The 56,825-nt window shown below is 66.2% G+C and carries 54 protein-coding genes and 1 tRNA gene (2 of these 55 running past the window's edge); 21 read left to right on the forward strand and 34 right to left on the reverse strand.

Translation table 11 applies throughout. The annotated features are described in order from the left end of the window. From ACPVPU_RS11890 to ACPVPU_RS11910, 5 genes are all read right to left on the reverse strand, one after another. A protein-coding gene (locus ACPVPU_RS11890) for a hypothetical protein (RefSeq protein WP_448658156.1) crosses the window boundary here: on the reverse strand, nt 1-805 show its 5' portion. It extends 281 nt beyond the left edge of the window; 805 of the gene's 1,086 nt are visible here — the first part of the coding sequence; the start codon lies at nt 803-805; the stop codon falls past the left edge of the window. 35 nt (nt 806-840) lie between these two features. Then, nucleotides 841-2,016: a hypothetical protein gene (locus tag ACPVPU_RS11895; RefSeq protein ID WP_448658157.1), complete on the reverse strand. Its 1,176-nt coding sequence runs from the start codon at nt 2,014-2,016 to the stop codon at nt 841-843. 31 nt (nt 2,017-2,047) lie between these two features. Beyond that, entirely contained in the window at nt 2,048-3,244 is a 1,197-nt protein-coding gene (locus ACPVPU_RS11900; protein ID WP_448658158.1) for an exo-beta-N-acetylmuramidase NamZ family protein, read from the reverse strand. Then, nucleotides 3,241-3,771, reverse strand: a complete 531-nt coding sequence (locus tag ACPVPU_RS11905) for a DOMON-like domain-containing protein (protein ID WP_448658159.1) — start codon at nt 3,769-3,771, stop codon at nt 3,241-3,243. Before ACPVPU_RS11905 ends, ACPVPU_RS11900 begins: the two co-directional genes overlap by 4 nt. A gap of 68 nt (nt 3,772-3,839) precedes the next feature. Next, nucleotides 3,840-4,151 (reverse strand): GIY-YIG nuclease family protein, encoded by a 312-nt coding sequence (locus ACPVPU_RS11910; RefSeq protein WP_448658160.1) that lies wholly within the window; start codon nt 4,149-4,151, stop codon nt 3,840-3,842. Between the two features lie 131 nt (nt 4,152-4,282). Here ACPVPU_RS11910 and ACPVPU_RS11915 point away from each other — a divergent pair, with 131 nt between their 5' ends. Continuing rightward, nucleotides 4,283-5,902: an NAD(P)/FAD-dependent oxidoreductase gene (locus tag ACPVPU_RS11915; RefSeq protein ID WP_448658161.1), complete on the forward strand. Its 1,620-nt coding sequence runs from the start codon at nt 4,283-4,285 to the stop codon at nt 5,900-5,902. Nucleotides 5,903-5,924: 22 nt separating this feature from the next. Here the strand turns inward: ACPVPU_RS11915 and ACPVPU_RS11920 are convergent, their stop codons facing one another. The 3 genes from ACPVPU_RS11920 to ACPVPU_RS11930 form a co-directional block, all read right to left on the reverse strand. Further along, nucleotides 5,925-6,734, reverse strand: a complete 810-nt coding sequence (locus ACPVPU_RS11920; RefSeq protein ID WP_448658163.1) for a ferredoxin--NADP reductase — start codon at nt 6,732-6,734, stop codon at nt 5,925-5,927. 144 nt (nt 6,735-6,878) lie between these two features. After that, nucleotides 6,879-6,953: transfer RNA gene (locus tag ACPVPU_RS11925), tRNA-Gln, on the reverse strand. Nucleotides 6,954-7,010: 57 nt separating this feature from the next. Beyond that, on the reverse strand, nt 7,011-8,105 hold the full coding sequence (locus tag ACPVPU_RS11930; protein WP_448658164.1) for a branched-chain amino acid aminotransferase: 1,095 nt from the start codon (nt 8,103-8,105) through the stop codon (nt 7,011-7,013). 115 nt (nt 8,106-8,220) lie between these two features. Between ACPVPU_RS11930 and ACPVPU_RS11935 the strand changes: the two genes are divergently transcribed. Then, complete coding sequence (locus ACPVPU_RS11935; RefSeq protein ID WP_448658165.1) at nt 8,221-8,727, forward strand: MarR family transcriptional regulator; 507 nt, start codon at nt 8,221-8,223, stop codon at nt 8,725-8,727. A gap of 48 nt (nt 8,728-8,775) precedes the next feature. Here the strand turns inward: ACPVPU_RS11935 and ACPVPU_RS11940 are convergent, their stop codons facing one another. The 8 genes from ACPVPU_RS11940 to ACPVPU_RS11975 form a co-directional block, all read right to left on the reverse strand. After that, on the reverse strand, nt 8,776-9,402 hold the full coding sequence (locus ACPVPU_RS11940) for a hemerythrin domain-containing protein (protein ID WP_448658166.1): 627 nt from the start codon (nt 9,400-9,402) through the stop codon (nt 8,776-8,778). A 100-nt stretch (nt 9,403-9,502) separates the two neighbouring features. Beyond that, complete coding sequence (proC, locus tag ACPVPU_RS11945) at nt 9,503-10,297, reverse strand: pyrroline-5-carboxylate reductase (RefSeq protein WP_448658167.1); 795 nt, start codon at nt 10,295-10,297, stop codon at nt 9,503-9,505. Then, complete coding sequence (locus ACPVPU_RS11950) at nt 10,294-10,797, reverse strand: YbjN domain-containing protein (RefSeq protein ID WP_448658168.1); 504 nt, start codon at nt 10,795-10,797, stop codon at nt 10,294-10,296. The genes proC and ACPVPU_RS11950 overlap by 4 nt, the downstream gene beginning before the upstream one ends. Nucleotides 10,798-10,905: 108 nt before the next feature. Continuing rightward, nucleotides 10,906-11,199, reverse strand: coding sequence for an accessory factor UbiK family protein (locus ACPVPU_RS11955; protein WP_448658169.1), 294 nt, complete (start codon nt 11,197-11,199; stop codon nt 10,906-10,908). A 24-nt stretch (nt 11,200-11,223) separates the two neighbouring features. Beyond that, nucleotides 11,224-11,778, reverse strand: a complete 555-nt coding sequence (locus ACPVPU_RS11960; protein WP_448658170.1) for a TspO/MBR family protein — start codon at nt 11,776-11,778, stop codon at nt 11,224-11,226. Between the two features lie 26 nt (nt 11,779-11,804). Next, a complete protein-coding gene (locus tag ACPVPU_RS11965) occupies nt 11,805-14,906 on the reverse strand; it encodes an efflux RND transporter permease subunit (RefSeq protein ID WP_448658172.1) in 3,102 nt (1,033 codons plus the stop codon). Then, nucleotides 14,906-15,955: an efflux RND transporter periplasmic adaptor subunit gene (locus ACPVPU_RS11970; RefSeq protein ID WP_448658173.1), complete on the reverse strand. Its 1,050-nt coding sequence runs from the start codon at nt 15,953-15,955 to the stop codon at nt 14,906-14,908. Before ACPVPU_RS11970 ends, ACPVPU_RS11965 begins: the two co-directional genes overlap by 1 nt. Before the next feature lie 59 nt (nt 15,956-16,014). After that, entirely contained in the window at nt 16,015-16,752 is a 738-nt protein-coding gene (locus tag ACPVPU_RS11975; RefSeq protein WP_448658174.1) for a TlyA family RNA methyltransferase, read from the reverse strand. A gap of 124 nt (nt 16,753-16,876) precedes the next feature. On the opposite strand from ACPVPU_RS11975, the gene ACPVPU_RS11980 reads away from it, so the two are divergent. Then, nucleotides 16,877-17,533 carry an RBBP9/YdeN family alpha/beta hydrolase gene (locus tag ACPVPU_RS11980; protein WP_448658175.1) on the forward strand — a complete coding sequence of 219 codons (657 nt, stop codon included), beginning with the start codon at nt 16,877-16,879 and terminating at the stop codon, nt 17,531-17,533. Nucleotides 17,534-17,542: 9 nt separating this feature from the next. Here ACPVPU_RS11980 and dxs read toward each other — a convergent pair whose 3' ends face one another. The 3 genes from dxs to ACPVPU_RS11995 form a co-directional block, all read right to left on the reverse strand. Continuing rightward, entirely contained in the window at nt 17,543-19,468 is a 1,926-nt protein-coding gene (gene dxs, locus ACPVPU_RS11985) for a 1-deoxy-D-xylulose-5-phosphate synthase (protein ID WP_448658176.1), read from the reverse strand. A gap of 92 nt (nt 19,469-19,560) precedes the next feature. After that, nucleotides 19,561-20,040 carry a Fur family transcriptional regulator gene (locus ACPVPU_RS11990; RefSeq protein ID WP_448658177.1) on the reverse strand — a complete coding sequence of 160 codons (480 nt, stop codon included), beginning with the start codon at nt 20,038-20,040 and terminating at the stop codon, nt 19,561-19,563. A gap of 40 nt (nt 20,041-20,080) precedes the next feature. Then, nucleotides 20,081-20,485, reverse strand: coding sequence for a MerC domain-containing protein (locus ACPVPU_RS11995; RefSeq protein WP_448658178.1), 405 nt, complete (start codon nt 20,483-20,485; stop codon nt 20,081-20,083). A 153-nt stretch (nt 20,486-20,638) separates the two neighbouring features. Here ACPVPU_RS11995 and ACPVPU_RS12000 point away from each other — a divergent pair, with 153 nt between their 5' ends. The 6 genes from ACPVPU_RS12000 (at nt 20,639) to ACPVPU_RS12025 (ending at nt 24,803) form a co-directional block, all read left to right on the forward strand. Next, nucleotides 20,639-21,676: a COX15/CtaA family protein gene (locus ACPVPU_RS12000; RefSeq protein ID WP_448658179.1), complete on the forward strand. Its 1,038-nt coding sequence runs from the start codon at nt 20,639-20,641 to the stop codon at nt 21,674-21,676. Further along, nucleotides 21,673-21,987 (forward strand): divalent-cation tolerance protein CutA, encoded by a 315-nt coding sequence (cutA, locus tag ACPVPU_RS12005; protein WP_448658180.1) that lies wholly within the window; start codon nt 21,673-21,675, stop codon nt 21,985-21,987. Before ACPVPU_RS12000 ends, cutA begins: the two co-directional genes overlap by 4 nt. Then, entirely contained in the window at nt 21,984-22,790 is an 807-nt protein-coding gene (locus tag ACPVPU_RS12010) for a hypothetical protein (RefSeq protein WP_448658181.1), read from the forward strand. The genes cutA and ACPVPU_RS12010 overlap by 4 nt, the downstream gene beginning before the upstream one ends. A 135-nt stretch (nt 22,791-22,925) precedes the next feature. After that, nucleotides 22,926-23,405: a 50S ribosomal protein L13 gene (gene rplM, locus ACPVPU_RS12015; protein ID WP_448658182.1), complete on the forward strand. Its 480-nt coding sequence runs from the start codon at nt 22,926-22,928 to the stop codon at nt 23,403-23,405. After that, on the forward strand, nt 23,405-23,929 hold the full coding sequence (rpsI, locus tag ACPVPU_RS12020; protein WP_448658183.1) for a 30S ribosomal protein S9: 525 nt from the start codon (nt 23,405-23,407) through the stop codon (nt 23,927-23,929). The genes rplM and rpsI overlap by 1 nt, the downstream gene beginning before the upstream one ends. A 124-nt stretch (nt 23,930-24,053) precedes the next feature. Then, nucleotides 24,054-24,803, forward strand: coding sequence for a class I SAM-dependent methyltransferase (locus ACPVPU_RS12025; RefSeq protein ID WP_448658184.1), 750 nt, complete (start codon nt 24,054-24,056; stop codon nt 24,801-24,803). Nucleotides 24,804-24,823: 20 nt separating this feature from the next. On the opposite strand, the gene ACPVPU_RS12030 is transcribed toward ACPVPU_RS12025, so the two are convergent. Then, nucleotides 24,824-25,954 carry a DUF1176 domain-containing protein gene (locus ACPVPU_RS12030; RefSeq protein ID WP_448658186.1) on the reverse strand — a complete coding sequence of 377 codons (1,131 nt, stop codon included), beginning with the start codon at nt 25,952-25,954 and terminating at the stop codon, nt 24,824-24,826. A gap of 83 nt (nt 25,955-26,037) precedes the next feature. On the opposite strand from ACPVPU_RS12030, the gene ACPVPU_RS12035 reads away from it, so the two are divergent. Both ACPVPU_RS12035 and ACPVPU_RS12040 read left to right on the forward strand, forming a co-directional pair. Beyond that, entirely contained in the window at nt 26,038-26,907 is an 870-nt protein-coding gene (locus ACPVPU_RS12035) for a 3-hydroxybutyryl-CoA dehydrogenase (protein ID WP_448658187.1), read from the forward strand. Nucleotides 26,908-27,149: 242 nt separating this feature from the next. Further along, complete coding sequence (locus ACPVPU_RS12040) at nt 27,150-27,749, forward strand: exopolysaccharide biosynthesis protein (protein WP_448658188.1); 600 nt, start codon at nt 27,150-27,152, stop codon at nt 27,747-27,749. Between the two features lie 8 nt (nt 27,750-27,757). On the opposite strand, the gene folD is transcribed toward ACPVPU_RS12040, so the two are convergent. The 5 genes from folD to ACPVPU_RS12065 all read right to left on the reverse strand — a co-directional run bounded on the left by folD (nt 27,758) and on the right by ACPVPU_RS12065 (nt 31,451). Then, nucleotides 27,758-28,627: a bifunctional methylenetetrahydrofolate dehydrogenase/methenyltetrahydrofolate cyclohydrolase FolD gene (folD, locus tag ACPVPU_RS12045; RefSeq protein WP_448658189.1), complete on the reverse strand. Its 870-nt coding sequence runs from the start codon at nt 28,625-28,627 to the stop codon at nt 27,758-27,760. A 51-nt stretch (nt 28,628-28,678) separates the two neighbouring features. Beyond that, nucleotides 28,679-29,002, reverse strand: a complete 324-nt coding sequence (locus ACPVPU_RS12050) for a YggT family protein (protein ID WP_448658190.1) — start codon at nt 29,000-29,002, stop codon at nt 28,679-28,681. Nucleotides 29,003-29,050: 48 nt separating this feature from the next. Continuing rightward, nucleotides 29,051-29,950 carry an acetylglutamate kinase gene (argB, locus tag ACPVPU_RS12055; protein ID WP_448658191.1) on the reverse strand — a complete coding sequence of 300 codons (900 nt, stop codon included), beginning with the start codon at nt 29,948-29,950 and terminating at the stop codon, nt 29,051-29,053. A 47-nt stretch (nt 29,951-29,997) separates the two neighbouring features. Beyond that, nucleotides 29,998-30,642 carry a queuosine precursor transporter gene (locus ACPVPU_RS12060; RefSeq protein WP_448658192.1) on the reverse strand — a complete coding sequence of 215 codons (645 nt, stop codon included), beginning with the start codon at nt 30,640-30,642 and terminating at the stop codon, nt 29,998-30,000. Between the two features lie 347 nt (nt 30,643-30,989). Beyond that, nucleotides 30,990-31,451, reverse strand: coding sequence for a toll/interleukin-1 receptor domain-containing protein (locus ACPVPU_RS12065; RefSeq protein WP_448658193.1), 462 nt, complete (start codon nt 31,449-31,451; stop codon nt 30,990-30,992). A gap of 543 nt (nt 31,452-31,994) precedes the next feature. Between ACPVPU_RS12065 and ACPVPU_RS12070 the strand changes: the two genes are divergently transcribed. The 3 genes from ACPVPU_RS12070 (at nt 31,995) to ACPVPU_RS12080 (ending at nt 34,873) form a co-directional block, all read left to right on the forward strand. Further along, nucleotides 31,995-32,561, forward strand: coding sequence for a hypothetical protein (locus ACPVPU_RS12070; protein ID WP_448658194.1), 567 nt, complete (start codon nt 31,995-31,997; stop codon nt 32,559-32,561). Nucleotides 32,562-32,981: 420 nt separating this feature from the next. Next, nucleotides 32,982-34,244 carry a NupC/NupG family nucleoside CNT transporter gene (locus tag ACPVPU_RS12075; protein WP_448658195.1) on the forward strand — a complete coding sequence of 421 codons (1,263 nt, stop codon included), beginning with the start codon at nt 32,982-32,984 and terminating at the stop codon, nt 34,242-34,244. Beyond that, nucleotides 34,241-34,873 carry a MarC family protein gene (locus ACPVPU_RS12080; RefSeq protein WP_448658196.1) on the forward strand — a complete coding sequence of 211 codons (633 nt, stop codon included), beginning with the start codon at nt 34,241-34,243 and terminating at the stop codon, nt 34,871-34,873. Before ACPVPU_RS12075 ends, ACPVPU_RS12080 begins: the two co-directional genes overlap by 4 nt. Nucleotides 34,874-34,890: 17 nt before the next feature. Here ACPVPU_RS12080 and clpB read toward each other — a convergent pair whose 3' ends face one another. Beyond that, entirely contained in the window at nt 34,891-37,470 is a 2,580-nt protein-coding gene (clpB, locus tag ACPVPU_RS12085; protein ID WP_448658197.1) for an ATP-dependent chaperone ClpB, read from the reverse strand. A 61-nt stretch (nt 37,471-37,531) separates the two neighbouring features. Next, the gene (locus tag ACPVPU_RS12090) at nt 37,532-38,746 is read right to left on the reverse strand and encodes a glycosyltransferase family 2 protein (protein ID WP_448658198.1); all 1,215 of its coding nucleotides are present in this window, start codon (nt 38,744-38,746) and stop codon (nt 37,532-37,534) included. A gap of 140 nt (nt 38,747-38,886) precedes the next feature. On the opposite strand from ACPVPU_RS12090, the gene ACPVPU_RS12095 reads away from it, so the two are divergent. The 4 genes from ACPVPU_RS12095 to ACPVPU_RS12110 all read left to right on the forward strand — a co-directional run bounded on the left by ACPVPU_RS12095 (nt 38,887) and on the right by ACPVPU_RS12110 (nt 45,539). Then, nucleotides 38,887-40,659: a hypothetical protein gene (locus tag ACPVPU_RS12095; RefSeq protein ID WP_448658200.1), complete on the forward strand. Its 1,773-nt coding sequence runs from the start codon at nt 38,887-38,889 to the stop codon at nt 40,657-40,659. Nucleotides 40,660-40,693: 34 nt separating this feature from the next. Then, nucleotides 40,694-42,241: a hypothetical protein gene (locus ACPVPU_RS12100; RefSeq protein ID WP_448658201.1), complete on the forward strand. Its 1,548-nt coding sequence runs from the start codon at nt 40,694-40,696 to the stop codon at nt 42,239-42,241. 1 nt (nt 42,242) lies between these two features. Beyond that, on the forward strand, nt 42,243-43,775 hold the full coding sequence (locus ACPVPU_RS12105) for a hypothetical protein (protein WP_448658202.1): 1,533 nt from the start codon (nt 42,243-42,245) through the stop codon (nt 43,773-43,775). A gap of 63 nt (nt 43,776-43,838) precedes the next feature. After that, nucleotides 43,839-45,539 (forward strand): hypothetical protein, encoded by a 1,701-nt coding sequence (locus ACPVPU_RS12110; RefSeq protein WP_448658203.1) that lies wholly within the window; start codon nt 43,839-43,841, stop codon nt 45,537-45,539. A 9-nt stretch (nt 45,540-45,548) separates the two neighbouring features. On the opposite strand, the gene ACPVPU_RS12115 is transcribed toward ACPVPU_RS12110, so the two are convergent. The 5 genes from ACPVPU_RS12115 to ACPVPU_RS12135 all read right to left on the reverse strand — a co-directional run bounded on the left by ACPVPU_RS12115 (nt 45,549) and on the right by ACPVPU_RS12135 (nt 51,710). Next, nucleotides 45,549-46,685: a GNAT family N-acetyltransferase gene (locus tag ACPVPU_RS12115; protein ID WP_448658204.1), complete on the reverse strand. Its 1,137-nt coding sequence runs from the start codon at nt 46,683-46,685 to the stop codon at nt 45,549-45,551. Between the two features lie 47 nt (nt 46,686-46,732). Next, nucleotides 46,733-48,019: a mechanosensitive ion channel family protein gene (locus tag ACPVPU_RS12120; protein ID WP_448658205.1), complete on the reverse strand. Its 1,287-nt coding sequence runs from the start codon at nt 48,017-48,019 to the stop codon at nt 46,733-46,735. Next, nucleotides 48,016-49,254, reverse strand: coding sequence for a cystathionine beta-lyase (metC, locus tag ACPVPU_RS12125; protein ID WP_448658206.1), 1,239 nt, complete (start codon nt 49,252-49,254; stop codon nt 48,016-48,018). The genes ACPVPU_RS12120 and metC overlap by 4 nt, the downstream gene beginning before the upstream one ends. Next, nucleotides 49,212-50,042 (reverse strand): 3-mercaptopyruvate sulfurtransferase, encoded by an 831-nt coding sequence (gene sseA, locus ACPVPU_RS12130; protein WP_448658207.1) that lies wholly within the window; start codon nt 50,040-50,042, stop codon nt 49,212-49,214. Before sseA ends, metC begins: the two co-directional genes overlap by 43 nt. A 114-nt stretch (nt 50,043-50,156) precedes the next feature. Beyond that, on the reverse strand, nt 50,157-51,710 hold the full coding sequence (locus ACPVPU_RS12135; RefSeq protein WP_448658208.1) for a cryptochrome/photolyase family protein: 1,554 nt from the start codon (nt 51,708-51,710) through the stop codon (nt 50,157-50,159). Between the two features lie 101 nt (nt 51,711-51,811). Between ACPVPU_RS12135 and queF the strand changes: the two genes are divergently transcribed. The 3 genes from queF (at nt 51,812) to ACPVPU_RS12150 (ending at nt 56,025) form a co-directional block, all read left to right on the forward strand. After that, nucleotides 51,812-52,258, forward strand: coding sequence for a preQ(1) synthase (gene queF, locus ACPVPU_RS12140; protein ID WP_448658209.1), 447 nt, complete (start codon nt 51,812-51,814; stop codon nt 52,256-52,258). A gap of 160 nt (nt 52,259-52,418) precedes the next feature. Beyond that, entirely contained in the window at nt 52,419-54,695 is a 2,277-nt protein-coding gene (locus ACPVPU_RS12145; RefSeq protein ID WP_448658210.1) for a glycosyltransferase, read from the forward strand. A gap of 52 nt (nt 54,696-54,747) precedes the next feature. Next, complete coding sequence (locus ACPVPU_RS12150; RefSeq protein ID WP_448658211.1) at nt 54,748-56,025, forward strand: glycoside hydrolase family 130 protein; 1,278 nt, start codon at nt 54,748-54,750, stop codon at nt 56,023-56,025. Between the two features lie 12 nt (nt 56,026-56,037). On the opposite strand, the gene ACPVPU_RS12155 is transcribed toward ACPVPU_RS12150, so the two are convergent. Beyond that, nucleotides 56,038-56,739, reverse strand: a complete 702-nt coding sequence (locus ACPVPU_RS12155; RefSeq protein WP_448658212.1) for an NnrU family protein — start codon at nt 56,737-56,739, stop codon at nt 56,038-56,040. Between the two features lie 13 nt (nt 56,740-56,752). Further along, nucleotides 56,753-56,825: the final stretch of a peptide MFS transporter gene (locus tag ACPVPU_RS12160; protein WP_448660506.1), read on the reverse strand. It continues 1,544 nt past the right edge of the window; 73 of the gene's 1,617 nt are visible here — the last part of the coding sequence; the start codon falls outside the window, past its right edge; the stop codon is at nt 56,753-56,755.

Here is a 56,825-nt window from a genome sequence, read left to right on the forward strand (position 1 = left end):
GGGCGGTGGCCCGCGCCAACAGCGCGCAGAATAGCGGCAGGCGGCGGTCCTTGATCGATTCGATCAGCAGGAACGACAATTCGGCTGGACGCGGATCGATGGCCGCGACCAGTCGCTCCGCCGCCCCCAGCGCATCGGGGCTTTCGGCGGCCTGATCGGTCAACGCCTGTGCCGCCTCGACCAGCCCGCAGCGCAGGGTCAGCCGGTCATCGCCGGTCAGCGCGGCATGATCGCGCTCGATCATCGCGGCCAGCGCCCACAGGATCGCCTGACGCTGGCCGATCGACAGCGCGGCCACGCTGCCGTCCAGCGGGTCGAGCGCCATCACCATCCGCGCAGCCGCGGCGATGCGGCGGTCCTCCGACTGGCACAGGCTGGCCAGAAAGCCCGGTTCGTCGGGATCGTCGGCGCTGTGCACCGGCAACCGTGCCGCACGATCGGCCAGCATCGCCACCCCCGCCAGATCGGCGGACAGGGCGGTCAACGTGACCAGCAGCCCGGGCATGCGATCATCCGCCGGTCGTGGATTCAGCCGCGCCGCAATCGCGCCCTGCCCCTCTGCCTTCAGGATCCGTTGCGCGCGCAGGCACAGGTCGCGCTCTGCCTCGGTCACCGCATCGTCCAGCGCGCTGTCCATGGCATGGCGAATCCGGTCATTCAGCCGGTGGGTGGCGGGGCGTCGATGATCGTCGGCCAGCGCCGCCAGCCGGTGACGCGCGGCATCCTGCGCTGCAATGGCCATCGCCACCGCATCGGCGGTCGTTTCCGCAGCAGCGGAACCATCTGCGACCATCGCGCCGGACATGGGCATTTCCTAGCGGAAGGGTTGTTAATGCCAGCCTAAGCCTGTTTGCGCGCCGCCTCAACGAGCGCCGCCAGAGTCGCCGCCGCCGCCACCGCCGCAATGCCCAGTGCAGCGACCGGAAACCCAGCCATCACCAGCGGCGTCACGATCAGGGTATATAGCGGCGCGCCGCCATACCAGGGCCGCCGCGCCACGGGCACGCGTTCGGCAATGGCGGCCGCACCGATCAGCACCGCCGCCAGCAGGGGAGCGGTCAGCTGCCCCCCGGCAAGCCCGACGACCAAGCCAAGCACCGCGACGCCAGCCCCGGCCACGCCCAGGATCGTCCAGTCCTGCAACCGGGTCAGCCGGTCGTTGCCGCGAAGGCCGCTGAGCAGCGAACCGGTGGTCAGCACCGCGATGGCCAGCGGAATGCCGACAAATCCGATCTGCGGCCAGCCCAGCGCCATGACGACGATGCCGATCGCACCCAGCGCGATGCCGACGATCAGCAAAGCGGCATCGGGGGTGTTGCGCCGCACGAGCCAGGGCAGCGCCAGCCGGGTCAGGGGGGTGAACACATAGCGGTCGGCCCAGCCGATCCGCTGATTGGCCAGCGCCAGCAGCACGCCGTTGCTGCGGCTTGCCAGCCCGTCGGGATGCCGGTCGACCCCGTGCCCCGCGCGCCGTGCCGCCGTCGACAAGGGCAGGTGATCCGCCCCGCCCTGCGCCACCAGCCGCAACAGGCTGGACTGGAAATCATAATCGCGGGGCAGCCTGGCAACCTCGGCCACGCGGCGGGCATCGATCATCGCCATGCCCGCCCAGTGGCGCGCGGCGTCGATCCGCTCGACGGCCAGCGACGGGCTGGCATCGTCGGTGACCAGGATCGTTTCCCGCGCGGCCGATGCCATGGCGTGCACGGCCTGATCGGTCGTCACCAGCGAATCCGCCAGCACCAGCACCCGGGCCAGCGGGTGCAGTCGGCCGCTGACCTCCTCGGCCGATCGCACCATGTCGACGGGCACCCCCCGCTTGGCGATGCGGTTGACCGCGCCCAGCAACGGCGGCGTCATCCGGGCGACGGCGATCAACAGATGGCCGGCCCCCGCCGCGATCAGCAGCCGCGCCTGATATTCCAGCAGGGTCATGCCCCCGAACGGCAGCGTCGCGGCCAGGCCCCCGCCCGTCCCCTCGGCATCCTCGGTCGCAAAGATCAGCCCGGCCAGCATCAGCGTGGCGTTACAGCGCGTTGGCGATGCGTCAATAGATCAGGAACGAGCGACGTCGTTCGATCCATGCCGCCTCGTCCGGGGAAGCAATGGCATCCAGGTCGGCGGGCGCCGCCCCTGCATCATCCACCCATTCGCGCAAGCCAGGCCCGCCGTTGATGACGTCGATCGCCAGCCGGTCGAACACATATTCGTACGGAAAATCGCGCCACAGCGCGTAGTCGGGATGGAGCGCGCGGATCGCCTTGAACGCCAGCGCCTGCACCCGCCACGGCCGGAACGCGGCATGATCATATCCCGGCGCATCGGCATGAATGAATACGCCACTGCAAAGACGGCCGCTATGTTTATGAAAAGTCGGCTGGAACCAGATGTCGCGCAGCGTGCATCCCGCCAGCCATTCGGGCGCGATCCGGCGCATTTCGGCGATCACCGCGCGGGCATCGATATCCGGCGCGCCGAACAATTCCAGCGGGCGGGTGGTCCCCCGCCCCTCGGACAGCATCGTCCCTTCCAGCATCACCGTCCCGGCATAGGCACGCGCCATGTTGACGTTCGCGGCATTGGGGCTGGGGTTGATCCAGGGGCGGTCGGCCGGCCAGCCATATCCGGAGGCTGCATCGGGCTGCCATCCCTCCATCGCGATCACGCGGTAGTCCACGTCCAGCCCGAACTGGTCGATGAACCAGTGCCCCATTTCGCCCAAAGTCATGCCGTGGCGCATCACCATCGGCCCCGCCCCGACAAAGCTCTCCCATCCGGGCAGCAGCGTGGTGCCCTCCACCGGCCGCCCGGCGGGGTTGGGCCGATCGAGCACCCACACGCTTTTCCCGTGCTCGGCGGCGGCTTCCAGCACATAGAGCAGCGTGGTGACAAAGGTGTAGATGCGGCAGCCCACATCCTGCAGGTCGACGAGCATCACGTCGAATGTGCCCATCGATTGACCCGTCGGTCGCCGCACCTCGCCATAGAGGCTGAATACCGGCACGCCGTAGGTGGGATCGGTGAAGTCGGGCGATTCCTCCATATTGTCCTGAAGGTCGCCGCGCACCCCGTGCTGCGGCCCGAACACGGCGGAAATGTTGACCCCCGCCGAAACCAGCGCGTCGAGACTGTGGGTCAGGTCCGCCGTAACGGACGCGGGATGCGCCAGCAGCGCAACTCGCTTGCCCTCCAGCGGGCGGCGAAGCTGAGGGTCGGCAAGCAGCCGGTCGATACCGAAGTTCATGAAGCGCTGGGTGCCGGGAGATCGAGGACAAAGCAATCGGGATGATGAAAATCTGGCGGCCCGGGCGGATGCGCAAGCGCCCAATAGGATTTGGTCCCGTCCACCTCCTCGATCACGGCGGAGAGGGCGATGCGGGCACCGGACCGCAGGATGCCCGCCTCGATCACGGCGACCATCAGAAAGGCTTCGCCATCGACCCGGCAGGCGATCCGGGGCGGCTGGCTAAGCGGCAGCTCCGCCATTCCGGCCCGGTAACCGGCGAAGCGGTACGCCGCCCATTGGCTCGAAGGCGAGAAGTTGAACTCGCGATACGCAGCCGCCCCGTCGCGCACGAACAGCTCGAAACAGGTCGTTCGCCACAACCCCTCGGTCCTGCCCGGACGGGTCGCTTCAGGCACCAGCAGCGCGCGGCCGGCGTTGCCGACGCGGAACTCCAGAAGCCCGCACCCGTCGTCGCGCGTCCCCAATTCGACCCGCACCCAGTCGATGGCGCGTGCCGGATGATCGTGATGCGAAACCAATTCCATCACCCGTGGATAGGAAGAAAGGCAGGGCTTCGACAAGCTCAGCCCGAACGGTTAGAGGGTGGACATCGCTATTCCGTTCGCGCTGAGCTTGTCGAAGCGCTGTCCTTCCCTTTGGCCAGCCGCGATACCTCCGCCCAGTCGCCGCGGATCAGCGCCAGCTTCTTGGCCCGGCTCCAACCCTTGATCCGCCGCTCGGCCTCCAGCGCCTCCAACCGACTTGGAAATTCCTGGCTCCACACCAGCTTGAAAGGCCGGTGGTCGCTGGCAAAGCCTGCCGGCTCGCCAACTTCATGCTCGGCGATGCGGCGTTCAAGATCGTCCGTATGGCCGACATAGAAGTAGCCGCCGTTGCAATGGAGCATGTAAGCCCAGAATGTCATGGTCCGTGGAGAGGAAGAAAGGCAGGGCTTCGACAAGCTCAGCCCGAACGGTTAAAGGGTACGCCACAAACAACACCGTTCGCGCTGAGCTTGTCGAAGCGCTGCCCTTTCTTGATGCTTGGCACCGCCCCATGATCCGCCTTTCCGGCCTCTCCCTCCCCCTCGATCACCCGCCCGAGGCGATTGCGCCTGCCATCTGTGCGCGGCTGGGCATCAAGCCCGCACGCCTGATCCGCCACACACGGTTCAAGCGCGGCAACGACGCGCGCAAGCGGACGGCGATCCAGCTGGTCTATACCTTCGATATCGAAGCGCAGGACGAAGCCGAAATCCTGACCCGGCTCGCCGGGGACAAGGATGTCCGCCCCACGCCAGACATGGCCTATCGCCCGCCGGTCGCCGCACCGCCCGGATGGTCGGGCGTCCGCCCGGTCGTCATCGGCGCCGGTCCGTGCGGCCTGTTCGCGGGCCTCATCCTCGCCCAGATGGGCTTCCGCCCGATCATCCTCGATCGCGGCAAGATCGTTCGGGAACGCACCAAGGACACCTGGGGCCTGTGGCGCAAGTCGGTGCTCGACCCCGACAGCAACGTCCAGTTCGGAGAGGGCGGCGCGGGCACCTTTTCCGATGGCAAGCTCTATTGCCGGGTGAAGGACCCCCGCCATCTGGGCCGCAAGGTGCTGGAGGAGTTCGTCAAGGCGGGCGCGCCAGACGATATCCTGTGGGAGGCGCATCCGCATATCGGCACGTTCCGGCTGGTCAGCATGGTCGAGAATATGCGGGCCGAGGTCGAGCGGCTGGGCGGCGAATATCGCTGGCAGGTGCGGGTCGACGATCTGGCACTGGAGCCCGGCAACGATGGGCGGATGCGCCTGACGGGCCTCCACCTGAACGACGGCAGCTTCCTGCGCGCCGATCATGTCGTGCTGGCCGTCGGGCACAGCGCCCGACCGACCTTTGAAATGCTGCACGCGCGCGGCGTCTATCTGGAGGCGAAGCCGTTTGCCATCGGGGTGCGGATCGAACATCCGCAGGGCTGGATCGATCAGGCGCGGTTCGGCCAGTGCGCGAAGCATCCGGATCTCGGCCCCGCCGCCTATTCGGTGGTCCATCACGCCAGCAACGGGCGCAGCGTCTATTCCTTCTGCATGTGCCCGGGTGGGCGCGTGGTCGCCGCGACCAGCGAGGAAGGCCGCGTCGTCACCAACGGCATGAGCCAGTATAGCCGCGCCGAATTCAACGCCAATTCCGGGATGGTCGTGCCGATCGATCCGGACCGGGACTTTCCCGGCGGGCCGCTGGCGGGGATCGCATTGCAGCGGCGGCTGGAGGATGCGGCCTTCGTCGCGGGCGGCAGCAACTACAACGCGCCGGTTCAGCGGGTGGCGGACCTGCTGGCCGACCGGCCCTCGACTGCGATCGGCGATGTCGTGCCCAGCTACAAACCAGGCGTCACGCCCACCGATCTGCGCGCCTGCCTGCCCGATTATGTCATCGATGCCTTTCGCGAGGCACTGCCCGTGTTCGGGCGGCGGATCGCGCGGTACGATCATCCCGACGCGATCATGACCGGGGTGGAGACGCGCACGTCATCGCCCGTCCGCATCCGGCGCGACGACAGCCTGCAAAGCCTGAACGTCGCCGGCCTGTATCCGGCGGGCGAAGGTGCTGGCTATGCCGGCGGAATCCTGTCGGCCGCGATCGACGGGATCAAGGTTGCCGAGGCGGTGGCGGCGGGGCTGGTACGATAACCCCGCCCCGTCCCGTCGGGGTTCAGCCGACGAAGGCGCGTTCGATCACATAATGGCCGGGATGCGAATGGGCACCCTCGGTAAAGCCCATTTCCTCGAACCGGACCGCGAAATCGCGAATCATCGCCATCGAACCGCACATCATGATCCGGTCGGTTTCGGGATCGAAATGCGGCGCGCCGCTCAATCCCTGATGCAGCCGGCCGGCCGCGATCAGATCGCCGATGCGGCCCTGGTTGCGGAACGGCTCGCGGGTAACGGTGGGGATATAGTGGAACTGGTTGACCGAACGGTCGCCGACCAGCGGATCGTCGGCCAGCCGCGCCTCCAGCATGTCGTGATAGGCCAGATCGACCACGCGGCGCGCGGAATGGACGATGATCAGTTCGTCGAACCGGTCATAGCTGTCCGGCTCCCGCGCGATGCTCATGAACGGGGCCAGGCCGGTGCCGGTCGACAGCATGAACAGCCGCTTGCCCGGCAGCAGCGCATCGGGAACCAGCGTGCCGGTCGGCTTCTTGCCCAGCAAGATCTGGTCGCCGGGCATGATCCGCTGCAACCGAGAGGTCAGCGGGCCGTCCTGCACCTTGATCGACAGGAACTCGATTTCCTCGTCCCAGGTCGGCGATACCATCGAATAGGCGCGCAACAGCGGCTTGCCGTCGACCATCAGGCCCAGCATGACGAACTCGCCCGCCGTGAAGCGGAAGCTGGCCGGGCGGGTGACGCGGAACGAAAATTGATGTTCGTCCCAGTGATGCACCCAGGTGACCGTTTCGGCGTGCAGATTGGCGGGCACATTGGCAGGCGGATTGGCTACGGCGCTGGTCACTGATCGGCTCCCGGTCTGACGCTTTGAACCGGCGCGTCGCTTTCACGACGACGCAACAGGCCCAAAACATGCACCCTGCCCGATCCGGATGACCGGGCGGATGCGGCAATCATGCAGTCTTCCCGTCCTGAAACGGGCGGAAATTGGCTGGGGCGGCAGGATTCGAACCTACGAATGCCGGTACCAAAAACCGGTGCCTTACCGCTTGGCGACGCCCCAGCATGGCGACAGGGCGCGGTCTCTAGCCGGATGCGCGCCCCTCGTCAAAGGGTAGGTTCAGAGGATGCGTTCGACCCATCCATGGGGGTCCGGCGCCTCGCCCCGCTGGATCGCCACCAGCCGTTCGCGGATCGACTGGGTCACCATGCCCGGCCCGCCATTGCCGATGCGGAAATCGATCCCCTGTCCCCGGACCGATCCGATCGGCGTCACCACCGCCGCCGTGCCGCAGGCAAAGGATTCGCGCAGTCGCCCCGACTGGCTGTCATCCCGCCACTGATCCAGCGAATAGCGTTCCTCGCGCACCGCGATGCCCATGTCGGCGGCCAGGGTCAGGATGGCATCGCGAGTGATGCCGGGCAGGATGGTGCCCGACAGCGGCGGCGTGATCATGCTGCCGTCGTCGAACACGAAAAACGTGTTCATGCCCCCCAGTTCTTCGATCCAGCGCCGTTCGACCGCGTCCAGGAAAACCACCTGATCGCATCCCTGGTCGATCGCCTCTGCCTGCGCGACCAGGCTGGCAGCGTAATTGCCGCCGCATTTCGCCGCACCGGTGCCGCCGGGCGCGGCCCGGCTGTAATCCTGGCTGACCCACAGCGACACGGCCGGGGCGCCGCCCTTGAAATAGGCGCCAGCAGGCGAAGCGATGACGCAGTACAGATATTCCTTTGCCGGGCGGACGCCCAGGAACACTTCGGACGCGAACATGAACGGGCGCAGGTACAGCGAACCGCCCTCGATCGCAGGGATCCAGTCGCGGTCGACCGACACCAGCTGGCGCACCGATTCCAGGAACAACTCGGTCGGCAGCGCGGGCATGGCCAGCCGTTCCGCCGATTGCTGGAACCGAAGCGCATTGCGATCGGCCCGGAACAGCGTGACGCCGCCGTCGGCCGTCCGGTACGCCTTCATCCCTTCAAAGATCTCCTGCGCATAATGCAGCACCGATGCCGCCGGATCCAGCGCGATGGGCGCCCGCGCCTGCACCGCCGCGTCGTGCCAGCCGCGACCCTCGCTATACCGGATCGTGACCATGTGGTCGGTGAACAGCTTGCCGAAACCCGGATCGGCGATCATCGCCGCCCGCTGATCGGCGGGCACAGGCGCGGGATGGGGTTGGATGACGAGCGTTGGCAGTTCCGGCTGCACCCCGATTTCCTTTCCATGGCACGTTCGACGCTGCGGCGCGGACGAGTGGAGTTTTTGTCGTCCGGCCCGCAACACGGGTTGCGCTGGCTTAGGCGGGGTGCCAATTTAGGTCAACATGGCTGGCCAAACCGCACCCGATCCCTTTCGATCCGCATCGCCGCTGTTCCTGCGCGAACAGGAAATCCGGCGCGGGGTCGAACTCCTCTATTTCGGCTATAGCCACCTGACCCGTTCCATCGACGAACGCCTGGCTGAGCAAGGCCTTGGCCGGGCGCACCACCGCGCGCTCTATTTCATCGCGCGGCAACCGGACCTTAGCGTCAGCCAGCTGCTCGGCCTGCTGGCCATCACCAAGCAATCGCTCGGCCGGGTGCTGGGTGAACTGATCGAGCGGGAGCTGGTCGAGATGCGCGCGGGCGACCGGGACCGTCGCCAGCGGCTGCTTCGCCTGACCCAAGGCGGCAAGGCGCTTGAAAGCCAGTTGTTCGAGGCTCTGCGCGAACGGATGGGCAGTGCCTATCAGAGCGCGGGCCAGGGTGCGGTCGGGGGTTTCTGGGCAGTGCTGGAAGGATTGATCCCGGCGGGCGAACGCGACCGGGTGGACGCGCTGCGCCACGAATGACCCCGTGCCGGTGCGCCCGGCACGGGACCATTATCGGGAACCGGTCGATCAGGCGACCTTGAACCCTTCCTTGTTCATGGCGGCGAACAGCTGCTTGTTCGTCGCCTCATCCAGCTGCGCCTTCAGCTTGGGGAACAGATCCTGCTCCTCCTCACGCATGTGGTCGGCGATTTCTTGGCGGAACTCGCGCAGCGTCGTGATGAACGCCGGGCTGTCCTTGGCCATCTGGTCCAGCCGGAACAGAAAGTCCTTGGTCATCGCATGTTCGCGCGACAGTTCGTCGAATGCCGCCCGCTCGCCTGCCTCGCGCAGCGCGGGATAGATCACATTCTCTTCCTCGACCGCATGTTTGGTCAGGGCGTGCTTCAGCTGCGCCAGCAACATCGTGCGGCGGCCGACCGCAGCGTCGGGCGTGGCCTCCATGGCGTCGAAAAGCTTCAGAACCGCACGGTGCTCGACCGCCAGCGCCTCCGCCCAATCGGGCGCCATCGCTGACGGCGCCTGCACCGCCGCCTTGCGGCCCAGCATCGCCGCCACGCCCAGCGCCGCACCGGCACCGATCGCACCTGCGATGACGGTGAAATTGTTCAGACCCTTGTCGTCCGATCCCGTGGCCTTGGCGCTGCGCTTGGGCTGCGGCCGGGCGTCGGCACTGCGTTCCTTGGTCGTGGTCATGGCATCCTCCTGTCCAGGGTAGTGAACAGGGCAACCCATTGGCGTGGCAAAGGGTTCCCGATCGCAACGCCGCGCCGGGCCAGCCCGACGGCGATGGCGGTCAGATCAGGGCGGCGAGCTCCCGGTTGCGCCGTTCGGCGGCTGCAAGCGTGCGTTCGACCAAACAGGCAAGCGCATCGTCCCCGTCCAGCACGTCCAGCCCCGCCCGCGTCGACCCCCCCTTGCTGGCCACCCGGTCGGCAAGCGCCGCCGGGTCCAGTTCCGATCCGGCAGCGGCCATCCCGGCCCCCGCCACCGTCGCCCGCGCCATGCGCAGCGCCTGCGCCCGGTCCATGCCCAGCCGTTCCCCGGCACCGGCCAGCGCATCGATAAAGCGATAGACAAAGGCAGGGCCGCTGCCCGCCAGCGCCGTGGCGGCATCGAACAGCGTCTCGTCCAGCCATTCGACCAGGCCCAGCGGCGCCATCAATTCCGCCACCGCCCGATGCTGGGCATCGTCGATGCTACTGCTGGTCAGGGACACGACACCCTGGCCGATCGCGACCGGCAGGTTGGGCATGGCGCGAACCACCGCACCGCCGCCCAGCGCCTCGATCAGGTCGGCCTCGCGAATCCCGGCCAGGATCGACAGGATCAGCGGTGCCCGGCGCAGCGCATCGCCATGCGCGTCCATGACGGTGCCTAATTGCTGCGGCTTGACCGCCAGCATCACCGCATCGAAGCGCGCGTCGGGCGAAAAACCCCGCGCCTGGGCGATGCCGGTCGGCAGGGCGCGGTCGGCGGTGTTGATGACAAGCAGTTGATCGGGGTCCAGCGTGCCGCTGGCCAACCAGCGGTCCAGCATGGCCCCCGCCATCGCCCCGCATCCGACCAGCGCCAGGCGGGAAAGCGTCACGCCTCGCCCTGGGTCTCGATCATCGATGCGGCAATCGCTTCGCGGGGGGATTTGCCGCCCCACAACACGAACTGGAACACCGGATAAAAGCGTTCGCATTCATCGATGGCGCTTTCGACCAGCAATTCGGCCTGGGCCAGGGACAGCGTGCCCCCCTCACCTGCGTCGATCATCGCTGCGTGGCGGTACAACAGGATGCCGGACGACGACCATAATTCGAAATGGCCGACCCACAATTGTTCGTTGACCAGCCCGATCGTCTCGTACAGCGCCGCTCGCCGTTCGTCGGGGACGCGGATGTCGGGAAAGGCCAGGAACTGCAGGACGCCGTCGTCCGCCCGCCAGATGGCCCGCAATTCGAACTCGGTCCAGCTGCCCTTGACCTTGGCGACGATCTCGTCCTCGTCGCGCTCATGGCTCCAGCCATGGGCGGCATAATAATTTTCGAGCATTTCGATCGGAGCCGTGTCGTCACGATCGAAATCGGGTTCTTCAAGCATGGCGCGTCTTAGTCCCCGCACGGATCACCGTGCAAGGGGGTGCCAAGGGGCGCGCCCCCCGGCAAGCCTTGTCGGCCCGTCGGGGGGAAAAAGCTGTGGACAAGCCGGTCAGGCGGCCGGACCTTCGCCGCTCGGACTGGTTTGCGCACCGTTAAGCGCGGCCAGTTGCTGTTCCAGCGCCTCGACCCGCGCCTTCAGCGTATCGGCCTCGTCCCGCGCGGCGGTGGCCATCGCCTTGACCGCGTCGAACTCGTCGCGGTTGACGAAATCCAGGCCGCCGATCCAGTCGCGGGCACGCTCGCGGGCGGCAGACTCGCCCTCGCGGGCCATACCGGCGATGGTTCCGGCCGCGCCGTTCATGAACTTGACGAAATCGTCGATCAGCTTGTTGTCGGACTGCATGGCCTGAATCTTCCCGATGGTGGTTCAGGGAATGATTTGGGACGAGCCCTTCGAAATCACAAGGGTTTCCGCATCGGGGTTCAGCCGGTCGAACTGATGGTTCAGGATGGCGGCAAAGCTCAGCCAGACCAGATAGGGCACCATCAGCCATGCAGCGAGCGACCGGATCCGGCCGAATGCAAGGGTGGTGGCGATGGCCAGCGCCAGGATAATCAGGATCACCCAGAACGCTGTCGTCACCTGATGCATCCCGAAAAACAGCGGCGACCAGGTCAGGTTCACCGCCAGTTGCAGCGCGAACAGCCCGATGGCGATGCCACGCCCCCGTGCCCCGCGTGCGTGCAGGATCACCGCGATCGCCAGCCCCAGCAGGACATAGAGCGTACCCCAGGCGACGCCGAACACCCATCCGGGCGGCGTGATGTCGGGCTTTGCCAGTGCCTGATACCAGGGATTGTCCGCGCCAGACGGCACCAGCCGCCCCGCGCCCAGGCCAAGCAATACGACCAGTGGAACCGTAACCACCGCCCAACGCAGAAACGACAACTGCAACTGGCCCTTGGAAGCGATTTCCTGCAACGCTGATCCCTCTCGGTCTTTTGGGGTTATTCCGCGGGCTGTGCCTCGCCCAGCGCGGCGTCAAGCTCGCGGCTCACCGCTTCGGGTGACTGGGTCCGCTTGGCCAGGCGGCTGTAGAGCAGCGGGATCATGAACAGCGTGATGACCGTGGAAAAGAACACGCCGAACACGATGACGACGCCAATGGCCGACCGCGCCGCGCTGCCCGCCCCGCCGGCCAGCACCAGCGGCACGGCACCGGCAATGGTGGCGATGGAGGTCATCAGGATCGGGCGCAGCCGCCGGGCCGATGCCTCGCGGATCGCCTCGACGATCTCCATGCCCTCGTCGCGCAACTGGTTGGCGAATTCGACGATCAGGATGCCGTTCTTTGCCGCCAGCCCGACCAGCATCACGATGCCGATCTGGCTGTACAGGTTCAGCGTCTTGTCGAACATCAACAGGCCGATCAGGCCACCGGCCACGGCCAGCGGCACCGTGGTGATGATGATCGCGGGATGGACGAAACTTTCGAACTGCGCGGCCAGCAACAGATAGATGATGGCGATGGTCAGGCCGAAGACCAGCAGGATCGACCCGCCGGTTTCGCGGAAGGCCTGGCTTTCGCCGCGATAGCCGATGGCCAGCACCTCCGGCGACTGCCGGGCCTGTTCCTCCAGAAAGGTCAACGCCTCGCCCAGCGAGTATCCGGGCGCAAGGCCGCCCGACAGGGTGATCGAGCGCAGCTTGTTGAACCGGCCCAGATCGCGCGGGCCGGAAACCTCACGCGTGGTGACCAGGTTGGACAGCGGGATCAGCGTGTTGGACCGGCTGCGGACATAGATGGTGGCCAGATCGGTCAGCGTCGATCGATTGGACGGTTCCGCCTGCACGACGACATAATATTCCTCGCCCCGGTCGACATAGGTCGAAACGCGGCGCGACCCGAGCAGCGTCTGCAACGCGGCACTGACTTCCTGTACCGACACGCCCAGATCGCCGGCACGGGTCGTATCCACGTCGATGCGCAGCTGCGGCTTGGTTTCCTTGTAATCGGAATCGAGGTTGATGATCCCCGGATTGTTCGCCGCCGCCGCCAGGATCCTGTCGCGCGCCTCGACCAGCCCTTCATAGGTCGTGCCGGCGATCACCAGATTGAGCGGCTGGCCGCGCCCGCGCCCAAGGGCCGAGCGGACCTGCGAGTTGCCGCGCACCGCTGGAAGGGTCTGCAGGATGCCGTTGACCTGGTTGGCGATTTCCTGGGTGCTGGTTTCGCGATCGTCCCAGTGCTTCAAAAAGATGATGAACGCGGCGCTGTTGAAATCGTCGCTGGCACCGAAGCTGCCGGGTACACGCGTGATGATGTTGCGTACCGCGCCTTGGTCCAACAGGGGTAGCAGCTTGGCCTGAGCCTCCAGCGCGTATTTGTCCATCTGTTCGAAGCCGGTACCCTCCGGCGCGTTGATATTGGCGAACAGCCCGCCCTGATCCTCTGGCGGCACCAGTTCGGACTGGATGAAGGCAAAGGACGCGCCGCCCAGTCCCAGAAAGGCAGCGACGATGATCGCGGTCAGCACGGGCTTGCGGATCACCCCGTCCAGCCGGCGGCCATAGGCGTTTTCCAGTTTCTGGAACTGGCGGTCGACCCAGCCGGTAACCCGCCCGCGCTTTTCCTTCTTCAGCATTTTCGAGCAGAGCATCGGCGTCAGCGTCAATGCCAGGAAGCCCGAAAAGGCGATGGCGCCGATCATCGCCACGGCCAGTTCGCGGAACAACAGCCCGGTCTGACCCGCCAGGAACATGACCGGCACGAACACCGCACAGACCACCAAAGTCGTTGAAATGACGGCGAAACCGACCTGACGCGTCCCCTTGAACGCGGCGACCAGCGGCGGTTCGCCCTGTTCGATGCGGTGATAGACGTTTTCCAGCACGACGATCGCGTCGTCGACCACCAGGCCAATGGCGAGCACCATGGCCAGCAGGGTCAGCAGGTTGACCGAATAGCCGACCATCCACAACACGGCGAACGCGCCCAGCAGACAGATGGGCACCGTCACCGCCGGGATGATCGTCGCGCGCCACGATCCCAGGAACAGGAAGATGACGGCCACCACCAGGATCGCCGCCTCGCCCAGCGTATGATAGACCTTTTTGATCGCCTCGCCGATGAACAGCGAATCGTCCGATCCGACCGTGATCGTCATGCCCTGCGGCAGGTCGGGCTTCAGATTCTCCGCCAGTTTCTTGGCTGAATCGGCCACCGCCAGCGTATTCGCGCCGGACTGCCGGACAACGCCCATGCCGACCGCAGCCCCGCCGTTCAGCCGGAAGCGGTTATAGGGATTTTCGGCCCCGACCTCGACCCGCGCCACATCGCCCAGCCGGACCAGATACCCGTCCGGCCCGCGCCCGACGACCAGCCCCGCGAAACTCTGCGGCGAACCGAAGGCGCGATCGACGCGCAGCGTGACGTTCTGCTGCGTCGATTCCAGCCGGCCGGCGGGCAGTTCGACATTCTGGCTGCGCAGCGCGTTTTCGACATCGCCGGTGGTCAGCTGAAATGCCGCCAGCTTCTGGGAATTAAGCCACACCCGCATCGACGGGCGCGCATCGCCGCCGACGAACACCCGCGCCACGCCGTCGATGGTCGCAAACCGGTCGACCAGGTTGCGGTTTACGTAGTCGGACAGTTGCAGCGGCGTCCAGCCGGGGCGGGACACGACCAGGAACATGATCGGCGATGCGTCGGCATCCACCTTTCGCACTTCCGGCGCGAGCGCCTCTTCCGGCAGATCCTCGGTCACGCCGCCGATGCGGTCGCGCACGTCGTTCGCAGCGGAATCGACATCGCGGTTCGGGCGGAACTCGATGGAAATGCTCGACTGGCCGTCGCGCGAGGTCGAGGTGATGGTCTGGATCCCCTCGATCCCGGACAACGCATCCTCCAGCGGCTGGGTGATGCGCGCCTCGATCACCGTGGCGGCGGCGCCGGTGTATACGGTTTCGATGGAAACGATCGGCGGGTCGGTATCGGGATATTCGCGCACAGACAGGCTCATGAACCCGACAATGCCGAACAGCGTCAACAGGATGGACAGCACCGCCGCGAAAACGGGACGCCGGACGGACAGGTCCGACAACTGCATCAGTTGACGCCCGTTCCCGCCGCCGCGGGCGATGCCGCCGCCTGTTCCGGCCCGGACAGGCGGACCTGCTGGCCATCGGCCACCTTGACCACCCCTTCGGTGATCACGCGCGACCCGGCGGGCAGGCCGGACAGGATTTCAACCTTGCCATTCTGACGGATGCCCGTTCGCACCGGCACCCGTTTCGCCTTGCCGCCATCGACGACGAACACGAAATTCTCATCGCCATCGCCGACGATCGCCAGTTCGGGGACGGCCGATGCGGTGCGGGCCGATGCCTCGATTACCACGGTCAGCAGCATGCCGGGTTTCAATCGCGCATCGGGGTTGGGGATTTCCGCCCGCACCGTCACGGCGCGGGTTTCGGGGTTCACCAGCGCATCGATCACGTCGATATTGCCGCGGAACAGCTCATTCGGATACGCCGCCGCCCGCGCCTCGATCGGCTGGCCCTTGCGGATCGCCGACAACAGCGTTTCGGGAACCGAGAAATCGAGCTTGATGACGGACAGGTCGCTGATCGTCGCCACTTCGGTGCCCGCGCTGACGATGGCCCCGGCGGAAATGTTGCGCAACGACACATAGCCCGAAAAGGGTGCGCGAAGCACCCGGTCGCCGATCGATGCCCGCGCCTCGGCTGCCTGTGCCGTCGCCTGTGCCGCAAGTGCGGTCTGCGCGTCGAGCGCGCTTTGGGTCGCGAACCCGCGCTGACGCAGTTCCGACAGGCGCGCCAGCTGCTTTTCGGCCTCCGACGCCCGCGCCTGTGCGTTGGCCAGCTGGGCGGTTTCCTGACCGCGAGCCAGGACCGCAACCACGTCGCCGCGGCGAATGAAATCGCCATCGTCGAATGCCAGCCGCTCGATCCGTTCGGTTACCGGCGCCGCCAGCGTCACCTGTTCATTGGCGCGCGCGGTGCCGACCGCCTCGATCCGTTCGACAAAGCGTTCCTGGCTGACGGTCGAGGCAGTCACCAATGGCGCCGCCCGGCCCTTTGCCGCCGGCTCATCGCCAGAACAGCCCGCCGCGAACAGCGCGAGCATCAGGATCATGACTTTGTTCTGCATCGGTCCCATGGGCGCTATTCTGCTGAGTGACGTAACGCAAGCGCTCACAAATCGTTTCGCGCCGCAACCAGAAACTCAACATTTCCTTCCGGCCCCGTAATGGGGCTTTCCACCACACCCTGCACTGTCCAGCCGATGCTGCCAAGCCAGGTTTCTGTTGCAGTGCAAACACGAGCATGGACTTCGGGATCGCGCACCACCCCGCCCTTGCCGATTTCGTGTCGCTCCGCCTCGAACTGCGGCTTGATCAGGGCGACCAGCCAGGCACCCGGCGCAGCAAAGCCCATCGGCACCGGCAACACCTTGTGCAGCGCGATGAAACTGGCGTCGCAGACGATGGCACCGACGGGTTCGGGCACATGAAGCGGGGTCAGCACGCGTGCGCTCGTCTGTTCATGCACGATCACCCGGGGGTCCTGGCGCAGTTTCCACGCCAACTGGTTGGTGCCGCTGTCCACTGCATAGACCCGCCCGGCCCCCCGGCTGAGCAGCACGTCGGTGAAGCCGCCGGTGGAACTGCCGACATCCATTGCAACCACGCCGGCCGGATCGATGGCGAAGCGGTCAAGCGCATGGGCGAGCTTGATCCCGCCGCGCGACACCCATGGATGATCCCGTCCCTTGACCACAAGCTCGGCATCGCTCGCCACCTGCTGGCCCGGCTTGTCGATCTTGCGGTCGCCGACGAAGACCAGGCCGGCCATGACGAGCGCCTGCGCCCGGGTGCGGCTTTCCGCCAGCCCGCGGTCCGCGAGCAACTGATCGATGCGCAGCTTGGCCATCGCCGTCCTGTGCCAACGGGATCGACCAAACGCAAATCGACACCATCCAAACGCAAAGTTTATTGCCTATCGATTTGGTAGGAATAAGATTGCATCGACAACCAGGGGGTAACGGAGGAAGGTCATGACGATTTTCGATGGACGCGACCGGACAAGCCCGACGATCCTGACCGTACCGGGGCTGGACAATAGCGGGCCGGGCCATTGGCAGACGATCTGGGAACAGTTGCGCGGCGACACCCGCCGGGTCGAACTTGGCCTGTGGAACGCGCCGCAGCGCAATCCATGGGTAACCCGGCTGGACCGGGCGATCACCGAATCACCGGCGCCAGTCGTGCTCGTCGGGCACAGCCTCGGCTGCATCGCCATCGCCTGGTGGGCGACCATGGCCGCGCCGGACATCGTCGGCCGCGTGGCGGGTGCGCTGATGGTCGCGCCAGCGGATGTCGACTGGTCGGACCGACAGATGCTGCGCACCTTTCGCCCGATCCCGGTCGAGCCGCTGCCCTTTCCGTCGATTCTGGTCGCCAGCAGCGACGATCCCTGGCTGGATTTCGACCGCGCGCATCATCTGGCGACGCATTGGGGCAGCCTGTTCCACGATGCGGGCGCGCTCGGCCATATCAATGCCGACAGCGGCATTGGCAGCTGGCCGGAGGGGCAGGAACTGCTCGCCCGGCTGACCGACGGGTCGATCCACCGCACCGCCACGCGGCGCGTTCCGCCACGCTGGCGCTCGCTGCGGGGGGACGGATCGGGATTCGGGCTGGGCAGCGGCTGAGCCAGCCGATCAGGCCCTGGCCCCCGCCTCTGCCTCGGTCTCGTTCCAGCGCAGCGCCTTCAGCACGGTATCGACGATGTGCGGCGCGTTCAGCCCCGCCTCGTCATATTGCGCTTCCGGCTTGTCCTGATCCTGGAACAGGTCGGGCAGGCGCATGGTGCGCAGCTTGAGCCCCGCGTCGATCAGCCCCGCGTCGCTCGCCATGGTCAGCACATGCGCGCCCAGGCCGCCAATGGCGTTCTCCTCGATCGTCACTGCGACCTCATGCGTGGTCAGCAGGCGGCGGATCAATTCCTCGTCCAGGGGCTTGGCAAAGCGCAGGTCGGCAACCGTGGTGCTCAGCCCCTTGGCGTCCAGCACATCGGCGGCCTTCAACGCTTCGGACAGGCGCGTGCCGAGCGACAGGATGGCAACCTTCTTGCCCTCGCGAACCACCCTGCCCTTGCCGATTTCCAGCAGCTGCGGCTGCTCGGGCATCGGCACGCCGACGCCGTTGCCGCGCGGATAGCGGAACGCGATCGGCCCGGCGTCATATTCGGCGGCGGTATAGGTCATGTGGACCAGCTCCGCCTCGTCCGCCGCAGCCATCACCACGAAATTGGGGAGCGTCGCCAGATAGGTGACGTCGAAACTGCCCGCATGGGTGCAGCCATCGGCGCCCACCAGCCCCGCCCGGTCGATGGCGAACCGCACCGGAAGGTTCTGGATCGCAACGTCATGCACCACCTGGTCATAGGCGCGCTGAAGGAAGGTCGAATAGATGGCGCAGAATGGCCGCATCCCCTGCGCCGCCAGACCGGCGGCAAAGGTGACGGCGTGCTGTTCGGCGATGCCGACGTCGAACGATCGGCCTGGATGCGCCGAAGCGAACTTGTCGACGCCCGTCCCGCCCGGCATGGCGGCGGTGATCGCACAGATGCGCGTATCGGTTTCCGCCAGCTTCGCCAGCGTCTCGCCGAACACGTTCTGATAGGATGGCGGCCCAGGCGGCGCCTTGACCTGCGCGCCGGTGATCACGTCGAACTTCTGGACGCCGTGATATTTGTCGGCGCTGTTTTCGGCCGGGGCATATCCCTTGCCCTTCTTGGTCACGACATGGATCAGGCACGGCCCCTCGGCGGCATCGCGCACATTTTCCAGCACGGGGACCAGCTGGTCCAGGTCGTGCCCGTCGATCGGGCCGACATAGTAAAAGCCCAGTTCCTCGAACAAGGTGCCGCCCATCGCCAGGCCGCGGGCATATTCGTCGGTCTTTTTCGCGGCCTTGTGCAGCGGGCTGGGCAGCTTGCGCGCCAGCCGCTTCAGCGCCTCGCGCACCGACAGGAACTCGCGGCTGGACACGATTCGCGCGAGATAAGAGGACAGGCCACCGACCGGCGGCGCGATCGACATGTCGTTGTCATTGAGGATGACGATCAGCCGGTTGCCCGCCTGTTCGGCATTGTTCATCGCTTCATAGGCCATGCCCGCGCTCATCGCGCCGTCGCCGATGACCGCAATCGCCTTTCCGGGCTGGCCCGCCAGCTTGTTGGCGACGGCAAAGCCGAGCGCCGCCGAAATGCTGGTCGAGCTGTGGGCCGCGCCAAAGGGGTCGAATTCGCTTTCCGCCCGCTTGGTAAAGCCCGAAAGTCCGCCGCCCGTGCGCAGCGTGCGGATGCGGTCGCGCCGTCCGGTCAGGATCTTGTGCGGATAGCATTGGTGGCCGACGTCCCAGACCAGCCGGTCGCGCGGCGTATCGAACACATAATGGATGGCGACGGTCAGCTCGACCACGCCCAGCCCCGACCCCAGATGCCCGCCGGTCGTCCCCACGGCCGAAATCGTTTCCGACCGCAGTTCATCGGCCACCTGTCGCAGGTCGGCAAGCTTCAGCTTTCTCAAGGCCTCGGGCGTAGGAACAGTGTCGAGCAGCGGCGTATCGGGACGGTCGTTCATGATGGCGGTGTAATCTTTTATGGACACGCTGTCGATTGGGGGGATGCTATTGCCGGCACTTCCCCGTGGGACGCCCCCACGACGCTACGGCATCAATCGGTATCGCAGTCGCCGCACCGGCCCCGCACCTCGATCACCGGACGCACCGGGGCAAAGCCCGCATCGAGCGCGGCCGAACGGACCGAACGGGTGATGACATCGTCGTCCAGATGCGTCGCCTGTCCGCAATTGTCGCACACCAGGAAGATGCAGTCGTGCAGGCAATCGGGATGCGCATTGGCGACATAGGCATTCTGGCTTTCCACCCGCCGCGCCAGATTGGATCCGACGAACAGGTCCAGGATGCGATAGACGGTATTGGGGGCGATGCGCCGCCCCTCCCGCTTCGACACGGCATCGGCGATGTCATAGGCGCTGACGGGCTTGTCGAACCCTGCCAGCGCGGCGAACACGCTGGCCCGCATCGCGGTCCATTGCTCGCCAGAACGTTCCAGCTGGCTCTGCGCGGCTTCGGCCAGCGCATTGCCGCTGCGTTCCTGGTGATCGTGCCCGTGGGAATCGTTGCTGTGCATCGGCTGAAACCTAGTGACGCCGCCCGCGCGCGGCAAGCGATCAGCCAGCGGCCCGCCGGTTCAGGTCGTGACCCAAAGCGACGATCAGGACGCCCAGCACGGTCGCCGCCGCCTCTGCCGCACCGTGCGGCACGGTCAGCGCCCCTGCCATCACGCCAAGCCCGAACGCACCGGTCGCAACCGGCATCAGATATCCGTGATTGAGCGCACCGACGCCGAGGCCTACCGCGCCGAACAGGATCGCCAGCACCAGCCCCAGTTCGTGCAGATGGGGGCTGACAATGCCGCCACCGGCAGCGGTCAGCGCGCTGACCAGCATCAGGGTGGCGACGCAGTGCACGACGCACAGGCCGGATACGATGATTGCCAGCCGGTCGATGCCCGGCACCGCGCGCAGCCAGCCGGCGGTTCCGCCCTGGCCTGTCAAGATCGACTGAGTCGTCATCGTCGCTGCGATATAGAGGCGTCCTGGCCAAGTTACAATATATCATCTGTACGGCTGTTGCATTGGCCGTCCGGCGCGGTCGGGGGCGGCGTCCGGCCAGCACCGCCCTAGTGCCGCATTGCCCCATGCGGGCGTATCGCCTATCTGCCGGGCGTGTTGCAGCCCAGCTTGATCCCCCCCTCCGCCCGCCCCGCCGCCATTGCCCGCTGGCTCTGGGCGGTTGCCGCCCTGATCGTCCTGATGGTGCTGGTCGGCGGCATTACCCGGCTGACCGAATCGGGCCTGTCGATCACCGAATGGAAACCGGTATCGGGCGCACTGCCCCCGCTGAGCGAGGCGCAGTGGCAGGCCGAATTCGACCTGTACAAGCAGATCCCGGAATATCGGCAGCTGAACCAGGGCATGACCCTGGCCGAATTCAAGTTCATCTATTTCTGGGAATGGTTCCACCGGCTGCTGGGCCGGGTGATCGGGCTGGCCTTTGCCCTGCCGCTGGCGTGGTTTGCGGTTCGCCGAATGATCCCGCGCGGCTATGGCGTGCGGCTGGTCACGCTGCTCGCGCTGGGCGGGCTGCAGGCGGTGGTCGGATGGTGGATGGTGTCGTCGGGCCTCAGCGAGCGGACCGATGTCAGCCATTACCGGCTGGCCGCGCATCTGCTGCTGGCCCTGTTCATCCTGGGCGCGGTGGTGTGGACCGCGCTCGACATGCGGCAACTGGCCACCCGGCCCGATGCGCAGTCGGCACGGGTGACGCCGCTGGCGGCGGGCGTCGGGGCGGTGCTGTTCATCCAGCTGCTGTTCGGCGCCTATACCGCCGGGCTGAATGCCGGGCTGGTCACCGATCAATGGCCGCTGATGAACGGACGCCTGTTCCCGGCCGACGAATTTGCGATGCGCCCGCCGCTCGATGCCGTCTTCAACGATCCCTATGTCATCCACTTCATCCATCGCTGGTGGGCCTGGGTGGCGGCGGCGGCACTGATCGCGATGGCGGTGCGGGTGAAACGCGGCGGTAACCGGCCCGCCTCGATCGCCATTCACGCCATGCTGGGCATCCAGATCCTGCTCGGCATCGGCACGGTGTTGAGCGGCGTCAACCTGCACGTCGCGGCGACTCACCAGCTGGTCGGCGCATTGCTGGTCGCAGCGTTCGCCTGGGGCGCGCACAGCCTGGGCCGCAGCGCTGCGTGACCGGCGCGGTCCTGATCCGAACGACGCTGGACGATGCAATGCGGGCCGAATCGATTGCCCGCTCGCTGGTCGATGAACGGCTGGCCGCCTGTGTCCACATCCTGCCGCCACTGACCGCCATCTACCGCTGGCAGGGTCGGATCGAAACCGCGGAAGAAATCGGCCTGCTGGTCAAGACCGACGGTGCACGGGTCGAACGCGCCGTCGACAGGATCGCAGAGCTGCATCCCTATGCCGTGCCCGCCATCCTCTGGTGGCCCGTCGATGTCACCCCGACGACGACGGCATGGCTGGGCGAAAGCCTCGCATGATCCTGATGCTGATGGCGCCAGTGCTGGTCCAGGCGGCGGCGCAGCCGGCGGCACCCGCCTTCAACCCGCCGCTCGATGCCGACTGGCATTACCGCATCGAGGAAACGCGCGAAATGGGCGGCGAGATCGAACGGCATCGGCTGGATCGGACGCTGCGCTTTGCCCGCGACGGCGATGGCTATGCCGCGACGATGATCACCACCGCCGTGGACGGCGGCATCGGCAGCGGCCCAGGCGCGATGTTCGAAGCGACCATGGCGACCTTCATCGGCAATCCGGTGATCTTTCGCCTGGATGCGGGCGGCACCGTCGTCAGCATCGACGATCTGGCGGCGCATTACGGTCGCTGGAGCACGGCGATGATCGATCAGGGATTGCGCGAGACGCCGGGGAATCGCCAGTCGGCCGTGCGCAAGGCGCTGGGCGACCGGATCGCCGCCACGCCGCCCGCCGCGCAGCTGGCGTTTCTCGGGTCCATGCTCTCCGCCGTCCTCCCCTCCCCCGATCTGCCGCGGGTGCCGACCGCCGCCCAGCCGCTCGCCCAGCAGGGCGCGGGCGTGGCGTTGACCGGGGTCCGCCGCGCTTATCGCACCCCCGACGACCGGTTGGCGATCGAGGATCGGCTGGCTGGCACCGGAACCGGCCCCGCAGGCCCGTTCGAGATGCAGGTCAGCGAAACGCGCGAGCTGGATGCCACTGTCAGCATGCTGCGATCATCGGTGCGCGTCCGCCGCACCGTGACGGGCGGGATCGAACAGACGATCACGACCCGCACGACGGTCGATCCGGTGGCCATTCCCTAACCGGTATCCTGTTACCCGTCAGCAAAGCCGCACCTTCGCTTGACTTTCGCATCATTCTGCCCGATTGGGCCGCCATCGCGCCGCTCCGCCAACGGGCGGCGTTTATCGTTCAACCCGGATAAGGTCACAAAGCCCATGAAGGCGCTGTTGAAGACCACCAAGTCGGTGAAACCGGCCGAGGTGGAAAAGAAGTGGCATATCGTCGATGCCGAAGGCCTGGTGGTCGGTCGTGCGGCGACGATCATCGCCAATGTGCTGCGCGGCAAGCACAAGACCAGCTTTACCCCCCATGTCGATTGCGGTGACAATGTCATCGTCATCAACGCCGACAAGGTGCGCTTCACCGGCAAGAAGCTGGCGCAGAAGACCTATTACAAGCACACAGGCTATGCCGGCGGCATCAAGGAAATCACCGCAGCCAAGGTGCTGGACGGCCGCTTCCCCGAGCGCGTCCTGGAAAAGGCTGTCGAGCGCATGATCCCGCGTGGTCCGCTGGGCCGTCAGCAGATGCGCAACCTGCGCATCTACAAGGGCACGGAGCATCCGCACACGGCCCAGAACCCCGAAGTGCTGGATATCGCGGGCATGAACCGCAAGAACAAGGTGGGCGCATAATGACCGACAATCGCCAGTCCCTTTCCGATCTGGGCGCGGTCGTCCAGGGCCAGCCGCTGGCCGATGCGGACGCCGATGCCGGCACCCAGGCCCCGACCTACGAGCCGGCGCCGCTGCGCGAGCAGGAACTCGACGCCTATGGCCGTGCCTATGCAACCGGCCGCCGCAAGGACGCGGTCGCCCGCGTGTGGATCAAGCCCGGCACCGGCAAGATCACCATCAATGGCCGCGACCAGGAAGTTTATTTCGCGCGTCCCACGCTGCGTTTGGTCATCAACCAGCCGTTCGGCGTCGCCGAGCGCGAGGGCCAGTATGACGTGATCGCCACCGTCAAGGGCGGCGGCCTGTCGGGCCAGGCAGGGGCCGTCAAGCACGGCATCGCCCAGGCGCTGACCAAGTACGAGCCGGTGCTGCGCACCCCCGTCAAGCGCGCAGGCTTCCTGACCCGCGACAGCCGCGCGGTCGAGCGCAAGAAGTACGGCAAGGCAAAGGCCCGCCGCAGCTTCCAGTTCTCGAAGCGCTGATCGCTCGGCAATCGATGCGAATCGGGGCGGTCCGGCAACGGGCCGCCCCTTTTCGTATCGGGGCTTGCTTGACTTGATGATCAGGTCGGGTCACCTGCCCACCACCGCTTCGCATGGGAATGGCATGACGACCCGAGAGACGACCCAGTTCCTTCCCCTTGGCGATGCCGATCCATGGCCCGCCGGCATGAAGAAATCGCTGGGCGACCGGCTGTTCACCATCGCCTGGGGCGCGATCCAGTGGCCATGGCTGGCGCGCAGCCTGTCCGGGGGCAGCCGGGCGGCAAAGGCGAAGCTCCTGGCCGAACTGCGCCTGAATGACGACGCCCTTCCCAATCTGGGCAGCTGGAAGGCGGATACCGGCCTGTTGTCGCTGATCGTCGATCATATCCGCGACGAGCGGCCGAGCCAGGTGGTCGAACTGGGCATGGGTGCATCCAGCCTGATCATCGCCCGCGCGCTGCACCTGAACGGCGGCGGCCAGCTTCTGTCGATGGACCAGCATGGCGGGTTCGTGTCCGCCACCCGCGACTGGCTGGCCGAACAGGGGGTCTATCCCGACCTGCGTGCCGTGCCCTTTACCCGGGCGCCGGAACCCTGGCCCTGCATCTGGTACGACACCGGCACCCTGCCCGACCGGATCGACCTGCTGGTGATCGACGGTCCGCCCTGGACCATCCATCCGTTCGTGCGCGGCGCGGCAGAGGTGCTGTTCGACCGGATCCCGGTGGGCGGCACGATCCTGCTGGACGATGCCGCACGGCCCGGCGAGCGGGTGGTCGCCGCCCGCTGGCGCAAGCGCTGGCCGGATTTCCGGTTCGAACTGGTCAACCGGGGTACCAAGGGGACGTTGATCGGCAAGCGGCTGCGCTGACGCGGCCGGCCGTTTCCGCCTTATCCGGCGTCAGGACCGTCGCGCACCACGCGCGTGCGCCAGGTGGTGATGTAATCGATGCTGCCGCGGCATTCGCCCATCTCCACCTGTTCCGACAGGCGGAACCGGGTGCCGTCCCAGACGAAGCTCTGACCGATCCCGCAATCGCCGATGCCCCGTCCCTTGGCAAAGCTGGTCAGGACGCCGTCGGCAAAGCCTGCATTCACCAGCGCCTTCAACCCGTCCGGCCCACCCATGCCGATCTCGGTATCGAACTCGGCAAGCTTCGGCTCGCCGCCGTCCTGCATGACATAGACGAGCGACATCAAATTATAGGCACCCGCATCGCAGGGCAGCAGGATCAGCGTCGCGCCGCCGCCCAGCGGATAGGCTTCGGCCGCCGGCGGTTCGTCGATATATTCGGCGATGCCGCAATCCGCACTCTTGCGCAGCGCATCGACCCGCGCCTGATCCAGCGCCGCCGCCGTTCCTTCCGCACGGACAGCGCGGATCAACGGCAACACGCGAGCGGGCGGCGTGCCAGGGCCACCGCCCCGCGCGACGATGGCCTGGGCCGTTCCCGCCAGGCCCTGTTCGGCGTCGATATATCTGAGCGCCGCCGACAGGCCGGCCAGCGACACCGGATAGGCCGGGCCGTTGCGGCCAGCCACGGTCAGCACCGTGCCGTTCACCGCCTCCAGCGCGATGGTGCGGGCGGACGCATCGGTCAGCCGGATGGTCTGTTCGTCTTCGCGCTCGCCCCCGGCAGCCACGGTCTTGCCGTCCACCTGCACCGTCAGGGGCAGGCCAGGCAGGTCCTGGCCGGTAAAGCGCACCACCACCGCACCATCGGGAGCCGGTTCGCGGGCGATCGACATCAGCACGCTGGGAATTTCGCCATCCTCCGGCGCCAGGGCGACCGCCTTGCAGGCAAGCGCATTGTCGCACCCGACGGTCCAGTCGCGGAAGGTGCCCAGATTGCCCGGCCGCGGGCGCACCTTGCCATCGGGCTCGACCGCTGCGGTCACCGGATCCACGGCGTTCGCCATGATGTTGCCGTCGACCGGCTCCACCCCGTTGGCGGCAGGCGGCGCTTCGGTGCACGCGCCCAGCAGGGCCAGCAACAGGATCATTGGGAGGATGGATCGCATGGCCATCCTCTTATCGCGCTGGCAGGAACCGCAAAAGCCGCTATCTGACGGGAATGTCCGAATTACAGCAGCGAGCAACAAGCATGAACAGCATCGGGGTCATCGGCGCGGGACAGATGGGCGCCGGCATCGCGCAAGTATCGGCAGCAGCGGGCTACCGCGTCCTGTTGTCCGACGTGACGCAGGACCGGGCCGAGGCGGGCAAGGCGGGCATCGCCAAGGGGCTGGCCCGGCTGGTGGCCAAGGAAAAGATCACGGCCGAAGCCAGCGAAGCGACGCTGGCCAATATCGATGCGATCGGCGACGTGACCCGCATGGCCGAATGCGACCTGATCATCGAGGCCGCGACCGAACGGGAAGAGATCAAGCGCCAGATCTTCGGCAATGTCGGCCCGCTGATGCGGGACGATGCCATCCTGGCCAGCAACACATCCTCCATTCCGATCACCCGGCTGGCTCAGGCATCGCCCGATCCCGCCCGCTTCATGGGCGTCCATTTCTTCAACCCGGTGCCGGTCATGGGCCTGATCGAGCTGATCCGGGGCCTCGCCACCTCGGATGCGACGGTGGACGCGGTCGAGGCGTTCGGCCGGTCGCTGGGCAAGGAGATCGTCCACGCCAACGACGCGCCCGGCTTCATCGTCAACCGCGTGCTGATGCCCATGCTGAACGAGGCGTGCTTTGCCCTTGGCGAGGGCGTGGCGACGATCCGCGACGTGGATACCGCGTGCAAGCTGGGCCTGAACCATCCCATGGGGCCGTTCACGCTTGCCGACTTTATCGGGCTGGACACCTGCCTCGAAATCACGCGCGTCCTGTTCGAAGGGACCGGCGACCCCAAGTTCCGGCCCGCCCCCCTGCTGGTCAAATATGTCGAGGCCGGCTGGTATGGCCGCAAGACCGGGCGCGGCTTCTACGACTATTCCGGCGAGGAACCCGTCCCGACCCGCTAATGGCACGACCATAGCCCCTCCCCCTTGGGGGCATCGGGTGAACCGCGCCCCGCGCGGTTCAGGTCAGTCCGGGGGACTGACCGACCCGATGCCGGGTTGGGGTGGGGGCTGGTAGCGGACGACCGGCGCCCCATCACCCCACCCCAACCCCTCCCCTGAAGGGGAGGGGCTTGCTCGCAGCACGCCCCGCGCAACCCGTCCCCTCCCCACGCGTTGCGAAGCTGCAACGGATGGAGGGACGGATGGCAGCGGCAGCAACGGGCGACGACAATCCGATCGAGGATCTGCTCGACGAAGCGGTGGACAGTGCCGAGGATGGCAAGGTCACCATCGGATCGCTGCTCGACAGTTTCGGCAATCGCAGCTTCGGCCCGCTGGTGTCGCTGTTCGCGCTGATCGCCATCATCCCGCCCGTCGGCGGCATCCCCGGCGTGCCGACCACCATGGGCGTGCTGATCGTCCTGATCGCCGCGCAGATGCTGTTCGGTGCCAAGCATCCCTGGGTTCCCAAATTCCTGAAGGAGCTGGGCGTCGATCAGGAAAAGGTCGAAAAGACGCGGGACAAGGCGGGCAAATGGGCCAAGCGCATCGACAAGCTGATCGGCCCCCGCCTGTCGTCGCTGGCGGGTGAGGCCGGTCAGCGGATCGCGGCGGGCTGCATGGTGCTGACGGCCGCTTTCATGCCGCCGCTCGAACTGCTGCCCTTTGCCGCCGCCCTGCCTGCCGGTGCGGTGCTGCTGTTCGGCCTTGGCATCATGGCGCGCGATGGGCTGCTAATCCTGTTCGGCTATCTGCTGACCGCCGGGGTCATCGGCGTGGCGGCGTATAATTTCCTGCTCTGATCGACGGTTCAAACGCCGCCGAACGCCATCCCCTCGCGCCGGTGCGCAGCCTCCAGCGTGTTGTGGAGCAGGCAGGCGATGGTCATTGGTCCCACCCCGCCCGGAACCGGGGTGATTGCGCTCGCCACACTTGCCGCCCCGGCAAAATCGACGTCGCCGACCAGGCCGTCCGCCGTCCGGTTGATGCCGACATCGATCACCGTCGCGCCGGGCTTGATCCATTCGCCACGCACGAACTGCGCGATTCCGACCGCCGCCACCACGATGTCCGCGCGCGCGACATGCCCCGCCAGATCGCGGGTGCGGCTGTGCGCCAGCGTCACCGTCGCGCTGCGCGCGGTAAGCAGCGCCGCCATCGGCTTGCCGACGATGTTCGACCGGCCGATTACCACCGCCTCCATGCCGGACAGGTCGCCCAGCTCCGCCTCCAGCAGCATCGCGCAGCCCAGCGGCGTGCATGGCACGAACCCCGGCAGCCCCGTCGCCAGCCGCCCGGCATTCACCGGGTGAAACCCGTCTACATCCTTGTCCGGATCGATGCGCAGCAGCACCGCCTGCGCATCCAGATGCCGGGGCAGCGGCAACTGCACCAGGATGCCGTCGACCGCCGGATCGGCATTCAGCGCATCGACCAGCGCGATCAGTGTCGCCTGATCGGTATCGGCGGGCAGGCGATGTTCGAAACTCTCCATCCCCGCCGCCACGGTCGCGCGGTGCTTGGACCGGACATAGACCGACGATGCCGGATCCTCCCCCACCAGCACCACCGCCAGGCCGGGCGCACGGCCGGCACCTGCGCGAAAGCCGGGCACGGCGGCCGCGATGCGGGAACGAAGCTGTTCGGCAAATCCCTTGCCGTCGATGATCCGGGCGCTCATGCCGGCGTCCTTATCCGCCCGACGGGATCAATGCCAGCGTCGGCGCGCGGCTCACATCCCGCCGGAGAGGATCATGCCCTGCAACCACGGGATGATCGCGCGGTTGACGATCGACATGGCGACCAGCACCGCCAGCGGGGCCAGGTCCAGCGGCCGGGTGTCGGGCAAAATCCGCCGGATCGGCGCAAAGATCGGGTCGGTCAGCCGGTTCAGCCCCTGATACAGCCCGGCCACCATGTCGTTATAGTTGATGACGTTGAAGTTGATCAGGATCGACAGCACGAACTGGATGATGATGATCCACCACAACACGTCGAGCAGGATCTGGACGATGCCCAGCAGCATCAACAGGAACGAACCCAAGACGACCTCCATTCAACTGTGTTGTATCGATAATACAGATAGGCGCATCGAACGGCAATGCTAGCGCCGGACCAGCGTGCCCGCACCCCGCCGCGTGAATATTTCCAGGAGCATCGCATGCGGCACCCGCCCGTCCAGGATGACGGCGGCCTCCACCCCCGCCTCCACCGCGGCGATGCAGGTATCGACCTTGGGTATCATGCCGCCCGAAATCGTGCCTTCGGCCTTCAGCGCCTCGATCCCCGCCCGGTCCAGATCGGTCATCAGGTTCCTGTCCGCATCCAGCACGCCGGCCACGTCGGTCAGCAGGAAGAACCGCTTTGCCCCCAGCGCCCCGGCGATCGCGCCGGCCATGGTGTCGGCATTGATGTTGTAGGTCGCGCCGTCCGCGCCCAGCGCGACCGGGGCGACGACGGGGATGTAATGGTCGCTGGCCAAGTTCTTCAGGATCGTCGGATCGACCGCCACCGGCTCGCCCACGAACCCCAGGTCGACATGGCGCTCAATTCCCGAATTGGGGTCCGGTTCGGTGCGGCTGACCTTTTCGGCCAGCACCAGATTGGCGTCCTTGCCCGAAATGCCGACCGCGCGCCCGCCAAGGCCCGCGATCCAGCTGACGATTTCCTTGTTGATCTTGCCCGCCAGCACCATTTCCGCGACCTCTGCGGTGGCGGCATCGGTCACGCGCAGGCCGCCGACGAACTGCGATTCGATGCCAAGCTGCTTCAGCATCCGCCCGATCTGCGGCCCGCCGCCATGCACGACGACCGGGTTGATCCCCACCGCCTTCAGCAGCACGACGTCCTCGGCGAAATCGCGCTGCGCTTCGGGATCGCCCATCGCATGGCCGCCATATTTGATGACGAAGGTTTCGCCGGCATAACGCTGCAGATAGGGCAGCGCCTCGACCAGCGTTTCGGCCTTGGCGAGCATCGCCGGTTCGGGTGCGTTGTCGGTCATGCCGCGCCTTTAGCGGGCGGCGTCCGCCAGCGAAAGGGCCTGTGCCCTCAGCGGTCCAGCCGCCGCCCCAGCGCGACCGTGAGCATGATCAGCGGCGGCACCAACAGGATCGACAGCACGACCTTGGCCGTCATCTGCCCCGCGATCAGGTTGCCGATCGGGAACACCCCGTAAAAGGCGACAGTGACGAAGATCAGCGTGTCGACGATCTGACTCAGCACGCTGGCCACTCCGGCGCGCAGCCACACCAGCCCGCCCTCGCCCCGCTTCAACGCATCGAAGATGGTGACGTTCAGCACCTGGGAAATGCCGTAGGCCAGCACGCCCCCGGCCCAGATGCGCAGATTGGCGAACAGCACGATCTGGATGGCGTCGCGATTGGCCGGGCTCATCTCGGCGGATGCCGGCATCGCCCACACGATCAACGCCAGCGCCATCGACGTCAGCAACGGCACGAACCCGATCAGCACTAGCCGGTTGGCCACCGCCCGCCCGTGCAGTTCGGCAACGGCGCTCGACACGACGACCAGCAGCAGAAAGGCAAAGATCCCCGCCTCCACCGCCAGCGGCCCCAATGACACCTGCTTGTTGCCCAGCACCCCCGCAATGCACACCATCCCACCATAGAAAATGGCAAAGGCGAACAACGAAGGCGAGATGGCGGGCGCGGCGGCGCGGGTCGGCTGGTCCATGCCCGTTGCTAGCGGCAAAGCGGGCGACGGGGCAAGCGGGGCTGCACAACTGGGCCGGGAGCGAAATGGCAGATCCCCTGACGTAAATCGGTATTGCGGATACGCACACTTGTCCGTGTAAGCGGCGCTCGCGACGAAGGAGAAGCTCCAGGCGCGTTTGCTCAACTCGGCTTTAGTGCGCTGGTTCGGGCCTGCGAGGCCGCCCATCAGGGAGGAATCTAATTGGGGGGGCGGCGGTGCCCGGCCTGACGCAATCCAGCTAAAGGCATAGCGGTAGACAATCGGAAACCAGCTGCCGCAAATAGCCGGGGCTCATTGCTGGAACGCCTGACCTTACGCTCCTAATGCTAAGTGGTGACCAATTCAGCTAACTTTGCTGCGACATCTGTCATCGGCATTTCTGCTGTGTCCAAGCCGTTCCGCGAGGCGAGCATAGGGCTGACTTCGCGGAGTGCGTCGTAGGTAGTGTTATGGATGACGGGGACAAGTTGATCGCGCTGCAGGAGCACCGAGAGCTCTTTGTCTGCGACGCCCCCTGACGGAAGGCGCTTCAGCAACGAGGGAGTTACCAATACGATCCCAATCCGCGACTTCGCTAACCCTTTGTCGATAGCGCGGAGAAATGGCTCGCCAAGTCCGATGTCATTCTCGCTGAACCAGACCGACACCCCTTGCCCAATGAGAAGGTCGTTCAGCTCTTTGGCGGACCCCTGCCGGTCGTCCCATGCATGGCACAAGAAGATGTGCCGAAGATCGGGCAGCGGCGCTCGTTTTTCTACAGTTTCGCGGATCGGTGTGAGCGCCCGCACTTCTTCCGGAGTGTAAAACTGGGTCGAGCCAGTTCCTGACCACCGCGGCTTCGCGGAGCGACGAGACCCGCCACCGCTACCACGACCGCCCCCACTATTACCCGACGATGAGTAAGACCCCGACGATGAATAAGAAGGTGTATAGGAGGTCGTGTAAGTCGACCTAAAGCCGCGATAGCGGGGCCCGCACACTGGGCAGTCCGCCCCGCCGCCCCGTATGTGACCTCTTACTGGTGCGGTGCATTTAGTCATGTTACTGACTTAGCACACAACCAGAACATCAAAAAGGGGTTAGCGGCCGTCCGCTTCCGTATGCTTTGGATACTCGCTCGAACGACTACACCGTGGGGCGCGAAGCGATCCAGCAAATCCCGACCAAAGGTCGCTGTTTCGGCGCAGCTCGTGTATATCGGTTTACACCTGACAGGTCATCGTCAGGTCAAGCAGGGACCGAGCATATACGCAGCTTATGCGTGATGTGCTCATCCCTTTTATATCATCTCGAACGTTGATTACGGTACGCGCCTCATACATTTCCTAGTGATGAGCAAGCACAAGCTTATTCCTGCGCAGCACCTGAAGGGTCAGGTCCAGCGACTGATGATGAGTGCTCTGGATTTTCGTCATGCTTTGAGTGCGGCGACATTCCTGTTGGAAGAGGTCGATTGGGGAGATGTGCGATGCTCCCAGGAAGACCGACGTCGGTTCAAGTGCTATGAAACATCGATGGTCGTTTCCTACGGTCGCCCATTTTCAACGGCGCGTGGCATCGCCGCGCCCTTAAGTTGGAAGCAGTTGGGCAAAGAGTTTTCTATGTCTGTTGAGGAAAAAAGCCTGCACGAGATGCTGATCAAAGCGCGAAATAGGACCTATGCGCATTCAGATGTTGATCACAGCGATATCACGGCTTCGATCTTGCGGTCTAAGGTAGGTGACGGCAGGGCTTTCGATTTTCTTTCAGTTCAGGGTGGCGAGCAGCTTCTCTTCGACCAGGCACAAGTGCTGGCCATTCATGGGTTCCTTTGGAAAGTGAGGCACTACGTCGACATGGCCGTTCAGCATCACCCTGCCGCAAGGGATGCCCTTCCTGTTCGCGTGATCGACTTATGAGTGCTTGTCGTAATCTCCCAATACGTGTTGGTTGAGGTCGCCCGTCTGCTCAGACCTCCACCGCCCCCTATCAATGTAGGAAATCCCCTGCTTCACTGCCCGGCATGGCCGCCTGCCTTGCCTGCGCCGCGCATATCGCCTCTGTCCATCGCCCAGGACCATCATTCCGTCGACGCCCGTTGCCGACGTGCCGCCACTTTCGCCACCTTTCGCTGGCGGTGCATCCCGGCCCCGCACCGGTTTCCACGCGCTGCCCCGCCCCGGCCAACCGGCACGCTTGCGCCCCCGCCCGCACAAATTTGTGCGCATTTGCGCCGCGCTCGCCTCTGGTGCGATGCGTCGGCCTGTGTATGACTGCCATCCCGATGGGCGCGCTCACGGGGCGGCGCGGCCTGCTTTTTCCGGGGTTCTGTTCACCTGATGACGCGTTATCTGATCGGGCTTGCCGCCATTGCCATCATTCTTGGCGTCGCCGTTCTGCTGTCCAGCAATCGCCGCGCCATCCGGATGCGCGTCGTCGGCGCTTCCTTTGCACTTCAGGCGGGCATCGCCATCCTCGTCCTCTATGTCCCCGCCGGAAAGGCGGCGATCCTGGGCCTGGCCGGCGGCGTCTCCGCCCTGCTCGGCTATGGGGATCAGGGGATCCGGCTGCTGATCGGCGATGCGTTCTTCGACAGCCCGCTCAGCAAGAGTTTCGCCTTTGGCGCGCTGCCGGTGATCATCTTCTTCGCGTCGCTGGTGTCGGTGCTCTACTATTTCGGGATCATGCAGTTCATCGTCCGCTGGATCGGGGGCGCGATCCGCATGGTGACCGGCGTGTCGAACGTCGAATCGCTGGGGGCCGCCGCCAACATCTTTGTCGGCCAGTCGGAATCGCCGCTCGTCATCCGCCCCTATCTGAGCGCGCTGACCCCGTCGCAGCTGTTTGCGATGATGACGGTCGGCATGGCGGGCGTCGCCGGCACCATCCTGGCGCTCTATGCCCAGATCCTGGGCCAGCAATCGCTGCCCTTCCTGCTGGCGGCCGCCTTCATGTCGGCGCCGGGCGGCCTGTTGATGGCCAAGATCATCATGCCCGACGAACCGCCGACCGAGCCGAACCTGCCGCTGGGCGACGAACTCAACACGCCGCCGGTCATGGCGGTCGATGCGGGCAGCGACCATGAAACCGCCTCCAACGTCATCATGGCCGCCGCGATGGGGGCGCAGACGGGGGTCAAGATCGCCGTCGCGGTCGCGGCGATGGTGCTCGCCTTCGTCTCGCTGGTCGCGCTGGCCAACGGCATCCTGGGCGGCATCGGCGGCTGGTTCGGCTATCCGGACCTCAGCTTTCAGGGGATATTGGGCGTGATCCTGGCCCCGGTCGCCTTCCTGATCGGCATTCCCTGGGCCGAATCCGGGGTCGGCGGCGGCCTGCTCGGCACAAAGGTCGTGCTGAACGAAGTGGTCGCCTTTGCCGAGTTGAACACCATCACCACCCTGTCCGATCGCAGCCGCGCGATCATCACCTTTGCGCTGTGCGGCTTTGCCAATTTCAGCTCGATCGCCATTCAAATGGCATCGGCCGGGTCGCTCGCGCCCAATCAGCGGCCGGTCATCGCCAAGCTGGGCATTCGCGCGCTGCTGGCGGGCACGCTCGCCAATCTGATGAGCGCGGCGCTGGCCGGACTGCTGCTGCCGTGATCGAGTTGTTCGTCAGTGCGTTCGTGACGCTGCTGGTAGTCATCGATCCGCCGGGCTGCGCGCCCATCTTTGCCGGATTGACGCCCGGCGCCACTGCGGCTCAACGCCGGTCGATGGCGATCCGGGCCGTCGTCACAGCGGGCGCGATCTTGCTGGTTTTTGCCCTGATCGGCGAGGCGCTCCTGGAAAAGCTGGGCATCAGCCTCGACAGTTTCCGCATCGCCGGCGGCATCATGCTGTTCCTGATCGCGCTGGAAATGGTGTTCGAAAAACGCAACCAGCGGAAAGAGGACAGCGCGCACAAGATCGCCGATCGCAATGCCGACACGCCGGAGGTGGAGGACGTCTCCACCTTTCCCATGGCCATGCCGATGATCGCCGGGCCGGGATCGATCGCCACCGTCATGCTGCTGGTCGGGCGCACCAGCGGCTGGGCCGAAAGCCTGGTCGTGATCGGCGCGCTGGCGGCGAACCTCCTCCTGACGCTGGTCGCCCTGCTGGCGGCGGCGCCGCTGATGCGGGTGCTGGGCGCCCGGATCGAGGCGGTGATCACCCGCCTGCTCGGCGTGCTGCTGGCCGCGCTCGCCATCCAGTTCGTCATCGACGGGATCCGGGCCAGCCTAGGCTAGGCCCGGATCCGGCCGGATCACGCGACGCTCAACGTCAGCGCGCCGTCGCCGTCCTCGACCCGAACCGTCTGCCCGTCGCGCACATCGCCGCGCAGGATCAGGTCGGCGAGCGGGTCCTGCAGATACCGCTGCACCGCTCGCTTCAACGGCCTTGCGCCATAGACGGGATCATAGCCCACCCGCCCCAGCCAGGCCCTCGCACCCTCGGTCAGCTCGATGCCGATCTTGCGGTCCTTGAGCAGCTTGGCCACCCGGCCGACCTGAATGTCCACGATCGGCGCCATATGCTCGGCGGCCAGCCGGTGGAACAGGATGATCTCGTCTAGCCGGTTGAGGAACTCCGGCCGGAAATGCGCCCGCACCACCTCCATCACCTGCGGTTCGACGGTCGACACATCCTCGCCGTCCGGCACGGCGGTCAGATACTGGCTGCCCAGATTGCTGGTCAGGATGACGATGGTGTTCGAAAAATCCACCGTCCGCCCCTGCCCGTCGGTCAGGCGACCATCGTCGAGCAGCTGGAGCAGCACGTTGAACACGTCGCCATGCGCCTTCTCCACCTCGTCGAACAGCACGACCTGGTATGGCCTGCGCCGCACCGCTTCGGTCAGCACCCCGCCCTCGTCATAGCCGACATAGCCCGGCGGCGCGCCGATCAGGCGGCTGACCGAATGCTTCTCCATGAACTCGCTCATGTCGATGCGGACCATCGCGCCCGCATCGTCGAACAGAAACTCGGCCAGCGCCTTGGTCAATTCCGTCTTGCCGACACCGGTTGGGCCAAGGAACAGAAAGCTGCCCAGCGGCCGGTTGGGATCCTGAAGCCCCGCACGGCTGCGGCGGACGGCGGTGGCGACGGCCTTCACCGCATCCGCCTGTCCGATCACCCGCTTGCCCAGCGACGCTTCCATCGCCAGCAGCTTTTCGCGCTCCCCGGCCAGCATCCGCTCGACCGGAATGCCGGTCCAGCGGGCGACCACGCCGGCAATGTCGTCGGCGGTCACTTCCTCGCGCAGCATCGCGGTGCCGGACTGTTCCTGTGCCTCGGCCAGCTGTTTTTCCAGCGCCGGGATGGTGCCGTAATTCAGCTCGGCCATCTTGCCCAGGTCGCCCGCCCGCTGCGCCTGTTCCAGTTCCAGCCGGGCGGCATCCAACTGTTCCTTGATCCGCGCCTCGCCAGCGATCTTGTCCTTCTCGCCCTGCCAGCGGCTGGTCAGCTCAGCCGATTGCTGGGTCAGGTTGGCCAGCTCGCCCTCCAGCGTCGCCAGCCGGTCGCGCGAGGCAGCGTCCGTTTCCTTGCGCAACGCCTCCCGCTCGATCTGCAGCTGCATGATCCGCCGGTCGAGATTTTCGATCTCCTCCGGCTTCGATTCCACCTCCATGCGAATGCGGCTGGCGGCCTCGTCCATCAGGTCGATGGCCTTGTCGGGCAGGAAGCGGTCGGAAATATAGCGGTTGCTCAGCGTCGCCGCCGCGACGATCGCGCCGTCGGTGATCCTGACGCCGTGGTGCAGTTCGTATTTCTCCTTCAAGCCGCGCAGGATGCTGATCGTATCCTCGACCGTCGGTTCGCCGACGAACACCGGCTGGAACCGCCGCTGGAGCGCGGGGTCCTTCTCCACATATTTCTGATATTCATCCAGCGTGGTCGCGCCGATGCAGTGCAGTTCGCCGCGCGCAAGGGCGGGCTTGAGCAGATTACCCGCATCCATCGCGCCTTCCGATTTGCCCGCGCCGATCAGCGTATGCATTTCGTCGATGAACAGCACGATGTCGCCATCGGCATTCTTCACCTCGTCGAGCACGCCCTTCAGCCGCTCCTCGAACTCGCCGCGATATTTCGCGCCCGCGATCAGCGCGCCCATGTCGAGCGCCATCAGCGTGCGGCCCTTCAGCGTGTCGGGCACGTCGCCATTGGCGATGCGCAGCGCCAGCCCCTCGGCAATGGCGGTCTTGCCGACGCCGGGTTCGCCGATCAGCACGGGATTGTTCTTCGTCCGGCGGGCGAGAATCTGGATCGTCCGGCGGATTTCCTCGTCTCGGCCGATCACGGGGTCGAGCTTGCCCTCGCGCGCCGCCTCGGTCAGGTCGCGGGCGAATTTCTTGAGCGCGTCGTAGCGGTCCTCGGCCCCCGCCGTGTCCGCCGTCTTGCCCTTGCGCAGCGCGTTGATCGCCCCGTTCAGCGCCTCTGCACCGACACCAGCCGCCGCCAGCGCCTTGCCCGCTGTCGTCTGGGGGGACAGGACCAGCGCCAGCAGCATCCGTTCGACGGTGACGAAACTGTCGCCCGCCTTCTTCGCCACCTGTTCCGCCGTGTCGAGCACGCGCACCAAGTCGTTGTCCAGGCCGGGCGTCGCCTGCGCCCCGCCGCCCGACACTGCGGGAATCTTGGCCAGCGCAGCATCCGCCTCACGCAGCGCGGTTTCCGCCGACCCGCCGCTGGCACGAATCAGGCCGGACGCCATGCCCTCCTTGTCCTCCAGCAGGGCTTTAAGCAGATGTTCGGGCGCGATCCGCTGATGGCTCATGCGGATGGCAACGGTCTGCGCCGATTGCAGAAAGCCTTTGGCGCGATCGGTGAATTGTTCGAGATTCATGTGCGGTCCCCGTCCTTAGTGACCGCAAGATAGTGTTGTATTAATGCAACACAAGGGGGCGTCAGCGATCCTCAGCGATCGGCTGGACTAGCCCGACCAGAAAGCTCGTGAAAATCAGCTGCAGGCCAAGCAGGATCAACAGCGTCGCCGGGATGGCGGATCGCAGCAGTCGTTCGGCGTCCATTGGCCCGAAATCCGCCGCCCCCCACTGGACGGTCAGTGCGGTTGCCCAGCCCAGACCGGCCACCATGAACGCCGCGCCCAGCTGGCACCCCCGTTCCAGGCTGAACAATCGCTGGAAGCGGATCACGCTCGGGCTGGTCGGCCACAGGCCCGCCGTCACGCCGTACAGGCGCGCAACGACGCCGAACGCCAGCAATTGCGTCCCAAGCAGCGTCAGCATGGCGGCGAACAGCATCGTCGTCGCGCTCAGTTCCACGGCGCCAAGGCGAACTGCCCCCTGGGCCAGCACGGTCGTCGCCGCCGCCCCGCCGGCAAACGCCAGCGCACCGGGATAGAGGAACAGGAACCGTGGAGCATTGGTCAACAGATAGCGCAGATGCCGCCAACCGTCGCGCCAGGTGCGCAGGTGCGGCGGACGGCTGCGGCCATCGGGGGCAAGCGTGGTCGGCACCTCGCGGATGTCGAGTTTGTGGAGCACGGCCTTGACCACCATTTCGCTGGCGAACTCCATGCCCGACGACCTGAGGCCGAGCGCCTGGATCGCGTCGCGCCGGAACCCGCGCAGCCCGCAATGGAAATCGCCGATGGCCGAGCGGAAGAACAGCCGCCCGACGAAACTCAGCACCGGATTACCCAGATAGCGGTGCAGCGGCGGCATCGCCCCCCGCGCGATCCCGCCCTGGAAGCGGTTGCCCATCACCAGTTCGCCGCCAGCGCGCAGCGCCTGGACGAACGGGCCGAGCGCGGAGAAATCATAGCTGTCATCGGCGTCGCCCATGATGACATACCGGCCGCGCGCCGCACCGATCCCGCCGATCAAAGCCGCGCCATATCCCCGTGCCGGCACATGCGCGACCCGCGCGCCCATCGCATTGGCGATTTGTTGCGATCCGTCGGTCGATCCATTGTCGGCGATCAGGACTTCACCGGCAATCTCGTGTTCGGCCAGGAACGCCAGCGCCTTCTTGATGCAAAGGGCCAGCGTTTCCGCCTCGTTCAGGCACGGCATCAGGATGGTCAGTTCCAGCTCCGATACCCCCTCCTCCGACACATCGAAATCGGTGGTGCTGGCGATGGCCAAGGCGCGCTGCATCAAGTTCCCCCGTGACAAATCACTGTGGGTCCACCGAGTGCACGACAAGCTAAAACTATTGGTTAACGCCGAAACGATTTCTTAAGGGCGCATCGGGCAATCGGGACGAAATCGTCGTTACCGTGGATACCGATGTGTTAATGGCCGCATCCCCCGACCTGCAGAGCGTTCGGCGCAACACCCGGTGGCGGAGCGTCGCCGTCGCGCTGCTGCTCACCCTGATGCTGACGGCGGCTTGGACGTTCAAGGACTGGGCACAGCTTCGCATCCTGCGACTGCCGGACAATGACGACATGATGCGGCTGGCCCAGGTCCGCGACTGGGTGGCCGGTCAGCCGTTCAACGATCTGATGCAATATCGGCTGGGGCCGCCGGGGGGTGCATCGATGCACTGGTCCCGCTTTGCGGACATGGGTCCGGCGCTGTTGCTGCTGCTGCTCGGGCCGATGCTGGGGGCGCATGGCTCGGCTGTTGCGATGGTGGTGCTGTGGCCCGCCATCCTGTTCTTCCTCTACCTGATCCTGACGGGCAGCATCGCGCGGCGGCTGGATGCCGGGGGGGCGGGCACGCCAGTCCTGGCCATCGTGGTGGCGGCGCTTGCCTTTCCCACCATCAGCCTGTTCCTGCCCGGCCGGATCGATCATCACGGCATCCAGATCGTGCTGGTGGTGGCGCTGGTCCGCCTGATGCTGGCCCGGCCGACCCTGGCAGTAGGTGCGGCGGGCGGCGCATTGACTGCGATCAGCCTGCATATCGGGCTGGAGGCCGCGCCCGAACTGGTGGCGATCATGGCGGTGCACGGGATCAAATGGATCGTCGATCCGGCGGAGGATCGCCGCGCAGCCGGCTATGGCGGTGCCTTGGGCGGCATGGCACTGGCGATGATCGCCGTCATGCAGCCGACCGTCTGGCCAGAGATCTGGTGCGACGGCTTCACCCCCGGATCGTTCCGAGCAATGCTGGTGCTGGCCGCTGCATGGGGCGTCATCGCGGCAAGCGGGCGCGTCGCCGGGCGCTGGCCGATCCGGCTGGCCATCGGCGGGACGGTGGGCGGCGCCAGCGCGGTCCTCGCTTATCTCGCTGCGCCAGCCTGTTTCGGCGGGCCTTACGGCGCGCTTCACCCCTTCCTCGAACGGGTGTGGATGAGCAATGTCAGCGAGGCGCAGGACCTGGTGTTCGGTCAGGACACGGTCGGCACCAGCCTGGCCTTTGGCGGATTGTGCGTCGCCGGGACGATCGTGGCCATCGCCCGCGCGCTTCATCGGCGGCGGATGGACGATGCCGACTGGGCGATGGCGCTGTTCCTGGGGATCAGCCTGATTGCCGCGATCCTGCAGGTGCGCGTCACCTATATCCTCGCCGGGCTGGCCGCGATCCCCGTGGCGGTCGCCATTGCCGGGCTAAAGGGGCCGACGCGGATGATCCCCCGGCTGGCGCTGTGGATCGTCGGTGCCGGCATCACCTATAATTTCGCCGGCATGATGCTCGACGCAACCGCCGCCCCACGCGCCGTGGCCGCGCGCGCCGCGAAAAAGGCCTGTGTCAGCGGCCCCGTCTTTTCACAGATGGCACAATTGCCGCCGGGCACGATGATGGCCCCCATCGATCTGGGTTCCTATGTCATCGGCATGACGCCGCACCATGTCGTCGCAGCCCCCTATCACCGCAACAACAGCGGCAACCTGGCCATGTATGCGTTCTTCCTGTCCAGGCCGGATCGGGCGCAGGAGCTGGCAGCGCTATGGGGCGTCGATTATGTCGCGCTGTGCCCCAACATCATGCGGGATCGGGGCCTGGCGCCCTATCGTCCCGGATCGCTGGTCGAACAGTTGCAGGGGGATGGCCCCGCGCCGCAATGGCTGGAACCCGTGCCGGTGGATGGCGGGATGATGCTGTACCGGGTTCGACGGTGATGCGCGGCTACCGCGTCTCGCGATGACGCCGGACATGGCTGACCCTATCCTTTCGCTTCCCCACAGGCGGGACCGATCGATCGACTGGTGGCAGACGCGCTGGTTTGCGGTTGCCGCGGTGCTTGCGGCGGCCATTCCGCTGCTGTGGCCCGCATTGCCGCCGTTTACTGACCTGCCCGGCCATGTCGGGCGATACCGGGTGATGCTGGACGGGGGCGAAGGGCCGCTGGCCCGGTACTTCCTGTTCGAATGGCGCTGGACCGGCAATTTGGGCGTCGACCTGATCGTTGCCGCGCTCGGTCCGGTCATCGGGCTTGAACCGGCGGTCAAGCTGGCGGTGCTCTCGATCCCGATGCTGACCGTGGCCGCGATCCTGGCGCTCAGCCGCGAACTGCATGGCCGGGTGTCGCCCTTCGCTCTCTTCGCCCTGCCGCTCGTCTATTCCTTTGCCCTGCATTTCGGCTTTATCAACTACACCCTGTCGATGGCGCTGGCGCTGGGCGGCGTCGCCATGTGGCTGCACCTCGGCCGACTGGGCCGCATCCGCCAGCGAGCGTTGCTGGCCATCCCGTTCAGCTTCCTCCTCTGGACCACCCATATCGTCGGCTGGGGCATGATGAGCATCCTAGTTTTCGCCGTACAGATGGCCGGGCGCGGAGACCGAGACGAAGCGTTGCCGGACCGGACGATCCGCGCCGCCCTGTCCTGCCTGCCGCTGGCGGGGCCGATGATCCTGATCCTCATGAACACCGGATCGGGCGGCGGCGTGATCGGCCCGTTCCTGAACCTGGAGGTCAAGCTTCACGGCGTGGTCGGCATGATGCGCGATCGCTGGCTATGGGCCGATGTGACCATGACCGGATTGCTGGTGGCAATCCTCTATGCGGCGGGTCGCGGTGCCATCGGCCGGATGCATCCGGTCGCGGCATGGATGACGGGCATCGGTGCGGCGGCCTTTCTGCTGATGCCGTTCATGCTGATGGGATCGGCCTTTGCCGACGTCCGCCTGCTGCCCTATCTGTTCATCATTGCCCTGGTCGGTGTGGATCCGATCCATACCCGCCCAACCACGGCACAGGTCGTTGCGGTGGCCGGGCTGGCATTCTGCCTGATCCGCCTTGCCATGACCACGGCCAGCCTGGTGCAGATCGACCGCGAATGGCAGCGCGAACTGGCCGCGATCGACGCAATGCCGCGCGGGGCTAGCGTGATGGCGATGGTGACGCGAGACTGCGGCGAGCCATGGGGTCTGCCGCGTCTGACCCACCTGCCCGGTATCGCGATGGCGCGGCGCGGCGTGTTCGTGAACAGCCAGTGGCCGATGGCCGGGGCGCCGCTGATGCGATTGCGGACGGACCGCCCGGGACCGTTCGACACCGACCCGTCCCAAGTGGTGCTGAGCGCGCCCTGCACCGACCTGCCGACGCACCTTACCTTGTCCGACGCCGTGGCGCGGTTTCCCCGCCATCGCTTTACCCATTTGTGGCTGATCCGGCCGCATCTGCTCCGCCGCGACCAGCTGGCCGGCATGACCCGCGTCTGGACGAACGGCCAAAGCCATCTGTTCCGGATCGATCGATAGCGTGACCGACCGGTCCCCCCTTCGCTGGTGGCAGACGCGCTGGTTCGCGGTTGTCGCGGTGCTTGCGGCGGCCATTCCGCTGCTGTGGCCGGCATTGCCGCCATTCACCGATCTGCCCGGCCATGTCGGGCGATACCGTGTGATGCTGGACGGGGGCGAAGGGCCGCTCGCCCGGTTCTTCCTGTTCGAATGGCGGTGGACCGGCAATCTGGGCGTCGACCTGATCGTCGCAGCACTCGGTCCGGTCATCGGCCTTGAACCGGCGGTCAAGCTGGCGGTGCTCTCGATCCCGATGCTGACCGTGGCCGCGATCCTGGCGCTCAGCCGCGAACTGCATGGCCGGGTGACACCCTTCGCGCTGTTCGCCCTGCCGCTCGTCTATTCCTTTGCCCTGCATTTCGGCTTCATCAACTACACCCTGTCGATGGCGCTGGCGCTTAGCGGCGTCGTCGTGTGGCTGCGCCTCGGCCGACTGGGCCGCATCCGCCAGCGAGCGTTGCTGGCCATCCCGTTCAGCTTCCTCCTCTGGACCACCCATATCGTCGGCTGGGGCATGATGAGCACGCTGATCCTGGCCACCGCGCTGGCGGATCGACTGAGTCAGGGACGGGGCTGGTCCCGGGCAGTGCCGCTGGCGGCGATGGACTGCCTGCCCATGGCCGGGCCGCTGCTGCTGGTCGCAGCCCCACTCTGGTCGGCGGCTGCGGGGGGCGGCGCGCCGATGGGACCATTCCTCGATTGGCGGGCAAAGCTGGTCGGGCTGGGAATGATCGCCCGCGACCGGTGGCTGGCGGTGGATCTGGCGACGATCCTGCTGCCGGCCGGGCTGATCGTCGCTGCCGGCATCGGCGTCGGCGGGCGGTTCGAACGGCGCGGACGATGGATGACCGGGGCGGTGCTGGCGGTGTACATCGCCATGCCGTTCACCCTGATGGGATCGGCCTATGCCGATATTCGCCTGGCCCCCTATCTGATGATGGTGGCGCTGCTGGCCATCGGACCTGTTCCGATCGGGCGGCCCGGTATCGGCGCGCTCGCCGCTGCGGCGGTGGCATTTGCCGGGCTTCGACTAGCCGCGACCACGACCAGCCTGGCGTTGATCGATCGGGATTGGCAACGCGAACTGGCGGCGCTGGACCATGTGCCAGATGGCGCGCGGGTGATGGCGATGATCGGCCAGCACTGCGCCGATCCCTGGGCGCGGACGCGGCTCGATCATCTGCCCGGCATGGCGATGGCCCGGCGACGCGCCGTCACCAACAATCAATGGGGCATGAGCGGCGGGGCGCTGATGGCCGTGCGGCGGTCGCCATCGGACTATTTCGACCATGATCCGTCCCAATTCGTGCTGGACACGCCCTGCCCCGGTGCCGGACCGCTGTTGACCCAGGCCCAGTCGCTCGCCCGTTTCCCGCGCGAACGGTTCACGCATCTATGGATGATCCGGCCTCACCCCTTGGCACCAGGTGCCACGCACAGGATGCGGCGCATCTGGACCAACGGCGACAGCGCCTTGTTCGAAATTATGCGCTGAACCGCACGGTCGTGCGCATGGCATTGCTTGCGATGGCCCGACCGGCTGGCCTAGAAGCGCGCGATGCAGGCAGGGGCAGATCAACTTCGCTGGTGGCAGGCACGGTGGTTCGTATGGGCCGCCGCCTTTGCCTGTGCCATCCCGCTGATCTGGCCACAGGTGCCGCCGCTGCTCGACCTGCCGGGCCATATCGGCCGCTACCGCGTGCAACAGGTGTGGGGCGAGGTTCCGCACCTGGCCGAATGGTATCGTTTCGACTGGCAGTTGATCGGCAATCTGGGCGTCGACCTGCTGATCGTGGCGCTGGAACCGCTGCTGGGGTTGGAACGGTCGGTCAAGCTGATCGTGCTCACCATCCCCCCGCTGACCGCGCTTGGCCTGTTGTGGATCGCGCGGGAAGTGCATGGCCGCATCCCGGCGACGGCATTGTTCGCGCTGCCGCTGGCATACAGTTTTCCGTTCCATTTCGGCTTTGTGAACTTTGCCCTGTCGATGGCGCTGGCGCTCAATGCCTTTGCCCTCTGGCTCCGGCTGGCGCGGCTTGGCCGGTACCGGCTCAGGAACTGGATCTTTCCGCCAATCGCCTGCCTGATCTGGGTGACGCATACCTTTGGCTGGGGTACCCTGGGCGTGCTCGCCTTTTCCGCCGAACTGATCCGCAGGCACGATCTGCGCGCACCCGGCACCGGTTTTGTCCAGCGCTGGGTCAAACCCTGGTTCATGGCGGGCATCCAGTGCCTTGTCCTTGCGCCCCCGGTCATCCTGATGGTCGCATGGCGGACCGGCCAGGCATCGGGCGCGACCACGGATTTCTTCAACTGGCAGGCCAAGATGATGTGGCTGACCATGGTCCTGCGCGACCGGTGGCAGCTGTTCGATCTGGCCAGCGTCGGCATCCTCTATCTGATCCTGTTCAAGGGCGTGCGCGATCCGAACATCGAATATTCCCGCAACCTGCTGATCTCGCTTGCCTTTCTGCTGGTCGTCTATCTGTTGTTGCCGCGCATCGTTTTCGGCTCGGCCTATGCCGACATGCGGCTTGCGCCCTATCTGTTCGCCATCGGCCTGATCGCGCTGCGGCCGAAACCGGGCCTGTCGATCAAGGGGGCATCGGTGCTGGCGGGCATCGGCCTGGCCTTTTTCCTAGTCCGGCTGGCCGGGACGACCGCCAGCTTTGCCCTGTACGACCAAAGCTACAAGCGCGAGCTTGCCGCGCTGGAGGCATTGCCGCCAAAGGCGCGCCTGATCACCTTTGTCGGCGTTTCCTGTGCCCAGCCATGGACGATGACGCGCGTCGAGCATCTGGCCGGCATGGCGCTGGCGCGAAAGCTGGCCTTTGCCAACGATCAATGGTCGATGGTCGGCGGTCAGTTGATGACGACGCGCTACATGGCCGGGCTGGGGTACACCGCCGATCCGTCGGAACTGGTGACCAGCCATCAATGCCGCCGCGAATGGTGGCGCCCCATCGCATGGGCGATCACCCATTTCCCGCGCGATGCATTCGATCATGTCTGGCTGATCCAGCCGCCGGAATATGACCAGCGGCTCAATCAGGGGCTGGTGCCGATCTGGACCAACGGGACGAGCACGCTGTTCCGGGTCAATCCGGCGGTGCCGCCTGCGCGGGTGACGGTAAAGGACCTCGGCCCCTATGGCCCGTTCGCCATCGAACGATTGAACCGGCGCGAAGTGCGGCTGCGGGCGCTGCGCGACCGGATCGAACGGCGCGAACTGGACCCGCCGAACGAACGGGAACGCTGACGCCCGGCCCTACACCCGCTTGAACGGCGTCATATCGCCCAGAAACGCTTCTTCGCTTTCCATCGCCGCCGTTTCGCGGTCCAGGAAATCCGCAATTGCACGCCTGAACCCGGGGTCCGGAATGTAATGCGCCGACCAGGTGGGCACCGGCGCATAGCCGCGCGCCAGCTTGTGCTCGCCCTGCGCACCGGCCTCCACCCGCTTCAGCCCGCGTTCGATGGCGGCATCGATCGCCTGGTAATAGCACAGCTCGAAATGCAGGAAGGGCACGTCCTCGCGCGCGCCCCAATACCGGCCATACAGCGCGTCCGCCCCGATGAGGTTCAGCGCACCCGCAATCGGCCGCCCGTCGCGTTCGGCCAGGATCAGCAGCACGTCGTCCGCCATTTCCTGCCCCAGCAGGGTAAAGAACGCCCGCGTCAGATAGGGTCTGCCCCATTTGCGAGCGCCGGTATCCTGATAGAAATACCAGAAGGCATCCCAATGCGCCTCGGTGATCGCCGCGCCGGTCAGGTGGCGGATGGTCAGCCCCTCCACCGCCGCTGCCCGTTCCTTGCGCAGGTTCTTGCGCTTGCGGCTGGCCAGATCGCCCAGGAAATCGTCGAACGTTGCATAGCCGCGATTGGCCCAGTGGAACTGAACGCCGCGCCGAATCAGCCAGCCGGCTGCGCGAAAGGCATCCAGCTGTGCCTCGTCGACAAAGGTCGCATGGGCGGACGACAGCCCGTTCTGGTCCGTCACCGCCTCGATCGCCGCGATCAGCGATGGCGCCGCCCCGGAATCACGCAGCAACAGCCGTGGCCCTGGCACGGGGGTAAAGGGGGCCGCGACCTGAAGCTTGGGGTAATAGCGCCCGCCCGCCCGCTCCCACGCATCGGCCCAGGCATGGTCGAATACATATTCGCCCTGGCTGTGCGACTTGGCATAGGCCGGTGCGATCGCCGCCGGTCGGCCATCGGCGCCATCGACGATGATGGGCAAGGGTTGCCATCCCGCCTTGACCCCGGCCGACCCCGATCGTTCCAGGATGGACAGGAACCGGTGCGATACGAACGGATTGCCCGCGCCCGCGCACGCATCCCAATCGGCCGCCGCAACCGACGTCACACTCTGCGCAATGCGGGCGGTAAGGGGCCGGTTGGTCACGCCCCCATAATTAGGATGGCGAGGGGCTGGCGCAATCCGCCGGGATGCTATTGTCCGGCGACCTGGACCGGCAATCCCTTGACCCAGACGTCCCGCTGCGGAAACGGAATCTCGATCCCGTTATCCTTGAACAAGACCCACAACCGGTTCAGCACGTCGGACCGCACATTGCCGACGCCGCTTTCGGGATCGCTGATCCAGCACAGGATTTCGTGATCGACCGAGCTTTCGCCGAATGCGGTCAGCCAGACATTGGGGCTGGGGCTGTTCAGCACGCGGGGGCTGTCTTTTGCCGCCTGCAGCATCAGCTGCTGGGCGAGTTTCAGGTCGCAATTGTAACTGACGCCCACGGCAACGCGAACGCGCACGTTACGGTCGGAAAAGCTCCAGTTCTCGACCTCCTGGGTCATCAGATTCTCGTTGGGAATCAGATGTTCCTTGCCATCGCGCGTGATGATGCTGACCGCCCGCACGCCGATCTTGTTCACCTGACCCACCGCTTCGCCGATGACGATCACGTCGCCCGGCTTGATCGACCGGTCCATCAACAGGATGATGCCGGCGATCAGGTTGCCCACGGTCTTTTGCAGGCCAAAGCCGACCGCCAGACCCAGCGCGCCGGAAAAGACGGCAAAGGTAGTCAGGTCGATGCCCAGGAAATCGACGCCGACGAAAAAGGCGATGATGATGACGGCAATGCCCGCCAGCTTCTGGAACAATAGTTTCTGCGTCGGGTCGAACGCCCGGGACTGGCCGATGGCATGGGCGATCACCCGGTTGGCCAGCCGCGCCACACCGAACAGCGCAATCGCCGCCAGCGCGATGGTCACGACGTCCAGTGCCGACACCCGGCGGCTTCCCGCCTCGATCGCCAGCGAATCCAGCAGGTCGGTCACCGGGGTCAGGCCGCCGACCGCGTAGGTAAAGGTCGCCACGAAGGCAAAGGCCGCCACGCTCCACGCCAGCCAGCGCGGCAGCCGGACACCGCGCGCCAGCTCCACGGTCGCACGGGCCGCCGCCGCGCTCCATGCCAGTCCGATCGGCAGGCTGGCCAGTTGCGCCCATGGCCATGCCTCGAACATCGCCGCCAGCAGGATCAGCGCCGCCAGATGCCGGATGATATTGGGGATGCGGGGCAGGAACGCCGTGCCGTGCAGCCCCGCCCGTTCCGCTGCGAACCGCTGCACGCGCGGCCCCGCCCAGCGCCCCGCCGCCCAGCCTGCCGCCAGCGCGGCCAGGACAAGGGCCAGCGCGACCGCCGCCTCGATCAGCTGCGGCGTATCGGGAATGACGATGCCGCGCTTGGTCAGCCAAGCGATTACCTCCGGATTCATGCCGCCGCCCAGGCCCAGGACGCAAAGCCCCGCTCCAGATCGGCGATCAGGTCGTCCGGATCCTCCAGTCCGATGTTCAGCCGCACGACCGGCCCTTCCGCCTGCCACCGGGTCGCGCTGCGGTGCCGCTGCGGATCGACCGGCAGCGCCAGGCTCTCATACCCGCCCCAGCTATAGCCGATGCCGAACAGGCCCAGCGCATCGATGAACGCCGCGCGGGCGGCGTCGCTGCCGCCCCGGAACACAAAGGCGAACAGGCCCGATGCGCCCCGGAAATCGCGCTGGAACACCTCATGGCCGGGGCAGTCGGGGAATGCGGGATGCAGCACCCGCGCCACCTCCCTCCGCCCCGTCAGCCACTGGGCGATCCTTTGCGCCGCTGCGCCCTGCTGCGCCAGCCGGACCCCCATGGTGCGCAATCCCCGCGCGCCAAGCCAGGCATCGTCGGGACTGGCGGTCTGGCCCAGTTGATAGCTGACCCGGCGCAGCGCATCGAACCGGCCCGGCGCTGCGGTGACGCTGCCCAGCATCACGTCGCTGTGCCCGACCACATATTTGGTGCACGCCATGATCGAATAATCGACCCCCATGCCGATGACGGGCAACAGCATGGGCGTCGCCCAGGTATTGTCGATCAGCGTGGTCAACCCGCGCGCCCTGGCCGCCGCGACGATGGCGGGCACGTCCTGCACCTCGAACGTCAGGCTGCCGGGGCTTTCCATGAAGACGGCGCGGGTGGCGGGGCCGATCAGGTCGGCGATGCCTGCCCCCACCAGCGGGTCGTAATAGCGCGTCGTCACCCCGAACCGGGCCAGGAAATGGTCGCAGAAACTGCGCGTCGGGTCATAGGCGCTGTCGGTCATCAACAGCTCGTCGCCGGGGTTCAGGCAGGCGAGCAGCGCCGCCGACACTGCGGCCACGCCCGACGGGTACAACAGGGTCGCCTCGGCCCCCGGCTCCAGCTCGGTCAGCGCCTCCGCCAGCGACCACTGGGTCGGCGTGCCGCGCCTGCCATAGAACAGCTTGTGATGCGTGTCCGCCGCGCCCCGCGCGCGCAGTTCGGCGACGCTGTCATACAGGATGGTCGACGCACGCCAGACCGGCGGATTGACGATCCCTCCCGTCCATTCGGGGCGGCGACCGCCGGTGATGAGCCGGGTCGCGGGTGCCTGATCCTCGGGCGGCGTCTTGCTCACGCGGTCACTGCCTTTGGCGTGTCGGGATCGACGCCCCATTCGGACCAGCTGCCGTCGTACAGCGCGCCCCGCTTGCCGATGCGGTCCAGCCCGAACAGCAGCACGGATGCGGTGATGCCCGATCCGCAACTGGCGACGATGGGGCGGTCCACATCGATACCCGCTGCATCGAACTCGGCGCGGATGCCGTCCGGCGATTTCCATGTGCCGTCCGCCTCGAACAGCTTGCCATAGGGCAGGTTCAGCGCGCCGGGGATATGCCCCGCCGCGACGCCGGGCCGGGGATCGCCCTCCGCCCCCGAAAACCGGGGCGCGCCGCGCGCATCGATCACCTGCTCTTCGCCGCTCGTCACATTGGCCAGCATCGCCGCCTTGTCGCGCACCGCACGCGGTTCCGGTCGGGCGTTGAAGGTGGCCGGGCATGGCCGGTGCTCGCCCGCCTCCAGCGGCCGCCCCTCCGCCCGCCATTTGGCAAGCCCGCCGTCCAGGATGGCGACCTCGGCAAAGCCCATGGTCCTGAGCATCCACCAGGCGCGGGCGGCGGTGCGGATGTCGCTGTCGTCATACAGGACGACGCGCCGCCCCTCGCCGATGCCAAGCGCACCCATGGCATTTGCAAACGCCTCCGGCCGGGGCAGCATCATCGGCGCCACATGATCCGGGTCGGCCAGCGCCTTCAGGTTCAGGAACACGGCGCCCGGAATATGCGCCTCGGCAAACTCGGCCGCCGCATCGCGCGCCGTCAGGTGATAGCTGGCATCGGCGATCACGAGATCGGGGTCGGCCAGGCGATCCGCCAGCCATTCGGTCGATACAAGCGAGTCCATATCCCAACCCCTAACCGTTCGCGCTGAGCTTGTCGAAGCGCTGCCCTTGTCTTTGGTGACACCTCGAAAGGCAATGCTTCGACGAGCTCAGCATGAGCGGATATCAGACAAGCCTCAAACTCTCTCGCCTGCATCCAGCCGCGCCAGAAACCCCTCTGCCTGCGCCTTCAGCGCGCGCTTGTCCGCATCCTTCATCCGCGCCCAGTTGCGATAGGGCATGGCCAGCCGCTGGTTGTTGCCCAGCTTGTCGGCATTGCGGCCCAGGAAATCCCAATAGAGCGCGTTGAACGGGCACGCCTTCGGCCCCGTGCGCTGTTTGACGTCATAGCGGCAATGCCCGCAATAATCGCTCATCCGGTCGATATAGGCACCCGACGAGGCATAGGGTTTGGACGCCAGCAGGCCCCCGTCGCCGAACTGGCTCATCCCCAGCGTGTTCGGTGCCTCCACCCATTCATAGGCGTCGGCATAGACCTCCAGATACCAGCGCTGGACCTCGGCCGGATCGGCCCCGATCAGCAGCGCGAAATTGCCGGTGATCATCAACCGCTGGATATGGTGGGCATAGGCCAGGTCGAGCGTCTGGCCGATCGCCTGGGCCAGGCAGTGCATGTCCGTCTCGCCGGTCCAGTAGAATTCGGGCAGCGGCCGCTTCGCCTCCAGGAAGTTGCGGCTGGTATAGTCCGGCCCCTCCCGCCAATAGATGCCGCGCACATATTCGCGCCACCCGATGATCTGGCGGATGAACCCCTCGACCGCGTTCAGCGGCGCGCGCCCCTCGGCATATTCGGCCTCCGCCAGCCGGCACAATTCCAGCGGATCAAGCAGGCCGCAATTCAGATAGGGCGACAGGATCGAATGCCAAAGGAACGGCTCGCCGGTCAGCATCGCGTCCTGATAGTCACCGAAGCGAGGCAGCGCGTGCTTCAAGAACTGCGCCTGCTGGGCCAGCGCATCGGCGCGGGTCACCGCGAAATCGAACCCGTCGAGCCGGCCCGGATGGTCGGCGAACCGGTCCGCCACCAGCTTCATGACCGCCGCCGTTTCGTCGTCCGGGGAAAAGGACAATGGCTTTGGCATCAACAGGTCGCGTTCGGCGGGCTTGCGGTTCTCCTTGTCGTAATTCCACTCGCCGCCTTCCGGCTTGCCGTCGCCGTCAAGCAAAAGCCCGGTCTTGCGCCGCATCTCGCGATAGAAATACTCCATGCGCAGCTGCTTGCGCCCCTCGGCCCAGGCATCGAATTCGGCGTGAGTGGCGACGAACCGGTCGTCCTCGCGCACGTCCACCTCGCAATCGAACTTGTCGGCCCACTGGTCCTGCGCCTGGCGCACCCGCCATTCTCCAGCCTCCGTCGCCACGATCCGCCGGGGCGCGTGGCGTTCGACTGCGCGCGCCAGCTCACCGGTAAAGCTGCCCGCATTGCCGGGATCGTCCAGCGCGACATAATCCACCCTCCAGCCCGCTTCCCGCAGTGCCGCCGCGTGATGCCGCATCGCCGAAAACAGGAACGCGATCTTGCGGACGTGATGGCGGACATAGGTCGCCTCCTCGTCCACCTCCATCATCAGGATGACGCTGGTCGCCGGGTCGGCATCGCGCAGGGCGGAAAGCCCGCAGCTCAGCTGATCGCCGAGCACCGGGATCAGCGTATCGATGTCTAAGGCCATGGGGGGCGATCCTTTCCGAACGGCTTTGCTACATCATCAAGTCCCCCTGACGGAGCAGGGTGAATTGCATTGAACCGGCCGCCGCCATACATGCGCGAACCATGACACCCAAATTCCTTGGCCAGGCCGCCGACCTGCCCCAAACGCCCGAAGAAGCGGTGCTGGACTATGTGCCCAACCCGCAGGCTGGGCAGCTCTATCTGGTGCGCTTCGTCGCGCCGGAATTCACGTCGCTCTGCCCCGTGACGGCGCAGCCGGATTTCGCCCATCTGGTGATCGACTATGCCCCGGACCAGACCATCGTCGAATCCAAATCGCTGAAGCTGTTTCTGGGCAGCTTTCGCAACCATCAGGCATTCCATGAAAACTGCACCGTCGGGATCGGCCGGCGGCTGTTCGACGAAATGCAGCCGAAATGGTTGCGCATCGGCGGTTACTGGTATCCCCGCGGCGGCATCCCTATCGACGTGTTCTGGCAATCCGGGGAACCGCCCGCCGGGCTGTGGCTGCCGGACCAGGGCGTGCCCGGCTATCGCGGGCGCGGCTGATTTTGCGGTATTTTCCGTGATCGTTTCGTAACGGACGGAAATTGCGGCAGATTTATTTCATTGCAGTGCAGCATCACTGCAACCATATTGTTCATGTGCGGTTTATGGGGTGCGACCGGCGGGATGGCCGGTCGACCGAACCGACAAGGAACAGAGCGATATGGCGCATTCGACTGTTGCGCCGGCTGAGACCGGCCATGTGGCATTGCTCGGCAATTTCCTGCCCCGCCAATGCGGGCTGGCGACGTTCACCACCGATTGCCACGCCGCCCTGACCGAGCGTTATCCCGACCTGCGCGTCGACGTATATGCGATGGACGACCGCGCAGAGGGTTATGCCTATCCACCAGCGGTCATTCACAGCATCCAGCAGCCGGACCGGGCCGCCTATCTGGACGCCGCCCGCCGGATCGAGGCATCGGGCGCCCAGGCGCTTTGGGTCCAGCACGAATACGGCATCTATGGCGGCGCGGCGGGCGAGCATCTGCTGGCTCTGCTCGACCGGCTGACCATCCCGGTCGTCGTTACGCTGCACACCGTCCTTGAACGCCCCAGTGCCGACGAACGGCGAGTGATGGACGCGCTGCTTGCGCGTGCGGCCCGGGTGATCGTGATGGCCGAAAAGGGCCGCGAGATCCTGATGCGGACGCACGGCACCGACACGCGAAAGGTCATCACCATTCCCCACGGCGTGCCGGACCGGACGCTGGTGGCCCCGGATTCGATGAAGGACCGCTTCGGCTGGCAGGGTCGAAAGGTCGTGCTGACATTCGGCCTGCTCGCCCCGTCAAAGGGGATCGAGACGCTGATCGCCGCCATGCCGTCGGTGGTCGAGGCCCATCCGGAGGCGCTGTACGTCGTATTGGGCGCAACCCACCCCAATCTTGTGGCGCATGAGGGCGAGGCCTATCGCGACCGGCTGAAGGCAGAGGCGGCGGCGCTCGGCGTGGCGGATCATGTCCGCTTCATCGACGGGTTCGTCGAACAGTCGGAACTGCTTGATTACCTGCAGGCGGCCGACGTCTATGCCACGCCCTATCCCAACCCGGCTCAGATCACATCGGGCACCCTGTCCTACGCAGTCGGCGTCGGCGCGGCGGTCGTGTCGACGCCCTATGTCCACGCGACCGAAATCCTGGCGGACAATCACGGTATCCTGGTGCCGTTCAACGACAGCGCGGCGTTTGCGACAGCGATCCGCGGGCTGCTGGACGAGCCGGACCGCCGCGACGCGCTGTCTGCGCGTGCCTATGCCCGCGGCCGGACAATGCTGTGGCGGCGGCTGGCCGAGCGGATGATCGACGTGATCGGCGACGCGATCCAGCGGCAGCCGCGCGCGCTGCGCGTCGAACAGGCGATCGCGAACCGGCCATTGGCCGCCGACTTGTCGGCGGTCCTGCGAATGAGCGATGCGACGGGCATGTTGCAGCATGCCATCCATTCGGTGCCCGACCGGCGCCATGGCTATTGCATCGACGACAATGCCCGCGCCTTCATCCTGATGCACCGGATCGATCCGCTGGACGATGCGACACGCGATCGCTGGACCACCGTCTATGCCTCGTTCATCCAGCATGCCTGGAATCCCGATGCCCGCCGGTTCCGCAACTTCATGGGGTTCGACCGGCGCTGGCTGGAGGACACCGGGTCGGAGGATTCGAACGGCCGCACGCTATGGGCGCTGGGGGTTGGCGCAGCGGAGGGGCGGATGCCGAAACACCGCGCCTGGGCCGGCGAATGGTTCGAACGGACCATGCCGATCGCACTGGAACTGGGCAGTCCCCGGGCACGCGCCTTCGCCATGCTGGGCGCCGCCGCCTATCTGGAGGCGCGGCCCGACCATGATCTGTCGCGCACCGTGCTGACCCGGTTCGGCGAGGAAATGATCGCCCTGCTCGATGCGTCGCGCCGCCCCGAATGGGAATGGTTCGAAATCGTGCTGGCCTATGACAATGCCCGCCTGCCAGAGGCGCTGCTCAGGGCCGGATGCGTGCTGGAACGACAGGATTTCGTCGATGTCGGGTTGGCGACGCTCGATTGGATCGTCGGTCGTCAGACCACGCCGCAGGGGCGGTTCCGCGCCGTCGGCACCGACAGTTTCGGACGGGAATATGCCGATCCGCTTCCCTTCGACCAGCAACCGCTGGAGGCGCAGGCGACCATCGACGCCTGCGCCGCCGCCTATGCCGCCAGCGGCTCGACCCGCTGGATCGACGAGGGCGAGCGCGCCTATCGCTGGTATCTGGGCGCCAACGACCTCGACCTGCCGCTGGCCAGCGGCAGCGACGGCGGCTGTTTCGACGGTCTGATGCCGGGCGGGCTGAACCGCAATCAAGGCGCTGAGTCGATTTTGGCGCTGCAGCTTGCCTCTTGTGCGATTTCGGCTCTTTCAAACCGTCGTGAATCCGTGTCAGACGGTCAGGAACGCGCTGCCTGAGGCATCACCTGCTGCGGCAGCGCAACGAACGGTTCGCACGCGGGGGACATTGATGCTCGACCTGTATCACCATCCGGACCGGCTGGCCGCCGATCCGTCGCGCGTGGTGGTCCGGCCTTTCCATATCGGCTGGGCATCCAATGGCGGCGGCCCAAGCCGGACGGAACGGCTGGTCCAGGGCGTGCTGGCCATGTCCCCACGAGAGGCGCGACTTCAGCTGGAGGTGGTCCTTAAAGATTTCGAGGCGCGCCATTGGCAGACGCGCCGGGTGTTCATGACCCGTTACGATCAGATCGCGGCACTGCTCAAACTGGATGGCAGCGCGATCGGCGACGACAAGCGCCAGCTGATCGGCGCCTATTTCTGCCACGAATACAGCTATGCCGCCGCCGCCTTGATGAACCCCAGCGCCGTGCCGCATTTCGACCAGTCCGGCATGCCGAAGGGATCGACCCGCATCCTGATGTCGATGCGCGCGGTGGGCGAAGGGCATATTTCGTCGGTCGCGTTCCGCGAAGGGATCATCGGTCCCGGCAACGAACTGCGCCTGTCGCCCGAACCGCCCTTTGCCACGGCCGTCGATATCGATGGCGAAGAGATTCCGGAGGGTCCGGTAACCGTGTGCCGTCACCGCGACAGCACCCTGTCCGGCACCGTGATCTTCCCCATCACCCATGCCCAGTCAAAGGGGCTGGAGGATCTGCGCCTCGTCCACTTCACCCACCCCGACGGCAGCGTCGAATGGCTGGGCACCTATACCGCCTATAATGGCTCGGCAATCCAGTCGGAGATGCTGCGGACCCGCGATTTCCGCAATTTCGACCTGGTGCCGATGACGGGCAGCGCAGCGCGGAACAAGGGCATGGGCCTGTTTCCGCGCATGATCGGGGGCAGCTACTGGATGATCGGACGGCAGGACGGGGAAAATCTGTTCCTCATCCGCTCCGACAGCCTGACGCATTGGGACGAGGGCGAAAAGCTGCTGACGCCGCATTATCCCTGGGAACTGGTCCAGATCGGCAATTGCGGCCCGCCCATCGAGCTGGACGAGGGCTGGCTCCTTCTGACCCACGGGGTCGGCGCCATGCGCAAATACTCGATCGGCGCAGTGCTGCTGGACAAGGATGATCCGTCAAAGGTGCTGGGCCGCACCCCGCACCCGATCCTGTCGGCAGCGGACGAGGACCGCGAGGGCTATGTCCCCAACGTCGTCTATAGCTGTGGCGGGATGCGACAGGGTGACCGCATCTTCATCCCCTACGGCGTGGCGGACAGCTCGATCGCCTTTGCGTTCGTCTCGACGGCGTCGCTGCTCGCAGCGATGGCCTGAACTGATCGGGCGTCAGCCGATCCAGCGCCAGATGCCTGCCGCCACCCCGGCCAAGGGCATGTGCGCCCAGGTCGCGGCGGCCCAGATCACCGTGCCGGCACCCAGCGCATGCGCCCCGGGAAAGGCGGCGGCCCACGGCACCCGCCCGCCGATGAGCGCAGCGAATGGCCGGTAACTGGTCGCCCGCTGCCATTGCGGCCAGAAATCCGGCTGCAACGCGCGCTTCTTCGCATCCTGCAACGCCGCCCCGACCAGCGCCAGCACGGCGATGGCAGCGGTCAGTACCAAATTCGCGGGGATCGGGAAGACGGCCGCATGGACCAGCGCCCACAGGCCGAACCCCCACATCATCGGATGGCGGGTGATGGCGAACACGCCCTTCGGCACTGGCACTTGAGCGGGCGGCCCCTTTGGATCGGGCAGCGCCGGATTGCGGATCAGCGACCCGGCAAACAGCACCGCGCCCAGCCACATGACGATCGTGCCTGCCGCCCACAAACCGTCGCCGACCGCCCATAGCGGCGCCTGGGGCGGCATCGTCTGATAGACATGTGCCATCCACCCCAGCGTGGCAAAGGCGACGAGCGAATAGACGCCCAGAAACCCGTTCGCCCCCAGCCGCGCAACGATCGGCGCACGAAGCGGATGGGACAACAGGAAATGCGTGCCGACAAAGGCGATGCAGGCAAGGATCAGCGTGATCATGGCCGGCATCGCCTCGTCTCGATCAGAAGCTTGCGGGACGCGGCGGCACGGCCGCCTCCGGTTCTGCCAGCGCATCGACTGCGTGGTCGCCATCG

The organism is Sphingomonas paludis (assembly GCF_053502515.1).

Bases quoted from the DNA above. Each gene is read 5' to 3' on its own strand.
- ACPVPU_RS11895 (WP_448658157.1), bottom strand. From the start codon at position 2,016: ATGCTGGCCGGGCTGATCTTTGCGACCGAGGATGCCGAGGGGACGGGC.
- ACPVPU_RS11900 (WP_448658158.1), bottom strand. From the start codon at position 3,244: ATGAACTTCGGTATCGACCGGCTGCTTGCCGACCCTCAGCTTCGCCGC.
- ACPVPU_RS11905 (WP_448658159.1), bottom strand. From the start codon at position 3,771: ATGGAATTGGTTTCGCATCACGATCATCCGGCACGCGCCATCGACTGG.
- ACPVPU_RS11910 (WP_448658160.1), bottom strand. From the start codon at position 4,151: ATGACATTCTGGGCTTACATGCTCCATTGCAACGGCGGCTACTTCTAT.
- ACPVPU_RS11915 (WP_448658161.1), top strand. From the start codon at position 4,283: ATGATCCGCCTTTCCGGCCTCTCCCTCCCCCTCGATCACCCGCCCGAG.
- ACPVPU_RS11935 (WP_448658165.1), top strand. From the start codon at position 8,221: ATGGCTGGCCAAACCGCACCCGATCCCTTTCGATCCGCATCGCCGCTG.
- ACPVPU_RS11940 (WP_448658166.1), bottom strand. From the start codon at position 9,402: ATGACCACGACCAAGGAACGCAGTGCCGACGCCCGGCCGCAGCCCAAG.
- ACPVPU_RS11950 (WP_448658168.1), bottom strand. From the start codon at position 10,797: ATGCTTGAAGAACCCGATTTCGATCGTGACGACACGGCTCCGATCGAA.
- ACPVPU_RS11955 (WP_448658169.1), bottom strand. From the start codon at position 11,199: ATGCAGTCCGACAACAAGCTGATCGACGATTTCGTCAAGTTCATGAAC.
- ACPVPU_RS11965 (WP_448658172.1), bottom strand. From the start codon at position 14,906: ATGCAGTTGTCGGACCTGTCCGTCCGGCGTCCCGTTTTCGCGGCGGTG.
- ACPVPU_RS11970 (WP_448658173.1), bottom strand. From the start codon at position 15,955: ATGATCCTGATGCTCGCGCTGTTCGCGGCGGGCTGTTCTGGCGATGAG.
- ACPVPU_RS11975 (WP_448658174.1), bottom strand. From the start codon at position 16,752: ATGGCCAAGCTGCGCATCGATCAGTTGCTCGCGGACCGCGGGCTGGCG.
- ACPVPU_RS11980 (WP_448658175.1), top strand. From the start codon at position 16,877: ATGACGATTTTCGATGGACGCGACCGGACAAGCCCGACGATCCTGACC.
- dxs (WP_448658176.1), bottom strand. From the start codon at position 19,468: ATGAACGACCGTCCCGATACGCCGCTGCTCGACACTGTTCCTACGCCC.
- ACPVPU_RS11990 (WP_448658177.1), bottom strand. From the start codon at position 20,040: ATGCACAGCAACGATTCCCACGGGCACGATCACCAGGAACGCAGCGGC.
- ACPVPU_RS11995 (WP_448658178.1), bottom strand. From the start codon at position 20,485: ATGACGACTCAGTCGATCTTGACAGGCCAGGGCGGAACCGCCGGCTGG.
- ACPVPU_RS12010 (WP_448658181.1), top strand. From the start codon at position 21,984: ATGATCCTGATGCTGATGGCGCCAGTGCTGGTCCAGGCGGCGGCGCAG.
- rplM (WP_448658182.1), top strand. From the start codon at position 22,926: ATGAAGGCGCTGTTGAAGACCACCAAGTCGGTGAAACCGGCCGAGGTG.
- rpsI (WP_448658183.1), top strand. From the start codon at position 23,405: ATGACCGACAATCGCCAGTCCCTTTCCGATCTGGGCGCGGTCGTCCAG.
- ACPVPU_RS12025 (WP_448658184.1), top strand. From the start codon at position 24,054: ATGACGACCCGAGAGACGACCCAGTTCCTTCCCCTTGGCGATGCCGAT.
- ACPVPU_RS12030 (WP_448658186.1), bottom strand. From the start codon at position 25,954: ATGCGATCCATCCTCCCAATGATCCTGTTGCTGGCCCTGCTGGGCGCG.
- ACPVPU_RS12035 (WP_448658187.1), top strand. From the start codon at position 26,038: ATGAACAGCATCGGGGTCATCGGCGCGGGACAGATGGGCGCCGGCATC.
- ACPVPU_RS12040 (WP_448658188.1), top strand. From the start codon at position 27,150: ATGGCAGCGGCAGCAACGGGCGACGACAATCCGATCGAGGATCTGCTC.
- folD (WP_448658189.1), bottom strand. From the start codon at position 28,627: ATGAGCGCCCGGATCATCGACGGCAAGGGATTTGCCGAACAGCTTCGT.
- ACPVPU_RS12050 (WP_448658190.1), bottom strand. From the start codon at position 29,002: ATGGAGGTCGTCTTGGGTTCGTTCCTGTTGATGCTGCTGGGCATCGTC.
- argB (WP_448658191.1), bottom strand. From the start codon at position 29,950: ATGACCGACAACGCACCCGAACCGGCGATGCTCGCCAAGGCCGAAACG.
- ACPVPU_RS12060 (WP_448658192.1), bottom strand. From the start codon at position 30,642: ATGGACCAGCCGACCCGCGCCGCCGCGCCCGCCATCTCGCCTTCGTTG.
- ACPVPU_RS12070 (WP_448658194.1), top strand. From the start codon at position 31,995: ATGAGCAAGCACAAGCTTATTCCTGCGCAGCACCTGAAGGGTCAGGTC.
- ACPVPU_RS12075 (WP_448658195.1), top strand. From the start codon at position 32,982: ATGACGCGTTATCTGATCGGGCTTGCCGCCATTGCCATCATTCTTGGC.
- clpB (WP_448658197.1), bottom strand. From the start codon at position 37,470: ATGAATCTCGAACAATTCACCGATCGCGCCAAAGGCTTTCTGCAATCG.
- ACPVPU_RS12090 (WP_448658198.1), bottom strand. From the start codon at position 38,746: ATGCAGCGCGCCTTGGCCATCGCCAGCACCACCGATTTCGATGTGTCG.
- ACPVPU_RS12095 (WP_448658200.1), top strand. From the start codon at position 38,887: ATGGCCGCATCCCCCGACCTGCAGAGCGTTCGGCGCAACACCCGGTGG.
- ACPVPU_RS12100 (WP_448658201.1), top strand. From the start codon at position 40,694: ATGGCTGACCCTATCCTTTCGCTTCCCCACAGGCGGGACCGATCGATC.
- ACPVPU_RS12110 (WP_448658203.1), top strand. From the start codon at position 43,839: ATGCAGGCAGGGGCAGATCAACTTCGCTGGTGGCAGGCACGGTGGTTC.
- ACPVPU_RS12120 (WP_448658205.1), bottom strand. From the start codon at position 48,019: ATGAATCCGGAGGTAATCGCTTGGCTGACCAAGCGCGGCATCGTCATT.
- metC (WP_448658206.1), bottom strand. From the start codon at position 49,254: ATGGGGCGTCGATCCCGACACGCCAAAGGCAGTGACCGCGTGAGCAAG.
- sseA (WP_448658207.1), bottom strand. From the start codon at position 50,042: ATGGACTCGCTTGTATCGACCGAATGGCTGGCGGATCGCCTGGCCGAC.
- ACPVPU_RS12135 (WP_448658208.1), bottom strand. From the start codon at position 51,710: ATGGCCTTAGACATCGATACGCTGATCCCGGTGCTCGGCGATCAGCTG.
- queF (WP_448658209.1), top strand. From the start codon at position 51,812: ATGACACCCAAATTCCTTGGCCAGGCCGCCGACCTGCCCCAAACGCCC.
- ACPVPU_RS12145 (WP_448658210.1), top strand. From the start codon at position 52,419: ATGGCGCATTCGACTGTTGCGCCGGCTGAGACCGGCCATGTGGCATTG.
- ACPVPU_RS12150 (WP_448658211.1), top strand. From the start codon at position 54,748: ATGCTCGACCTGTATCACCATCCGGACCGGCTGGCCGCCGATCCGTCG.
- ACPVPU_RS12155 (WP_448658212.1), bottom strand. From the start codon at position 56,739: ATGCCGGCCATGATCACGCTGATCCTTGCCTGCATCGCCTTTGTCGGC.